This window comes from Pseudoalteromonas 'SMAR' (assembly GCF_048515945.1).
Classification (GTDB): Bacteria; Pseudomonadota; Gammaproteobacteria; order Enterobacterales; family Alteromonadaceae; genus Pseudoalteromonas.
Map to the genome: position 1 here is coordinate 57,672 of NZ_JBLWMW010000003.1, position 57,671 is coordinate 115,342.

At 45.4% G+C, this 57,671-nt stretch carries 46 protein-coding genes, 1 pseudogene and 1 riboswitch (1 of these 48 only partly in view); of the genes and pseudogenes, 20 read left to right on the forward strand and 27 right to left on the reverse strand.

Annotation, left to right across the window (positions count from 1 at the left end):
• Both ACNKW2_RS02370 and ACNKW2_RS02375 read left to right on the forward strand, forming a co-directional pair.
• On the forward strand, window positions 1-155 hold the end of the coding sequence (locus ACNKW2_RS02370; protein WP_419147120.1) for a 3-oxoacid CoA-transferase subunit B. Its footprint begins 511 nt before the window's first position; only the last 155 of its 666 coding nucleotides appear in the window; its start codon lies beyond the left edge, outside the window; it ends in the stop codon at window positions 153-155.
• Between the two features lie 615 nt (window positions 156-770).
• The gene (locus ACNKW2_RS02375; RefSeq protein ID WP_419147121.1) at window positions 771-2,351 is read left to right on the forward strand and encodes a BCCT family transporter; all 1,581 of its coding nucleotides are present in this window, start codon (window positions 771-773) and stop codon (window positions 2,349-2,351) included.
• Between the two features lie 133 nt (window positions 2,352-2,484).
• Here the strand turns inward: ACNKW2_RS02375 and ACNKW2_RS02380 are convergent, their stop codons facing one another.
• Both ACNKW2_RS02380 and ACNKW2_RS02385 read right to left on the reverse strand, forming a co-directional pair.
• Window positions 2,485-3,186, reverse strand: a complete 702-nt coding sequence (locus ACNKW2_RS02380; protein ID WP_419147122.1) for a 3'-5' exonuclease — start codon at window positions 3,184-3,186, stop codon at window positions 2,485-2,487.
• Between the two features lie 36 nt (window positions 3,187-3,222).
• Window positions 3,223-5,118 (reverse strand): DUF294 nucleotidyltransferase-like domain-containing protein, encoded by a 1,896-nt coding sequence (locus ACNKW2_RS02385; RefSeq protein WP_419147123.1) that lies wholly within the window; start codon window positions 5,116-5,118, stop codon window positions 3,223-3,225.
• A gap of 213 nt (window positions 5,119-5,331) precedes the next feature.
• Between ACNKW2_RS02385 and astB the strand changes: the two genes are divergently transcribed.
• Complete coding sequence (astB, locus tag ACNKW2_RS02390; RefSeq protein ID WP_419147124.1) at window positions 5,332-6,672, forward strand: N-succinylarginine dihydrolase; 1,341 nt, start codon at window positions 5,332-5,334, stop codon at window positions 6,670-6,672.
• 42 nt (window positions 6,673-6,714) lie between these two features.
• On the opposite strand, the gene ACNKW2_RS02395 is transcribed toward astB, so the two are convergent.
• A complete protein-coding gene (locus ACNKW2_RS02395) occupies window positions 6,715-7,701 on the reverse strand; it encodes a WD40 repeat domain-containing protein (protein ID WP_419147125.1) in 987 nt (328 codons plus the stop codon).
• Window positions 7,702-7,872: 171 nt separating this feature from the next.
• On the opposite strand from ACNKW2_RS02395, the gene ACNKW2_RS02400 reads away from it, so the two are divergent.
• On the forward strand, window positions 7,873-8,319 hold the full coding sequence (locus tag ACNKW2_RS02400) for a hypothetical protein (RefSeq protein WP_336569260.1): 447 nt from the start codon (window positions 7,873-7,875) through the stop codon (window positions 8,317-8,319).
• A gap of 45 nt (window positions 8,320-8,364) precedes the next feature.
• Here the strand turns inward: ACNKW2_RS02400 and ACNKW2_RS02405 are convergent, their stop codons facing one another.
• Entirely contained in the window at window positions 8,365-10,626 is a 2,262-nt protein-coding gene (locus ACNKW2_RS02405) for an acyl-CoA dehydrogenase (RefSeq protein WP_419147126.1), read from the reverse strand.
• A 245-nt stretch (window positions 10,627-10,871) separates the two neighbouring features.
• Here ACNKW2_RS02405 and ACNKW2_RS02410 point away from each other — a divergent pair, with 245 nt between their 5' ends.
• The 5 genes and pseudogenes from ACNKW2_RS02410 (at window position 10,872) to ACNKW2_RS02430 (ending at window position 16,092) form a co-directional block, all read left to right on the forward strand.
• On the forward strand, window positions 10,872-12,692 hold the full coding sequence (locus ACNKW2_RS02410; RefSeq protein ID WP_419147127.1) for a M2 family metallopeptidase: 1,821 nt from the start codon (window positions 10,872-10,874) through the stop codon (window positions 12,690-12,692).
• A gap of 157 nt (window positions 12,693-12,849) precedes the next feature.
• A complete protein-coding gene (locus ACNKW2_RS02415; RefSeq protein WP_419147128.1) occupies window positions 12,850-13,656 on the forward strand; it encodes an ABC transporter permease subunit in 807 nt (268 codons plus the stop codon).
• Window positions 13,650-14,543 carry an ABC transporter ATP-binding protein gene (locus ACNKW2_RS02420; protein WP_419147189.1) on the forward strand — a complete coding sequence of 298 codons (894 nt, stop codon included), beginning with the start codon at window positions 13,650-13,652 and terminating at the stop codon, window positions 14,541-14,543. The genes ACNKW2_RS02415 and ACNKW2_RS02420 overlap by 7 nt, the downstream gene beginning before the upstream one ends.
• 115 nt (window positions 14,544-14,658) lie before the next feature.
• Window positions 14,659-14,805, forward strand: a pseudogene (locus ACNKW2_RS02425) (hypothetical protein); the annotation flags it as partial.
• Between the two features lie 72 nt (window positions 14,806-14,877).
• The gene (locus ACNKW2_RS02430; protein WP_419147129.1) at window positions 14,878-16,092 is read left to right on the forward strand and encodes a methyl-accepting chemotaxis protein; all 1,215 of its coding nucleotides are present in this window, start codon (window positions 14,878-14,880) and stop codon (window positions 16,090-16,092) included.
• A gap of 190 nt (window positions 16,093-16,282) precedes the next feature.
• On the opposite strand, the gene ACNKW2_RS02435 is transcribed toward ACNKW2_RS02430, so the two are convergent.
• The 6 genes from ACNKW2_RS02435 to ACNKW2_RS02460 all read right to left on the reverse strand — a co-directional run bounded on the left by ACNKW2_RS02435 (window position 16,283) and on the right by ACNKW2_RS02460 (window position 24,239).
• Entirely contained in the window at window positions 16,283-18,967 is a 2,685-nt protein-coding gene (locus ACNKW2_RS02435) for a DUF349 domain-containing protein (RefSeq protein WP_419147130.1), read from the reverse strand.
• Window positions 18,957-19,238 carry a YeaC family protein gene (locus ACNKW2_RS02440; protein WP_419147131.1) on the reverse strand — a complete coding sequence of 94 codons (282 nt, stop codon included), beginning with the start codon at window positions 19,236-19,238 and terminating at the stop codon, window positions 18,957-18,959. Before ACNKW2_RS02440 ends, ACNKW2_RS02435 begins: the two co-directional genes overlap by 11 nt.
• A gap of 2 nt (window positions 19,239-19,240) precedes the next feature.
• Entirely contained in the window at window positions 19,241-19,567 is a 327-nt protein-coding gene (locus ACNKW2_RS02445) for a hypothetical protein (protein ID WP_336566535.1), read from the reverse strand.
• Window positions 19,568-19,661: 94 nt separating this feature from the next.
• Window positions 19,662-21,305, reverse strand: coding sequence for an alanine/glycine:cation symporter family protein (locus ACNKW2_RS02450; protein ID WP_442962062.1), 1,644 nt, complete (start codon window positions 21,303-21,305; stop codon window positions 19,662-19,664).
• 178 nt (window positions 21,306-21,483) lie between these two features.
• Window positions 21,484-22,611 (reverse strand): M14 family metallopeptidase, encoded by a 1,128-nt coding sequence (locus ACNKW2_RS02455; protein WP_336566539.1) that lies wholly within the window; start codon window positions 22,609-22,611, stop codon window positions 21,484-21,486.
• Window positions 22,612-22,793: 182 nt separating this feature from the next.
• Window positions 22,794-24,239, reverse strand: a complete 1,446-nt coding sequence (locus ACNKW2_RS02460) for a glyceraldehyde-3-phosphate dehydrogenase (protein ID WP_419147132.1) — start codon at window positions 24,237-24,239, stop codon at window positions 22,794-22,796.
• Window positions 24,240-24,426: 187 nt separating this feature from the next.
• Here ACNKW2_RS02460 and ACNKW2_RS02465 point away from each other — a divergent pair, with 187 nt between their 5' ends.
• Both ACNKW2_RS02465 and ACNKW2_RS02470 read left to right on the forward strand, forming a co-directional pair.
• A complete protein-coding gene (locus ACNKW2_RS02465; protein ID WP_419147133.1) occupies window positions 24,427-25,227 on the forward strand; it encodes a DUF2989 domain-containing protein in 801 nt (266 codons plus the stop codon).
• A gap of 139 nt (window positions 25,228-25,366) precedes the next feature.
• Window positions 25,367-26,143 (forward strand): substrate-binding periplasmic protein, encoded by a 777-nt coding sequence (locus ACNKW2_RS02470; protein ID WP_419147134.1) that lies wholly within the window; start codon window positions 25,367-25,369, stop codon window positions 26,141-26,143.
• 91 nt (window positions 26,144-26,234) lie between these two features.
• On the opposite strand, the gene ACNKW2_RS02475 is transcribed toward ACNKW2_RS02470, so the two are convergent.
• The 3 genes from ACNKW2_RS02475 to nhaD all read right to left on the reverse strand — a co-directional run bounded on the left by ACNKW2_RS02475 (window position 26,235) and on the right by nhaD (window position 30,815).
• Entirely contained in the window at window positions 26,235-27,557 is a 1,323-nt protein-coding gene (locus ACNKW2_RS02475; protein WP_419147135.1) for a sodium-dependent transporter, read from the reverse strand.
• A 297-nt stretch (window positions 27,558-27,854) separates the two neighbouring features.
• Window positions 27,855-29,201: a lysine-sensitive aspartokinase 3 gene (gene lysC / locus ACNKW2_RS02480; RefSeq protein WP_419147136.1), complete on the reverse strand. Its 1,347-nt coding sequence runs from the start codon at window positions 29,199-29,201 to the stop codon at window positions 27,855-27,857.
• Window positions 29,202-29,288: 87 nt separating this feature from the next.
• Window positions 29,289-29,459, reverse strand: a riboswitch (Lysine riboswitch).
• Window positions 29,460-29,567: 108 nt separating this feature from the next.
• Entirely contained in the window at window positions 29,568-30,815 is a 1,248-nt protein-coding gene (nhaD, locus tag ACNKW2_RS02485) for a sodium:proton antiporter NhaD (protein WP_419147137.1), read from the reverse strand.
• A gap of 156 nt (window positions 30,816-30,971) precedes the next feature.
• Here nhaD and ACNKW2_RS02490 point away from each other — a divergent pair, with 156 nt between their 5' ends.
• The 4 genes from ACNKW2_RS02490 (at window position 30,972) to ACNKW2_RS02505 (ending at window position 36,224) form a co-directional block, all read left to right on the forward strand.
• Window positions 30,972-32,216 carry a hypothetical protein gene (locus ACNKW2_RS02490; protein ID WP_419147138.1) on the forward strand — a complete coding sequence of 415 codons (1,245 nt, stop codon included), beginning with the start codon at window positions 30,972-30,974 and terminating at the stop codon, window positions 32,214-32,216.
• Between the two features lie 4 nt (window positions 32,217-32,220).
• Entirely contained in the window at window positions 32,221-32,769 is a 549-nt protein-coding gene (locus tag ACNKW2_RS02495; RefSeq protein ID WP_419147139.1) for a condensin complex protein MksE, read from the forward strand.
• Window positions 32,766-35,555, forward strand: coding sequence for an ATPase (locus tag ACNKW2_RS02500; RefSeq protein WP_419147140.1), 2,790 nt, complete (start codon window positions 32,766-32,768; stop codon window positions 35,553-35,555). Before ACNKW2_RS02495 ends, ACNKW2_RS02500 begins: the two co-directional genes overlap by 4 nt.
• Window positions 35,556-35,672: 117 nt before the next feature.
• A complete protein-coding gene (locus ACNKW2_RS02505; protein WP_419147141.1) occupies window positions 35,673-36,224 on the forward strand; it encodes a DUF4136 domain-containing protein in 552 nt (183 codons plus the stop codon).
• Between the two features lie 69 nt (window positions 36,225-36,293).
• On the opposite strand, the gene ACNKW2_RS02510 is transcribed toward ACNKW2_RS02505, so the two are convergent.
• Window positions 36,294-36,434 (reverse strand): hypothetical protein, encoded by a 141-nt coding sequence (locus ACNKW2_RS02510; RefSeq protein WP_419147142.1) that lies wholly within the window; start codon window positions 36,432-36,434, stop codon window positions 36,294-36,296.
• Window positions 36,435-36,758: 324 nt separating this feature from the next.
• On the opposite strand from ACNKW2_RS02510, the gene ACNKW2_RS02515 reads away from it, so the two are divergent.
• Both ACNKW2_RS02515 and ACNKW2_RS02520 read left to right on the forward strand, forming a co-directional pair.
• Window positions 36,759-37,172, forward strand: a complete 414-nt coding sequence (locus ACNKW2_RS02515) for a S24 family peptidase (protein ID WP_419147143.1) — start codon at window positions 36,759-36,761, stop codon at window positions 37,170-37,172.
• The gene (locus ACNKW2_RS02520) at window positions 37,160-38,416 is read left to right on the forward strand and encodes a Y-family DNA polymerase (protein WP_419147144.1); all 1,257 of its coding nucleotides are present in this window, start codon (window positions 37,160-37,162) and stop codon (window positions 38,414-38,416) included. The genes ACNKW2_RS02515 and ACNKW2_RS02520 overlap by 13 nt, the downstream gene beginning before the upstream one ends.
• A gap of 243 nt (window positions 38,417-38,659) precedes the next feature.
• Here the strand turns inward: ACNKW2_RS02520 and ACNKW2_RS02525 are convergent, their stop codons facing one another.
• Window positions 38,660-39,631: a transposase gene (locus tag ACNKW2_RS02525; RefSeq protein WP_419147145.1), complete on the reverse strand. Its 972-nt coding sequence runs from the start codon at window positions 39,629-39,631 to the stop codon at window positions 38,660-38,662.
• Between the two features lie 210 nt (window positions 39,632-39,841).
• Between ACNKW2_RS02525 and tnpA the strand changes: the two genes are divergently transcribed.
• From tnpA to tnpC, 3 genes are all read left to right on the forward strand, one after another.
• Window positions 39,842-40,144: an IS66 family insertion sequence element accessory protein TnpA gene (gene tnpA / locus ACNKW2_RS02530; RefSeq protein ID WP_419147146.1), complete on the forward strand. Its 303-nt coding sequence runs from the start codon at window positions 39,842-39,844 to the stop codon at window positions 40,142-40,144.
• Complete coding sequence (gene tnpB / locus ACNKW2_RS02535) at window positions 40,141-40,485, forward strand: IS66 family insertion sequence element accessory protein TnpB (RefSeq protein WP_419147147.1); 345 nt, start codon at window positions 40,141-40,143, stop codon at window positions 40,483-40,485. The genes tnpA and tnpB overlap by 4 nt, the downstream gene beginning before the upstream one ends.
• 79 nt (window positions 40,486-40,564) lie before the next feature.
• The gene (gene tnpC / locus ACNKW2_RS02540; protein WP_419147148.1) at window positions 40,565-42,052 is read left to right on the forward strand and encodes an IS66 family transposase; all 1,488 of its coding nucleotides are present in this window, start codon (window positions 40,565-40,567) and stop codon (window positions 42,050-42,052) included.
• Between the two features lie 175 nt (window positions 42,053-42,227).
• Here the strand turns inward: tnpC and ACNKW2_RS02545 are convergent, their stop codons facing one another.
• The 12 genes from ACNKW2_RS02545 to ACNKW2_RS02600 form a co-directional block, all read right to left on the reverse strand.
• A complete protein-coding gene (locus ACNKW2_RS02545) occupies window positions 42,228-43,484 on the reverse strand; it encodes a sensor histidine kinase (RefSeq protein WP_419147149.1) in 1,257 nt (418 codons plus the stop codon).
• Window positions 43,485-43,497: 13 nt separating this feature from the next.
• Complete coding sequence (locus tag ACNKW2_RS02550; protein WP_419147150.1) at window positions 43,498-44,880, reverse strand: sigma-54-dependent transcriptional regulator; 1,383 nt, start codon at window positions 44,878-44,880, stop codon at window positions 43,498-43,500.
• A 4-nt stretch (window positions 44,881-44,884) separates the two neighbouring features.
• A complete protein-coding gene (locus ACNKW2_RS02555; RefSeq protein WP_419147151.1) occupies window positions 44,885-47,281 on the reverse strand; it encodes an ABC transporter permease in 2,397 nt (798 codons plus the stop codon).
• Window position 47,282: 1 nt separating this feature from the next.
• The gene (locus ACNKW2_RS02560) at window positions 47,283-47,999 is read right to left on the reverse strand and encodes an ABC transporter ATP-binding protein (protein ID WP_419147190.1); all 717 of its coding nucleotides are present in this window, start codon (window positions 47,997-47,999) and stop codon (window positions 47,283-47,285) included.
• A 12-nt stretch (window positions 48,000-48,011) separates the two neighbouring features.
• Entirely contained in the window at window positions 48,012-49,262 is a 1,251-nt protein-coding gene (locus ACNKW2_RS02565) for an efflux RND transporter periplasmic adaptor subunit (protein ID WP_419147152.1), read from the reverse strand.
• A 473-nt stretch (window positions 49,263-49,735) separates the two neighbouring features.
• Window positions 49,736-50,914 carry a cystathionine beta-lyase gene (locus tag ACNKW2_RS02570; protein ID WP_419147153.1) on the reverse strand — a complete coding sequence of 393 codons (1,179 nt, stop codon included), beginning with the start codon at window positions 50,912-50,914 and terminating at the stop codon, window positions 49,736-49,738.
• A gap of 2 nt (window positions 50,915-50,916) precedes the next feature.
• Window positions 50,917-51,819 (reverse strand): NAD(+) diphosphatase, encoded by a 903-nt coding sequence (gene nudC / locus ACNKW2_RS02575; RefSeq protein ID WP_419147191.1) that lies wholly within the window; start codon window positions 51,817-51,819, stop codon window positions 50,917-50,919.
• Window positions 51,820-51,995: 176 nt separating this feature from the next.
• Window positions 51,996-52,793: a glucosamine-6-phosphate deaminase gene (gene nagB, locus ACNKW2_RS02580; protein WP_419147154.1), complete on the reverse strand. Its 798-nt coding sequence runs from the start codon at window positions 52,791-52,793 to the stop codon at window positions 51,996-51,998.
• Between the two features lie 278 nt (window positions 52,794-53,071).
• Window positions 53,072-54,205, reverse strand: a complete 1,134-nt coding sequence (gene nagX / locus ACNKW2_RS02585) for a transmembrane glucosamine N-acetyltransferase NagX (protein WP_419147155.1) — start codon at window positions 54,203-54,205, stop codon at window positions 53,072-53,074.
• 109 nt (window positions 54,206-54,314) lie between these two features.
• Window positions 54,315-55,439: an N-acetylglucosamine-6-phosphate deacetylase gene (gene nagA / locus ACNKW2_RS02590; protein WP_419147156.1), complete on the reverse strand. Its 1,125-nt coding sequence runs from the start codon at window positions 55,437-55,439 to the stop codon at window positions 54,315-54,317.
• Window positions 55,436-56,350, reverse strand: a complete 915-nt coding sequence (nagK, locus tag ACNKW2_RS02595; RefSeq protein WP_419147157.1) for an N-acetylglucosamine kinase — start codon at window positions 56,348-56,350, stop codon at window positions 55,436-55,438. The genes nagA and nagK overlap by 4 nt, the downstream gene beginning before the upstream one ends.
• Before the next feature lie 433 nt (window positions 56,351-56,783).
• On the reverse strand, window positions 56,784-57,626 hold the full coding sequence (locus ACNKW2_RS02600; RefSeq protein ID WP_336566566.1) for an isopenicillin N synthase family dioxygenase: 843 nt from the start codon (window positions 57,624-57,626) through the stop codon (window positions 56,784-56,786).
• Window positions 57,627-57,671 lie beyond the last annotated feature (45 nt).

Consider the following 57,671-nt stretch of genomic DNA (forward strand, 5'->3'; position numbering starts at 1 on the left):
TAGTCACTGACTTAGCCGTGTTAGAAGTAAAAGATGGCGCATTCCATTTGCTAGAGCGCGCCCCTGGTGTTAGTGTTGATGAAATAATCAGCAAAACCGCCGGCAAGCTCATTGTTGACGGAGACATTCCCGAGATGCAGCTAGACGCAGTATAAGCGTCAATGTACCGACCTCATTCCCAGTGCCAAAGGCGCTGAGTTACCCAAAACCCCTCGTTTGAGGGGTTTTTTTTTCATCTATAACTTTGCTTTTGTTTAACAATCAACCAAACTGGCAACCTAAAAATCATGATTTTTAAATAAAAAATTCAGTCTCCATTTACTTTTGTGTATGAAGCCCTAAACTATTAAAAGGCAGTGAGGTAGAGTTGTTGCAGATCGCATCGACTGAATATCAAGCTGTGCAACAAGCAGGTAATGAAGCAGTTTGGTTGGTTTATCTTAATTACAAGTATTCGAGGCATTAATACTGTCGCTGTAACTAACATAAACCCATCTTATTACTCATGCGTTTAAATCTCTGTGCTACAAAGGTAGTAGAAGTAAAATATGCACACCAGATTTACCCAGGCATATTTCACTTTCAGTAGCTGCAAACGGTGTGAGAGTCAGCGTGCAACCAATAAGCCCGCTTTTACTTGGCGGCAAGCCACCACACTGACGAAATAATAGCTGAACTACTCACTACTTGCTTACCGAGCTAACTTTATATAAAAGTTGAACGTGAAACTGCTTGGTGTCGTATCACGATGAAAAAAATAAGAGGATATCATGGGCAATAACCACGATAAGTACAGCATCGACAATACCGACTACACGGTTGGACAAGATAACGTCCAAAAGTGGGGCTTTGACGTACATAACCCGGTGTTTGGCGTCAGTGCCGGTCTGATCTTGGCGTTTCTAGTCGCCGTATTACTCGTTGACTCTGAAGTCGCAAAGTCCACCCTAGATGGCATCAAGTGGGATATCATTGGCTCATTTGACGCGCTATTTATGTGGTCTGGCAATTTATTTGTTATTTTCTGCTTAATTTTGGTGGTGTCACCATTTGGTAAAATTCGCCTCGGTGGCGCCAGTGCCAAACCCAGTTACTCGACTTTATCTTGGCTAGCGATGTTGTTTGCCGCTGGTATGGGTATTGGACTGATGTTTTGGGGCGTGGCTGAGCCTGTGGCTTACTACACTGGGTGGTATGAAACGCCCTTAAATGTCACTGCAAACACGCCTGAAGCTGCGAAAATGGCGATGGGTGCAACCATGTACCACTGGGGACTGCATCCTTGGGCTATTTATGCTGTGGTTGCTTTATCACTGGCTTTTTTCGCTTACAACAAGGGCCTTCCGCTGTCTATTCGCTCCATTTTCTACCCTATTCTTGGCGACAGAGCGTGGGGTTGGCCAGGTCATGTGATTGATATTCTGGCCGTGCTTGCCACCTTATTTGGCCTTGCCACTTCTTTGGGGCTAGGTGCGCAACAGGCGGGTGCCGGTATTGAACATGTGTTTGGTCTGGAAGCCGGTCTTGGCATGGAAATAGGCGTGATTATCGGTGTCACGGCACTGGCTATTATTTCCGTTGTGCGTGGCATTGACGGTGGTGTTAAATTGCTGAGTAACACCAACATGATTATTGCATTCGTGTTGTTAGTGTTTGTTGGTGCCGTTGGTCTTGCCGTTGCGTTAGGTAACATCCCAACCACCATTATGGCTTACGTGGAAAACATCATTCCACTGAGTAACCCGCATGGTCGTGAAGATGAAGCCTGGTTCCAAGGTTGGACTGTATTCTACTGGGCATGGTGGATTTCTTGGTCACCGTTCGTGGGCATGTTCATCGCACGTGTTTCTGAGGGTCGTACTATCCGTGAATTCATCACTGCCGTACTGCTGATCCCAACTGCGGTAACCGTGATTTGGATGTCTATCTACGGTGGTTTAGCCATTGACCAAGTTAAAAATGGTGTTGGAGCATTAGGTACCGATGGCTTAACTGAAGTACCACTGGCGATGTTCCAGATGTTTGAAGCTTTACCTCTTAGCAATGTCTTGTCAGTAATAGCCATTGTACTGGTGTTGGTGTTCTTCATCACTTCATCAGATTCAGGATCATTGGTAATTGATAGCATCACCGCAGGCGGTAAAATTGATGCCCCAGTACCACAACGTGTATTTTGGGCAAGCGTTGAGGGCGCCATTGCCGCTGCGCTACTTTGGATTGGTGGTAAAGAAGCCATCGAGGCACTGCAAGCTGGGGCTATTTCAACTGGTCTGCCCTTCACTTTTGTATTGCTGCTAATGTGTGTGAGCTTAATCTTAGGCTTACGTACTGAGCCGAAAACAGGGTATTAATCACTTCACATAAATACTAGCAGTCCGCTTAGCTTGCGGATTGCCACAACGCAAAAAGGCGAGAGTGCATATGCAGTCTCGCCTTTTTTGTTGCTACTACTAGCCTCAGTTATATTAGTGTTGTGTTGAGTAACTAACTCCAAATATCTTTTATCATGGTCTCGGGTAATAAATCATGCTGAGCTTGCGCTTGCAACAGCTCGGCCGTTGCTAAGGCATCAGACAGTGCATGGTGAGGCTGATAATAGGGCAGACCATATCGAATACGACAATCGGCAAGCCGCAGTGAGGGAATGGGCTTTCTCGTCAGCCTCTCAAGCCAGCTGCGATGGTTGTTAATGGCTTTTTGCTCTACCACCATGGTATCAATCACTGGAAACTCAATCCCCTCTCCTATTCTCGCCATTAACGCCGCGTGAAAGAACGATTTTTCAATAAACTGATAATGCACCACTATCACTTTGCCAGTTAAAGCGGTTAAAATTTCCTCTAACACTTGTTCTAGGTCAGGCGCTTGTGCAATTTGCGAATGAGTAATGCGATGTAATACCACCGACTCTTCGGCGAGTGGGCAGCTTGGCTTCACCAGCCAGTGTTTGGCTTCGGCGCAACGAATACGCCGTAAATCAAACGGCACAATACCGACGCTGACAATGTCATCTTTTTCCGGGTCGAGCCCTGTGGTTTCAAAGTCGAGCGCGACAAATTCGCTTTCGGCTAAGGTGCCAAATGGGTCAACCACACCTTGTTGATAAAACGCGCTTAGGCGCTTATCTTTTGATGTGTTTGCTAAACGTTTAAAACGGCTTTGCCATGACGCTATATTACCTTGCATGCACTGTTTACCTTTTTGCCATGATACTCATGGCAGTTATTTCATCTTTGACTTGTTTTGGTATCTGAATTTTAAAAAGCTTTGTGCTTTATCAAGCACGCCAAACGCCTCTTTTAAGTTACGTTGCTCGAACTCAGACAGGGTTTCTGGTGGCAAGCTGTTATCTGGCTTTTCCCCCTGCTCTAGTTGCCACGCTTGATGACGAATGCGCATAATAGCAATATACTCGAGCGCCGCTTGCAGGTCTTGTACTTTGCCTTTTGGTAATATCTTAGCTTCTTGAATATCTTCTAAGCGTTCAAAAGAGTTTTGCTTACGAGAGCCCACCGCCAGTGCATGAACACGCACCAAATCGCTCAGTGGCGCAGTGCCGCGTCTCTTAATATTCATCGAACGCTTATGTTGGCCATCTTGCTCTAACACAAAGCCATTAAAAAAGCCCAGAGGCGGTGTTCGGCGTAATGCATTGTGCGCCATGGCGGCTAAAAACCCGGGGGTTTTCTGTGCCTTTTTACTGATAAAGGCGGTTAAGTCTTGTGCCCATTTTATTTCTCCCCAGACGCCCTCCAGATCAAAGAAAATCGAGCTATTTAACAACGCCTCAGGGTTAGGATTATCCATCCAATCACTGAACTGCTGTTGCCACTGGCTATAGGTCATGCGCCACGTTGGGTTACTGGCCATAATGCCACCATCGCAGTATTTATAGCCACAGTTAGCGAGGCCATCGCAAACAAACTTAGCCAGTTGTTCAAAATACACACCGTGTTTATTGGGGTGATAACTGTCGTCTAAGATCAGCGCATTATCCTGATCGGTCACGATTAACTGCTCATCTCTGGCCATCGAGCCCAAGGCAATAAAGCAATATGGAATGGGTGGCGGTCCCAGTTTCGCCTCCGCCAGCTCCAGCAATTTATGTTTGAAGGTCTTGCCAATAATCGACATAGCAGAGCCAATCATGTGGGAGTTGGCGTCTTCATTTACCATGCGAGTAAAAATAGCACTCAAGTGCTTAGAATAGCTGGCTAAGTCTTCTACGCTTTGTTGCTCCATTAGGCCACGGACAAACAATAAGCTACTTTGTGACTCATAACGTAAGATATCTGACAGCGCCAACATACCAATGGGCTTGCGTTTATGTACGATAGGCAGGTGATGTACACTGTCTCTGAGCATAATCATCATCGCCTCAAAGACATACGCGTTGGAATCCACGATCATGATGTCGGTGGTCATGATATCGGCCACAGGGGTATCATAAGGAAGCCCCTCAGCGACCACTTTCGAGCGCAGATCTCGGTCGCTTATTAACCCCACAACCTGAGCGTCGTCTTCTTCTGGATCTTCCATAATGGGTTTATCGGGATCAAAAATTAATAACGAAGATACTTGCTCTTTTGCCATGATCTGTGCTGCTTGTTGCACTGTGCTATTACGGTCGGCATACACGACATCACGGAGGATCAGCTTTTTCACCTTTGCGGTGGTCATGTCGTTGCTATCAGCATGCTCCGACACGGTCATCTTCAATCGAGTATTATCATCCGCTTCAAAGTAATCGGCGAAAAACTCAAATTCACCACAGTATTCATCAAAAATGGCAACGGGAATACAGTATACCAAAGTGTCTTCTAAGGTTTTTGCTCCGAAGCGGACTCGGCGATTCATCAATAAACCACGATGGCCAAAAATGCCTCCTGCCGAAATACGGTGATATAACTCACCCGAGCGACGAAACAGCTCCACCGCACCAGAACGGATAACATGTAGGTTGGTAATGGTTTGACCGTATTCTAGAATCTGACTACCAGAGCGGTAATAGCTCACCTCAACGCTGCCAGCCAAGCGATTGAGTGCATCGATTGGTAATTCAGAAAACGGTGGGTAGGCGGCTAAGAAATTGGCTATTTCTTGATGTTCAACTTCCATGATTTAACTTTCTGGTTTTAAAGGGATACCCATATTGTGGGAGACAGAATACGATTTTGCAATGAAAAGCCTGTTGCACCATCGGCTGGCAGTGTGAAAGTGACTTAAGCCAACGGCAGTAAATTGCTTTGTACCACATCTAGGCCTTTAAAAACGCCAGCAATCCATACATACTGAAGACAATAAAAACGACATTAACAGGATAAATTACTCATGGCGTATGAAGTCAATTTTGACGGCCTAGTTGGTCCCACTCACAACTACGCGGGACTCTCTTATGGCAACGTAGCTTCGCTTTCTAATGCTGCTGCCAGCTCTAACCCTAAAGAAGCCGCATTACAAGGCCTTGCTAAAATGAAGGCAATGCATGATAGCGGCTTAAAGCAAGGTGTGTTTGCCCCGCATGCCAGACCCAGTCTCACCGCTTTGCGTCGGGTTGGCTTTAGTGGCAGTGATGCCGAAGTGTTAAATAAAGCCTACAAACACGATCCGGTCTTATTACGCGCCTGCTATTCGGCCTCAGCGATGTGGACAGCCAATGCTGCGACAGTGTCGCCATCTGCGGACTCTAGTGATGGCAAGGTGCACTTCACCAGTGCCAACTTAAACTGTAAATTCCACCGCTCCATTGAACCCAGCACCACGTCTAACCTGTTGCGGGCCATGTTTGCCGATAACCAGTATTTTAACCATCACCAGCACTTACCAGAACAACCGTTTTTTGGTGACGAAGGCGCGGCAAACCACACTCGCCTCGCGGACAGCCATGCTAGCCCCGGCTTACAGTTATTTGTTTATGGTGCCAGTGGTTTTAATCAAGCCATTAAAGGGCCCAGCAAATACCCGGCTCGGCAAACACTCGAAGCCAGCCAAGCAATCGCCAGACTGCACCAACTTAATGACGACAACGCCATTTTTATCCAACAAAACCCGGATGTGATTGACCAAGGGGTGTTTCATAATGACGTCATTGCGGTGGGTAATGAAAATGTCTTGTTTTGTCATGACCAAGCATTTATCAACCAAGTTGAAAGCCTGACCCAGATCCGTCAAGCATACCAAGGTCAGCAGCCGCTGCACATTGTCGAAGTGCCCAGCCACGCCGTTAGTGTAGAGGATGCTGTACGTAGTTATTTATTCAACTCGCAGTTAGTGACCTTACCCTCAAGTGAAATGATGTTGGTGGCACCTGAAGAATGCGCCAACAATGACAATGTTGCCGCTTATATTGAATACATGTTGGCGGCCGATAACCCCATCAAGCAAGTACGTTTTTTTGATTTACGTCAGAGTATGCAAAATGGCGGCGGCCCTGCTTGTCTGCGCTTACGGGTTGCCCTCACACAACAAGAGCTAACAGCGGTTAACCCAGAAGTGATGATGAGTGACAGCAAATATCAGCAACTTTGCCAATGGGTTAACAAGCATTACCGAGACAGTGTCACAGAGCAAGACCTCGCGGATCCTAGCTTGTTACAAGAGTCCTACACGGCGTTAGACGAGCTGACGCAATTGTTAAAGCTCGGCAGTGTCTACGAGTTTCAGCAAAATTAGTGTTGCTATGGGGCGGTGAGGCGTAGAGTCTTTCCGCCCAGCTTACTTTTGTGCCAGTTGATTAAGTGCCCACGTTTCTAATATCCCGTCACTGTTCAACGTCACTAAGGTATTGGCATCGGGCGAGTACATATCAACCACGGTGGCGCCTTTGCGCTTGGCTTGAATAGACCAAGTACCCAACTCTTCACCGTCGTTGTATCGCCAAATAGACAAATGCGACTTCGAAGAAGACGTCGCCAATAGATTAGAACCGGGAATAAATTTGGCTTGGCGGAACATTTTGAAACGCGCCATATAATGTAATTCACTCACTTGTTGCTGCTGCTCTAAGTCCATCACATGTTGGGCATTCAGACCATCGGAAATAAACAGCTGATGGCCATCGTCACTGATGGTTAAGCTGGTAATGCGATGATCGAATTGTCGTTCAAATAAGGCGTCAGGTGAGGCAAATTGCCACATTGCCACCTTGCCATCTTGGCCACCACTGATAAACCGCTCTGCTCCAGGAAGAAAAGCTAGGTGCTGAATGGGCCGCTGATGTGGCATAAAGCGGTTATTTAATTTAGTGAATAAATCGGCCATGTTTAAGGAGCCATCATCCATGCCCACCAGCAGGCGTTGGTTATCGTCTGACAGTGCTAACGCAGAAATTGAAGCCAGCGGGCTGACCCCAGCAAATGGAATATTGGTGATGAGTTTCTGTTTACTGATAGACCAAATTGATACTAGGTTTTCACCTGCGATCACCAACATGTTTTTATCATTTGAGAGTAGTAAAGCGGTTACTGGCGTTTTGACTTTGTCTTTTGGTACAGCAAAAACAGGGCGGTTTGCGTGATTATCAAATATCTTTACTTGAGAGTGACTATCGAGAATAACGCTCCACTGCCCGTCCTTAGAAAAGTGGCCCAGAACAATGCCGTCGGTGTCCAGTTGTTTAGTGACTCCTCGACTGATCTCAGGCTGATCAGCACATGCTGCCAATACACTTACTAGCAATAATAAACAAATCTGGCGCCACATAAAAACCTCAACCTTAAGCGCTGCCGCCACTCACCGACGATTATTATCGGTATCGAGTGATAAAAAGCGGCACGGGATAATTTAACTTATTGCCTTTACATATCGACGGATAGCAGACAAACTTAAGCTACTATGAATAACTTTTGATTGTTTATGAAGTATTTTAGCACGATGAAGCTAGGCCTTGTCAGAGTATTCGCACTAGTCTTCGCCTTTACTATGCTGACGGCATGCGGTTCAGATGAAAACGCCGCTGGAGCGAAAGATTCACCCGGTTACACCGCGACTTTGTATTTTGATGCACTTTACAACAAAAATAGCCTAGAGTTGGCCACACAACATTCCACCCCCCGACTGGCAAGAATTATGCGCTCTTACGGTACTGCCTCGCAATTTGCTCGCAACCTTGTCAACATGCAATACGATGAAGTGACCATCGAAGTGGATATGACCAACCAAAGTTTACGTGAACAGTACGGTAAGGAGGCAAAAATAAACCTTATCTTTACTGGCCAATTACACGGAGAGCAGGTGGATGATATGCGCAGTGTGCAAATGATCAAGAAAAAGGGCAAATGGTACGTCGATAAAATCCTTGCTGACCCCTTTGCACGTTAATCCTTCAAAAAAGGCAATGAACTAAATCATTGCCTTTTTTATTATTTACTTAGCATCAACAGCAACCGCATCAGCGACTAAGGTCTCGATACAAAACACGGTTTCTGCTGCTTTTTCATCGATTACGTTCGCTTGCTGCGCCGCTTTTAGCTTCTCATCTAAGGTTTTTCCCACTAACTGCTGAGTATTTTCCTTACACCATTTGCGGTATTTGCTCATCAGAGGACCATGGGCTCGTTCCAGAATGTAGGCATGTTCTACAGTATCCACTGCAGAATGTTTCACCACACTGCACAAATGCGCTATGCGCTCACGGGTAGTTTTGTGTTCATTGACGTTTTTACATACGGCTTTGGCAAGATCATCACTTGGGGCTGGCAACCAATTGCCCAAAGGAAAAGCTAAGCGCTTCAGCAAGAAGGCCATCGGAGCCCAGGTAAAGTTATCACAAAAGCGATAAATACCGCGGCTAGCCTCATCGAGGCAATGTGTTACAGCGTAGTTTACCAACGGCAAGTCACCTTGCTGGCGGCCGTCATCTTCGTATTTTTTCAAAATGCAGGAAGCCATGTATAAGTAACTCAACACATCCCCCAATTTGGCAGAGAGCATTTCTCTGCGCTTTAAACTGCCACCCAGCTTTAACATCGCCACATCGCTGTACACCGACAATGCCTGACTTAGCCAAGTGATTCTGCGGTAGTAACGGGACACTTCGCCACTGACTGGCGCACGCTCAAAGCGGGCACCCGTCAATCCGTTTAAGAATGCTTTCACACCATTCACCGCGGTATGCTGTAAGTGTTTGCATAACACCTCATCGAACTCTTTTAAGGCAATCAGCTGATCTTGTTGCTGCACAATGGCCATTTCTTTGAGTATAAATGGGTGACAACGTGTGGCACCTTGGCCGAATATCATCAAGCTTCGGGTTAAAATATTGGCCCCTTCCACAGTGATGGAAATCGGCATGCCCATGTAATTTCGTGCTAGGTAGTTTTTCTCCCCCATTTGGATCGCTTTACCACCTTGTATGTCCATGGCGTCATTTAATGCCACTCTTGCGTGTTCGGTGAGATGGTACTTTGCAATGGCGGTGACCACCGATGGACTTTGTTTCAAATCGATGGCAAGTGCAGTAGTTTGTCTTACCGCCTCAATCAAATAACTGTAGCCGTACACTCTGGCAAGAGCTTCTTGCACGCCCTCAAAAGCAGCGATCGGTATACCAAACTGTTTTCTAACCCCGGCGTATGCAGACGTCGTGCGGCTACTTAAGTGTGCAGTACCAGCACTAAGTGCTGGCAGCGAAATCCCCCGACCCGCACTTAAGCAAGACACCAGCATCCGCCAACCTTTACCAATTCCTGCTTCTTCGCCAATGACCCAATTAAGTGGGATAAATACATCTTGACCAGAGGTTGTGCCATTCATAAAGGCTTGCCCTAGTGGCTGGTGCCGAGGGCCGGTTTCAACGCCCTCGTGGTTGGTGGGGATGAGGGCACACGTGATCCCTCGCTCTTGCTTAGCGGATAACAGCTGATCGGGATCATACACCTTAAACGCCAATCCCAATACGTCCGCCACAGGCGCAAGCGTGATGTAACGTTTTTGCCAAGTCACAGCCAAACCGAGTTGCTTCTGCCCCTCAAACTCGCGCTCACAAACGATGGCATAATCTTGAATACTGCCTGCATCGGAACCGGCTTCCGGAGATGTTAAGGCAAAGCACGGAATGACATCGCCAGACGCAAGCTTGGGCAACCAATGCTGCTGTTGTTCATGGCTGCCATAATGCAGCAGTAACTCAGCCGGTCCCAAGCTGTTGGGTACCATGACCGTAACCGCCGTAGACAAACTGCGGCTGGCGATTTTAGCCACGATGGTAGAATTGGCTTGGGCACTAAACTCCTTGCCGCCAAAGGACTTGGGAATAATAAAGGCGAAAAAGCCCTGTTGTTTTAAGTATTGCCAAACTTCTTGAGGTAAATCATTGGCTGCAGCTATTTTTTCCTCATCGAGCATGGCCAGTAATTGCTCCAGCTCATTGTCGATAAACGCTTGTTCCTCATCGCTTAACTGCGGCTTGCCATTGCTTAGCCACTTGCGCCAGTTCGGCTTACCAGAAAATAAGGCGCCATCCCACCAAATGGTGCCAGCTTCCATGGCTTCGCGTTCGGTTTGAGATAACTCTGGCAGCGAGGATTTAAAATACCTAAACAGCGGCTTAGTGATCACTTTAACTCGCACCTCTTTAACGCAAAAGATCACCACGATGGCTAATATAATTAACAGAAACAACGTCATAAATACTCCTTTTGAACACAGCTTGCGGCCAAGTTTATTTTATCTACGATAAGTATGGTTAACTTCTATACGAACTCAACTTTTTCTTGTGCTAAGCCATAGCAGCTCCAGTCATGAAATTGTCGTTTTTCTAGCATCCTGCTATTATCGCTGTCATTCAGTCACCCTAAGCTGAAGCGAACAGAGCCCTGCGGCATTAAACCGTTGAGGCTTTTTTAGAGCAACATAACAACAAGTGAAAAGTCATGAAACCAAGATTTAAACTGAGCGTTGGTGCCATTATTGTCGCCAGTGCAGTCGCGCTTTCTGCATGTAAGTCGACACCAGAACAACACACTAAGCTCACAGAAGCGGATGCGGTAGCCTTTCTTGACAGCGCAGCTGAGCAGCTGGTTGATCTTAACTTTCGCTCAAGTCGTGCCGCTTGGATTTACGCCAACTTTATTACTCATGACACGGCGTCGTTAGCCGCGGATGTCAATGAAGAATACACCGCAGCTCTAGTGGAGCTGGCCAATCAAGCGGCACAGTTCGATGGCATGCAGTTAACGGCAGACACTCGTCGCAAATTGGATAAGTTAAAACTCAATTTAACCCTACCGGCTCCCAAAGACGCAGATAAAACTGCCGAGCTCGCTAAGTTAAGCGCCGAGCTTGATGGCATGTATGGCAAAGGCAAATATTGTAACGCTGACGGCACATGTTTAAGCCTAGGTGAAATGACAGCCAAGATGGCTAACAGTCGCAACTACGCTGAGCTTTTGGATATTTGGCAAGGTTGGCGTGAAGTGGCCAAGCCCATGCGACCTCTGTATGAAAAGCAGGTCGTACTAACTAATGAAGGCGCTAACGAGCTTGGCTATGCCGATACGGGGGCGATGTGGCGCAGCAAGTACGACATGCCAGCGGATGATTTTGCCAACGAACTAGACCGTATTTGGGGTCAAGTAAAACCACTTTATGACTCTCTACATTGTCACGTTCGTGCCAAGTTAGGTGAAAAATACGGTGAAGACAAAGTACCACAAGACCAGCCTATTCCAGCTCATTTATTAGGTAACATGTGGGCGCAGACCTGGGGCAACATCTACGATTTAGTGGCGCCAGAAAATGCCGACCCAGGTTATGATGTCACAGAGCTGTTGGCTGAGCACAATTATGATGAAGTTAAAATGGTAAAAGGCGCTGAAAAGTTCTTTACTTCCATGGGCTTTGCTCCTCTACCGGAAACCTTTTATCAGCGCTCATTGTTTACCAAACCAGAAGATCGCGATGTTCAATGTCACGCCTCTGCTTGGAACCTGGATGCTAAAGACGACTTAAGAATTAAAATGTGTATCCAACGTACTGGTGAAGAGTTTTCAGTGATCCACCACGAGCTTGGCCACAACTTTTACCAGCGCGCCTACAATCAACAGCCAGTATATTACCAAGAAAGTGCCAATGATGGTTTTCACGAAGCCATTGGTGACACCATCGCCCTTTCGGTGACGCCAGGTTATCTACAACAAATTGGTTTGCTTGATGAAGTACCCGATGAATCAAAGGACATTGGCTTACTGATGAAAATGGCACTCGATAAAGTGGCGTTTATTCCATTTGGCTTATTGGTCGACCAATGGCGCTGGCAGGTATTTTCTGGTGAAATAACACCAGCAGAATATAACCAAGCTTGGTGGGATCTGCGTGAAAAGTATCAAGGTGTAACAGCGCCTGTAGCGCGTAGTGAAAGTGATTTTGATCCAGGTGCGAAATACCATGTGCCAGGCAACGTACCTTACACTCGCTATTTCTTAGCACATATTCTGCAGTTCCAATTCCACAAGTCGCTGTGTGAAATTGCGGGCAGTGAGGAAGCTATTCACCGCTGTTCAGTGTACAACTCAAAAGAAGCCGGCGAGCGCTTAAATGCCATGCTTGAAATGGGCAGTAGCAGACCATGGCAAGAAGCATTACAAACGCTAACAGGTAGCAATAAGATGGATGCCACGGCAGTGCTTGACTACTTCGCGCCACTGCAAAAGTACTTAGATGAGCAAAACCAAGGCCGTAACTGCGGTTGGTAATCCCTTTCAGTGTTAACTATAAACGGGCGGCGAATGTGTCGCCCGTTTTTATTTTGTTACAGTTCAATAACTTCCTTTTAGCATAACAATCAGATAGGCTCACTAGGATAGCGTAGGCCAAAAACCTAGTACCCAATAAGCCACAAAGGAACCATAAATGAATTTTACTCGAACTGGGCTCATTGCTATTTTTGAGCTAAAGCGATTGTTTGCCACCAAACGTGGCTGGCTGGCGATCGCTGCGTTTGTGTTGGTGTGGTATGCCATTCTTAGATATGCCATTGCCAATGCGGTGTATATTGTTGGCGATCCGAACTTTAAAAATATGATCCAAACCTTTTCAGGCAGCATAGGAATGCAAAAAATCGCCATGTGGCCTGAAGTTGAATTGGCACTGTATTTAGTTTGGTCGATATTTTTATTTCCGCTTTTCGTGATTTTTTCAAGCGCAGATCAAACCGTTGAGGACAGAGTCCGCGGTACCTTGCGATTTCTCACTCTGCGCAGTACCCGACCTGAAATCGTTATCGGTCGCTTTTTTGGCCAAGTCTTAAACACCGCGATTTTAATCGCGATTTCAGCCATGGGCGCTTGGATTTTAATGGTTATGCGCGAGTCAGAGCTCGCCGTTAGCGGCCTATTGTTGCTGCTTCCCATTGTACTGGAGTTACTATTATTTACCGCTCCCTTTATCGCCTTAATGTCTTTGGTTAACCATTTTGCCAGCTCAAGTAAAATGAGTATGATCTATGCCGTATTGGTCTACTCCACTTTAATCACCCTAGTGATGTTGGTATTTGATTATGTTGCTTACGCAGAATATTTATTTTACCTGTTCCCTGGCTACCAGCTCAGTGACGTTTTATCGCAAAGCTCTACTGTCTCTCGCTTTGCAACCCCAATACTGCACTCACTGGTATTACTGACTTTAAGCACTCAATTACTCAAAAGGCGGGCATTATGAGCCTTATCACGGCGACAAACTTAACCAAATACTATGGCAATATGCGCGCACTAGATGAGGTGAGCTTTACCATTTCAGCAGGCTCGCCCGTTGCACTGGTGGGCCCCAATGGCGCAGGCAAAACAACCTTGTTCAGTACCTTATGTGGTTATTTAACAGCGGATTCCGGCACAGTAAAAATTCTTAACCAAGTGCCTGGTGATCCTAGCCTATTTGGCCGAATTGCCGCTTTACCACAAGACGCGCAATTGGACCCTCGCTTCACCGTGAGCGATCAATTGGACTTATACGGTCAATTACAAGGGCTCAAGCGCAAACAGGCACACAGTGAAACCTTGCGAGTACTGGAGTTGGTCAATTTAAGTGAATACGCTTCGGCACGACCCCATGAGCTTTCACATGGTATGCGCAAACGTATTTGCATTGCACAAACCTTACTTGGGCAACCGGAACTGGTATTATTAGACGAAGCCACCGCTGGCTTAGACCCGGTTAATGCCAGAGAAATCCGCAACCTCGTCAGATCGCTGCAGTCCCAAGCAACGTTTATCCTCAGCTCTCATGATTTAGTTGAGCTCGATGATTTATGCGATAAGGTGTTGCACCTCAATAAAGGAAAGCTCACTGCAGTAGACCGAGTCACAGAGACGCAAGTTGCCACCCTGACCTTGAAGTTAAAACAGCCGGCAACACAACACCACATTGACGCCATTGCGCCTCTGACAGGTGTACAGTCTGTTACCCTTAATGCCAGTGGGGCTATTCTGGTGGATTATCACACTAGCAAGCCTGTCGATATTGACTTACTGCAGCTATGTAAGGCGCAGCAATGGCACTATAAGTCTTTAGTCAATGGCAAAACCCTTGAAGACGAGCTCTTTGGCTAATCCCGTGTCCGTGCGAGTTTAGGCTCGCATCCCCCTCATTTGCTCTGTGGGCAAGCGAAAATCCTGTATTAACATCATAATAAGTTAATTATTTTACAAAAAACGGTGAAAACGTATTCGTGAAAAGCTCGATGCCGCAGAACCTTTTTATGATGAGATTCTAAACTACGATCAAAATGGCAATAGTTATTGGATATCGCTAGCCATTAACCCCGTATTTGGTGAAGATGGTCAGGTTGAGCGCTATGTTTCCATCCAAGCCAACATTACAGAAACCAAAGTTGAAGCGCTGGAGTTTACCTATAAATTAAATGCCATTAGTCGTGCTATCGCGGTGGCAGAGTTTTCTGTGGATGGAGAATTAGAGCACGCCAACGATAATTATCTCAATATCTTTAATTGTAATGAGGTTTCTGAGCTACTGGGTAAACAACTCGATACCCTACTTCACCCTGACTTTATTGCCAGTGCTGAGTACAGCAAGTCACAAGCTAAGCTCAAGGCCGGTGAATTCGTTAGTGGTGATTTTAAACACCAAACCTTAGCTGGAGAAACGCGCTGGCTCTCAGGTTCATTCAATCCCATCTTCAACACCATAGGCGAAATGACCAAAGTAGTGCTTTACGCCGATGACTCAACGCCGAGAAAAGAAGGCACCGCCAAAATTGCCTCGGCATTACAGCAGTTACAGCAAGGTAATTTAACTCAGCGCATAGACGGCGATTTTGACGACGAACTCAATACCGTCAAAGACACCCTGAACGCATCATTAGAAAAACTGCAATCTACATTAGTGTCAGTACTCGACTTAGCCGATGGGGTTAGCACCGGTGCTGGAGAAATTGCCACCGGCAATGCTGACTTAAGCTCACGGGTTGAGTCTCAAGCCTCGTCATTAGAGGAAACCGCCTCAACCATGGAGGAGCTCACTGCTTCGGCAAATAACAACGCCCAGAATGCCATTAACGTCAGTGGTCACGCCCAAGAAACCACCGATGCGGCCAAGCGCGGCATCGCGGTAGTGAATGAAGCCATAACGGCAATGGGAGAGATCAGCACCGCCAGCAAGCGCATTGTTGACATTGTCAGCATGATAGACGAAATCGCCTTTCAAACCAATCTGCTGGCATTGAATGCCGCGGTTGAGGCGGCACGTGCGGGTGAGCAAGGCAAAGGCTTTGCGGTGGTAGCTGGCGAGGTTAGAAACCTAGCGCAACGGGCCTCAGCTGCGGCGAAAGAGATTGGCACCTTAATTCGTGACTCCAGCAATAAGGTGGAAGAAGGCACCGTATTGGTCAACCGCTCTGGTGAGTCTCTGGATGAGATCACCAAGTCAGTGCTGGAGGTAATGAACATGATTAAGGAGATTTCAGAAGCCAGTCAAAATCAGCTTCACGGCATTCAGCAAGCGAACTCTGCTGTGGCTAATATGGATGAGATCACCCAGCGCAACGCCGCTTTGGTTGAGCAAGTCAGCGCCGCCAGCACGGAAATGACCGAAAAAGCCAATAGGATGCATAGCGATTTAAGCTTCTTTACCACAAAATAGTCTGCTGGCGGACAAGCTGAGGACTTGTTCGCATACTTTTTTTAATAGGAGTTTTGTCTAGTTTAAGCGCATATTACGTTGCTGTAAATTCACTTATTGCGTGCTCCTACCACCGTTATTATCTTGGTAATAAAAAAGCCCATCATAAACATGATGGGCTTTTTACAACTCGAGTGTCACTACTTGTGATCTAGGCGTTCAGTACTGCTAATAGCCTTGATTTGTGAGCCGATAGACAGGCTTCGTCTGCCACGGCTAGGTAGCTCACTAGGTAGGTTTCTAAATTGGCTTCCTCACCTTGCAGCTTGGCATCGAGCATCGCCACTTGCTGTGCCATTCGCTGTGACTGCTGCTCCGCAGGGCTCTCTTGATTGGTCAAAATTTCCAAGCGCAATAACAGCTGCTGCGCGTCTAAGTTGGTTTCGTTCTTACCTTGCCAAGAGCTAGGTATGGCCTGAGTATTCTCAACCGCTTGCACCAACTCGTTAAACTTTGCGCGGCGCTGAGAAGAAAACAAGTCATCGAGCTTGGCAGCGACTTGAGCCAGTAACCGGCTTTTCTCTTGCTTTAAGCCAGAGACCACGGCAAAGGCATTGAGTGCATCACGTACTGCAAGCAATTCATTTTGCGTCACCGCCTCAATCAGCTGGGTATCAAATTCAGCCAACTGTTGACGCTGAGTCTGCTCTTGTGCCTGCTCTTGCTGCTTTTGCTCTGCATATTGCGCACTGCGCTTTTCAAATACGGCGTCATTATGAGCACGAAACGCTTTCCATAAACTATGCTCTTGTTTTGCACCTGCAAAACCAATCTGTTGCCATTGTTTTTGCAACGTCTTTAATTGTTCGCAGGCCGCAGCTAAGTCATCGCTTGCTAGTAATTGCTCAGCCTCTGCGACCAATTGTGCTTTTTGCTCTGCGTTCGCTTGATGAAAGCCTTTTAGCTTTTCATATACCGCTTGATGCTGCTCACGATACGCGTTGTTTAATTGTTGATAGCTTTTGGCATCAACATTCCCGGCTGATTTCCAGGCTTTGGCTATACGATTAAACTGGCTTTCAATTTCACGCCACTCAACCGACTGGTTTGCAACCGTCGCGGCAAGTTGGGTCATTTCGGCAACAATATCTTGGCGTTTTTGCTTTGCTTGTTCACGTTGCTGCTCTTGCTCAGCAAAGTGCGCGCGACACGGGGCAAATAACTGTTCAATCTTGTCATCAAACTGTGCGGCTTGCACCTTCTCTTGCTCCGTTTCAACATGGCCAAGTTCGTTCCAACGCTTACGTAAGCGCTTCACTTCTTCTGCGCGCTGTACTGGGTCAACATTCTCTTCACCGAGTTTTTGCTCAACCTCTTGCAGCAGTTCATCACGTTTTGGCGTGGCGGCGTATTTTTGCCAGTCTTTTAATTCTTCAAGCGCTTTGCTAAGGCTTTCGTGTTGCTTTTCTAACTGCTTTTTATATTCTGGCGTCAGGCGCTCATATTGCTCCATAAAGCCATTAAACACACCAAATGCCACATTAAAGCGACCTTGGTCGATTAACCTTTGTACATCACGCGCTTTTTTCTTGCCTTGCTTCAGCGCTTTTTCTTGCGCTTCACGCAGCGGCTCCACTGCAGCTAAAAAAGTGTGGCTAACAGACTGAAGCTTTGCCTTGGCCTCTTTGCTTAACACCGCAGGCAACTCAGCCAACGCGTGTTTGGCGACAATGTAGGCTTCTTTTTGCTCTTGCATTTGGTGGTCAAACTGCGACAGCTCACTTGGTGGTGTCACTGACTCTAGCTTTGCTATGGCTTGATTGAAGTTGTCACTGGCTGTGATGAACTGTGGCAAATCATTAAGCTCTGCAAACAATGTCTGCGATTTACGCTGCAAATTGCTGAGCATCTCTGGTGTCAGATACTGGGGCGCTTGCATGCGCTGTTGTAGCGCCTCTAGCCGCTCAGTAAGCGCTTGATATGGCGTTATGTCGAGAGACTTGCAAGCAACTTCCAAAGTTTTTTCAATGGCTTCGAATTCAGCGTTTAACTCGGCCGACTCTAATGCTTGATTTTGCTTTAATTGTTGCGCCGCCTGTTGCGCTGAATATTGCTTTTCTAATTCAGCAATATGGCGGTTCAGCTTTTCTGAGACCTGTTGGAACTTAGTGTCTAGGGCGCCGACAGCCTCATCGTCTAACCACTTCAGTTCAATTCCCTGCCATTGCTCGAATAAAGCATTGGCTTGCTGCTGGACTTTTTCATAGTCATGCTTGTCACGCAATGCATTGAGCTTAGCCAACACCACGCGTGTTTCTTCTGCTACCTGCACAGGCATTTCTTTCGCCAGTCGCTGCTGCTCTAAGGTATTATTCAGTGCCGTTAATGCTTCACCTTGAGCACTTTTTAACAACGCTTTTTCTAAGCGGTGCTGAGCAACAAGCTCTAACATAGCCAACTGCAATGACTCCGAGCCCTCTTTAAAGACTTTCTCAATCAGGGTGCTGTTGGCAAGACGTTTAAGCAGTTTGACTTTATTACTGTGATCGGACTCTTGCAACGCCACTTTTTCAAGAGTTTTAGTGGCAGCGTAGCGTTCGATGTATTCGTCACGAATGCTGCTTTGTAAACTGTTGTCTTGATTGATAACTGCACTGGAAATTTTCTGTTCGGCCAGCTCTTTAAGCTCACCGTCTTGTTTGTATGCTTTCCACCATAGCCCTAGGTCATTCACTTTGGTCAGAACCTGCTTACGGATCTGAGCCGATTCGTCTTCTAGTGCTAAGGTTTGCAATACGCTGGCGTCTTTTTCTAGATCCAGCTTTTCAATGGCAGCCGCGCGCACGTCTACTTTTGGGTGTTTCCATTTCGGAGTAAATAGGTGTTTAAAGATCATGTTCGCTGAACCTAGCTATCTCGTTGTCGGCTTTGAATTCTTGTTGTAATTCGCGTTTAGATTTTTGCACCATTTCGCCTTTGTCGTTAATGGTGAATTGCTCGTTAGACCGTGCCACCTTGGCTTGATAAAGCATAATTAGCTGCACAGTTTGCTCTTTTTGTGCTGCACTCAGCGGCGTGCCATCAGGCCATTTGCCGGTTGATGCACCATATTGCAAGCGCTCATAAAGCTCCGGCGTAATATTCTGAACTAGACTATCTACATTCATTGCTACTTTTTCTTCTTCAAAATCACAAGAACCACTCGATTAATAAGGTACCAAATTGCCCCCACGCCAATGGCGGTTTTACTGGCAATCATGGCAATTGAGTTGGGTTCGGGTTGCTGCCAATAAATATATAAGAAGCCACCCAAAAATAAGATCAGCGCGATAAACGAGTAGTTGATAAAGGTTTGTTGACGCTTTACCCGTTTTCTGGCCGCGACACGCTGTTGGTCTTCGGCGGAAAAATCTGTCAAATCAATGTGGCAATGAGGACAGGATGTGTGCTTGGAGGAAATAGATTTACTGCAGCTGGGGCATTGCGCTATCGCCATAATTTACTACTCCATAAAAAAATAAGGCACCTGTAAGGCGCCTTATTCTACTATCTTTGTATTCTCTTGTCCTTAAATGACAAGAGAATTTTAATTAATTTTTAGATTCACGGTTGTGCTCTTTATCGAAGTCAACCCAATACTCTTTTACCGACGACTTCATCTCTTTACGCAGCAATAGAATACCGAATAAGTTCGGCAGGGTCATCACCACAATGGCCACCGCCGCCAGTTTCCAAACCAGAGTAGTATCGGCGAATGAGGCCCAAAAGAAACCCGCCACATAGAATACCCGGTATGGCATCACTGAACGGCTGCCTAATAGATAAATCATGGCACGGTCGCCATAGTATGACCAAGCGATTGCGGTAGAAAAGGCGAACAGTAACAAGCCGATTGAAACTATGTACTTGCCGTTTTCACCTAAGAAACCGCGAGTGAATGCTTTGGTGGTCAGTTCAGCAGAGTGAACCAGTGAATAACCAACTAAGCTAATGCTATCGTCGGTAGGTAAACCATTTTTCACTTCAACCGGTCCGGTGTATTTGTGCTTGTCCGTGATACCAAAACGTACCTGCTCACCTATCGAGCGTGAATGGATCACAGTGAAATCTTCTGTTACTGCTTTACCTTGCACAACGTTTATCACGCCATTGAACTTTTCTACGCCATGGTCTTTTTGGCCATTTAAGTAACCATACAGAGCCTGTCTATCGGCCTCATTATCCTCTTGGTATTTGCCATCTAAAATCACCATCGAAGAACGCTCAAAGCTGGTTTCGAACTTTTCTGTCCATACCCCTGAAGACAGGATCACCAAACCAGTTAAGGTACAAATAATGATGGTATCAATAAACGGCTCAAGAATAGACACCATGCCTTCTGATACTGGCTCATCGGCCTTTGCTGAGGCGTGAGCAATGGGTGCCGAACCTTGACCGGCTTCGTTAGAGAACAAACCTCGGTTAACCCCACGGTTAAATGCGTAAGCAAAAGAAGCACCTAGGAACCCGCCTGCGGCAGCCGAGCCGGTAAAGGCGTTGGTGAATACGGAAACAAAAGCAGGACCAATGTTTTCAATATTATAAAAAATAACCGCAAAGGCACCAAGAATGTATACCGCGGCCATAATCGGCACAACTCGAGAAGTGATGGCGGCAATACGCTTAATGCCTCCTAAAATAACCAAGGCTAATAAAATAGACAGTACGGCACCGGTTGCCATTGGGGCAAAGCCAAAGGTCGCTTCCATACCTTGAGCAATGTTATTGATTTGCGGCAAGCTGCCAGTGCCAAAAGAGCTGATCACGGTCGCAATGGCAAACAGGATCGCCAGCCATTTCATGTTGAGGCGACGGTCCATGTAATACATAGGGCCACCCGCCATAGTGCCATCGTCTGTTTTAACTCGGTATTTGTGCGACAGGGTCACCTCGACGAATTTGGTGGTCATACCAAAAAACGCGGTCATCCACATCCAAAATAAAGCCGCTGGACCACCAATTGAGATTGCCAAAGCAACGCCACCGATGTTACCGGTGCCCACGGTGCCCGACAAAGCCGTAGCGAGTGCTTGAAAGTGCGTGGTATCACCCGCTAATTCTTTTTTGTCATACTTACCGGTAACCACCTTGCAAGCATGTTTGAAATAGCGCACCTGAGGAAACTTGAGATAGATGGTAAAAAACAGCCCCACCCCGAGTAAAATGTATGGGAACCAGGGTGAGCCACCCAGCATCCCATCTAACGCATCTAAAATACTACCTAACGTATCCACGTGTTTGTCCCCTTTATTGTTGTTATAACACCCTGTTGTGGTGTTCCTGAGCCCTTGTTTTCACTGTGCCAATTGGCTTTGTAGGCTTTTTGTTTTTTTTAAAAATAAACGGGCAAGTGTGACTTGCCCGCTTTAGAATTTATCTTAAATCATCCACTACGTTCAATACCGCAGCCAAAGTATCTTGGCCAAATTGGTAAGAACGTCTGTCTGACCAACCAAAATACGGATCCGGTAAGTTGGCGTTGTCTTTAAACGGCATTTCAACGGTGTACGCTAAGGCTTTAAATGCCTCGCCAACCGCGCAAGACGCTACGGTTAAATTCGCTTCGCCAGGGGCGTCTTTATCGTAGCCAAACTCATCTTGGAATTCTGGTGTGATGGTCAACAATGCCGCTTTAAAGTTTTCCTCGAGGCGCTGCAATCGGGCATCGTAACTTGGGATCCCTTCGCCACCTGCGACAAAGTTGTACGGCAAGGCTTCATCGCCATGAATGTCTAAATACATGTCCAGTCCGGTCTCATGCATTTTGTTCAGCACATGATACACCTCTGGAGACTGCTCTAGGGAAGGTGTTGCCCACTCACGGTTTAAATTAACGCCTTTTGCATTGGTACGAAGGTGACCACGAGCACTGCCATCTGGGTTCATGTTCGGCACCACGTAAAACACCGCTTTTTGTAATAGGGCTGCAGCATGAGGGTCTTCGTCGTCAAGCAGCTTATGCAATAATCCCTCAACAAACCATTCGGCCATGGTTTCGCCAGGATGCTGGCGCGCAGTGATCCAAATTTTCTTTTTCTCAGCCGCTGGCTCACCAATGGTTAGCAAACTAATATCTCGGCCATCTAAGGTTTCGCCTAGTGTTTCGACCACACAGGCTTCATGAGCTTGTGACCAATAAATCAGGTCGAGATGGCGCTCGTAGCTGTACGGGGCAAAGTAAGCAAAATAGGTATGGGCACATTCTGGCTCAAAATCGATGGTCAAAATACCATTGTCATATTTTGTCGGCACTCGGAACCAAGTTTGACGGTCGTAAGACGCAACCGCTTGGTAGTCTTCCCAGCCTTCTGGGTAAGCTGAGTTTTGCAACTCATTAATGGCAATTTTATGCTCCACAAAAGGCGTTGACTCAAGTCTAAAGTGGAACCATTGGAAAAAATCTGACTCATTGTCTTGATTGATTTCTAGTTGAATATCCGTTGGCGAATCAGCCTTGATCACCTTGATATTGCCACTGTCGAAATTACTCGTAATGCGCATAGGTTTCCCTAAGAAAGTTAAAATTGTAGTGTAAACACAGTGTGTTAACGAGGTATTTAGCCCACACCCAAGCTGGGTAACAGGGCGTTATTGTTAGCTAATTGTAAGCAAGACTATCACAACCAGCGTATTTCAAAAACTAAAAAAGCCAGCAGAGGCTGGCTTTTCAGAGATAAAGACGATTAGCGTGGTAAGCTTGGGAACTTCACTTCTGCCATGTCTTGCATTACGCGAACCACTTGGCAGCTGTAACCGAATTCATTATCGTACCAAACATATAATACAACACGGTCACCATCTACGATGGTCGCTTGCGAATCAACCACGCCAGCGTAACGGCTACCAACTAAGTCAGTCGATACGATTTCCGTTGAGGCGGTGTAATCAATTTGGTCACGCAGCTCAGAGTATAACGAAGACTCACGTAGGTACTCGTTTAGCTCTTCTGCTGTGGTTTCTTTAGCTAGGTTCAGGTTAAGGATCGCCATAGACACATTCGGTGTAGGCACTCGAATTGCATTACCGGTTAGCTTTCCTGCCAGCTCTGGAAGCGCTTTGGCAACGGCTTTGGCAGCACCAGTTGAGGTAATAACCATGTTCAACGCAGCACTACGACCACGACGCTCCGCTTTGTGGTAGTTATCGATTAGGTTTTGGTCGTTCGTGTAAGAATGTACTGTTTCTACGTGACCATTGTTAATACCAAACTTATCATTTAATGCCTTAAGCACTGGGGTAATGGCATTAGTTGTACAGCTGGCCGCTGACACAATCTTATCTTCAGATTGGATATCGCTGTTGTTAACACCGTAAACGATGTTTTTAATGTCACCTTTTGCCGGCGCAGTAAGTAGTACTTTTGAAGCGCCAATAGATTGTAGGTGTTTACCAAGGCCATCTTCGTCTTTCCAAACACCAGTGTTATCTACGACTAGGGCGTTTTCGATGCCATACTTAGTGTAATCCACTTCTTCAGGGGAATTTGCGTAGATAACCTGAATGTAATTACCATTGGCTTTGATAGCGCCTTTTTCATGGTCTACGGTAATAGAACCATTAAATGGGCCATGGATAGAGTCGCGTCGTAATAAACTGGCGCGCTTTTCAAGGTCACCATCACGACCGCCACGAACAACAATGGCACGAAGGCGTAAATCAGCGTGAGAGCCGCCACGTTCAATCAGTAGACGCGCTAATAAACGACCAATACGGCCAAAGCCATACAATACCACGTCACGCGGTTCTGGACGGGCACCTTGATTTAATAATTCGGCTAATTCTGCACTTAAGAACTCTTCGATTGAGCGTCCTTCACCTGCATTTTTATAAATGTAGGCATAAGCCAGCTTACCAAGGTCAACACGGCCTGGTGCCAACTGCATTTTGCTGATCACTTCTAAGAATGGAAAGCTTTCACGCAGACGAAGTTTACGCTCTTCAAAACGTGCAACCGTTTTGTGTGCTTTGATAACATCAATGGTACTGGTGTTAACCAGAGGACGACCATATACAGAGATTTCCACGCCTTGGTTACGGTACAAACGACCGATGAGAGGTTGCATGCTTTCTGCATAATCTTGGCGCTCTTGCCAACTGTTTTGATATTCTTGCTCGTGAGATAAGGTCATTTTTTCTGCCTAATAAACAATTTTCTTTGAACGGATAGCCCAATCGGGCATGGCTATTCTAATTTAAACTGCAGTGATTCTCCACTGTTACCGGACAAATCATTGCGCTACACTAATAAAGTATTAGCTCTACCCTACTCAACTGGGCTTTGCAGCCTATAATTATAAAAATCATCGAGGTCATACTATGGCGTTTAAAAAGTCGCTGATCCTTGCAGCGCTACTGCTGGCAGGTTGCGACGACACCTTAACCCTAAATCAGGTGTGTACAGAAACACCTGGGTTTTGTGAGGACTTAAACAAAGATAGCCACTGTAAGGATGAACGCGCTGAACTCATTTATGCGCGCTATCACGAATATAAGTCCCCCACTGAGGACAATAAATACACTCTGCTAAAGCATTTAGAAGACTACAACCAATGTGTCTCGCTGGCGGCCAAAATTGAGCACATCAAGCTCAAAGAAAAAACCACATCCCGTGTAGAAGGCCACCTTACCGCACTAAAGGAAATGACACGGGTCTATCAAGAAACCAAGAACAGTAACCATCCGGGATTACTGTATTATCATTGGTCGCGCAATAACGATAAGGCGGCAATGAATAAGCTGCTGAATATGCAAGACGATCCCAGGGTGCAAAACGATCCTGAGATCCAGCTGTTTTTGGCCGAGTTTTATGCCAAGGTCGATGACGACAAAACCATCGACATCCTGTATCGCGTACTAGAGCTCAACAAAGCAGGCGAAAACCCAGACCCAGAGGTGTACGCTTCACTGGTGAGTATCTTTTTTAAGCATGAAAAATATAAACACGCTTATACCTTTGCCCGTGTGGCACAGCTCTCGGGTTTTAAAGAGGTGGATATTATTCCCGTCACTCAAGAGCTGCTGGCTTTGAACAAAGAGCTCGAGCCATTAGATGCTTTGGCGCAACAGACTTATGACGCGATCCAAGCCGGTGAGTTTGTTTCTCCAAGAGAGTTTTAACTAAATTAACTATTGGGCTGCAACGCTCTAGCAGCCCTCTTCTTTAAACCCCGCCAACTTTATCGCTGGTCGCGTTACACTTGAATGGCCAGAAACAATCAGCCATAGTGATTATATGATGAACGATTAATACCGTGTAATGGCTAATTTTTTCCTGATAACCCTCCTTCTTATCTACACTCCGTTTGCTCTGAGTGCCGAGTTTATTATTGGCATTAATGAACGCGAAGTATTTCGCTACAAAGACGAAAGCGGGCGCTGGGTTGGCAAAGACATTGAGTTAATTAATGCGGTTTTTCGTCGTACCCCACACAGCTATAAATTGCTGGCCATGCCATGGGCACGAGTACTTAAATCACTAGAGCTTGGTCAAATAGATATGACGGTGGCTGCGGCGGCCTTACCAGAACGAAAGCAGTATGCCTGGTTCTCCACGGAGCCATTTCGCTACAGTTATTATACCTTATTCATTCGCAAAGACCGTGAAGAAGTATTCAAACATGTGCAGAGCCTCGCTGACATCAAACATAGCCCTGCTTTGATCGGCGCTCTGCGCTCGGCCGTTTACACCGACAGCTACTACACATTGTTGCAAGACCAAGGCTTTGCTAAACACCTAGTTTTCATTGATGATGACCAAAGCCTACCTGCTTTAACCATGAAAGGTCGTGTTGACGGCTACATTGAGTCGGAAACCGAAGGCATGCACTATTTACACGCTAACCCCGAGTACCGTGACAAAATTGAGCCATTGCTTCGTGTCACCAGCCAAGCCGAAAGCAGCAGCTTTATCATGTTTAGTAAGCAGTCTTTTCCCAGTACAGAATTGGCGACATTTTCAGCCGCCTTAAAAGCCGTTCATGACAGCGGCGAATATCAGCATATAGCAGAAAGGTATCAACCACTTAACAACTGATCTGCCGAGTTATTAGTCTGATCTAAAGTTTGCTTAGCAGACCCATCTAACCCTTTTAGTAACAGCGCTAAGTTGCCAGTTTCCTGTGGCGTTAGGCTAAGGCCACATTAACAAACACCGCCGTCATCAATACAGGACACACAAAGCGAACATACTGAGCAAACCAATAATGGGCGCCGCGAGATTCCAAATGTAGTTGATTACCGCGTTTCCAAATCCAGCCAATGGTCAAAAAGTAGAATAGCCCCATTAACGGCAGCTGATAACGCGTAAATAAGTTAATCACCAATTCAAACAACCAGTCGAAATTAACAATGATGGTGCTAGAGGCAATGAACACCACTAGCGTGACCAGCCAGGTTGCTTGCTTACGCTTCATGCCGTGATTTTCAACTAAGAAAGACACTGGGATTTCAGTACATGAAATGGTCGAGGTGACCGAGGCTATCGACATCAGCACAAAAAACGTCAGGCTAACAAATAAGCCAATGTAGCCCATGTTGGTAAATAGCTCTGGCAAAATAGCAAAGATTAACCGGCCTTCACCAATCAGCTTGCCATCTTGAAATACTTGCACGCCATTTTGTTGCGCTACAAAAATGGCTGGAATGATCAGCAAGCCCGCTAAAAAGGCCACCGAGGTATCTAACATAGCAACGCTAAAGGTCAGCTTCGGTAGGTTTTCGTTAGGCTTCAAATAGGAGCCGTAAATCATCATACAGCCCACCCCAAGTGACAACGAGAAAAACGCTTGCCCCATGGCCGCGATGATTAAATCGGGATCGCTGACTTTGCTAAAGTCAGGAATTAAATAGGTTCGAAAGCCCTCTGCGGCGCCATCTAGGGTGGCCATGTAGCCAATTAAGCCCAACAGCAGTAGCAGTAACACCGGCATTAAACGTCGTGACCACGTTTCAATACCCGATTTTACCCCTTGCAAAATAATACTTGCGGTCAGTATTAACATCAACGGGGTAAAAATAAAATTACGCAATGTGGAGTCGCCACTTAAAAAGGCACTGGCGCGCTCAAAGCCTAGTAGTTGCGCTAACGGATCTAGCGAGTGCGACAACATCCAGCCAGCCACGATGGAATAGAAACTCAGCATCACTACAGCACCTGCCAAACCAATGTAACCGGCACTGGCACCCACTTTGGGGGCGCGTTCACGCCATGCTGTTTTTAAGGCTTTCACCGGGTTTGCTTGAGCCTGATGTCCGAGATAAAGTTCGGTGTATAACGCTGGGAGCGCCAACAAAAAGATCACCGCAAAATACACCAACAAAAACGCCCCACCACCGTGGTTGGCGGCCTGTGTCGGAAAGCCCCAAATATTACCCAGTCCAACAGCCGCACCTGCAGCTGCCAATACAAAGCCAAGCCGGCTTTGAAATCCATCGCGCGTTTGAGCCATGTTCGTCTTCAATCATTATTTTTGTAGAGGCCAGATTATACGTACTTGTGGTAAAAATGCGAGTACGGCAGCGCGGTGCAAAATACCAATCCGCATTAATACTTGCTCAATTTGAGGGAGCAAACTCGACGCTAACTGCGTTAAAAATTTCTCATTTAGAGCAACTAAATAGCAAAATTTTGTCTTGTTATCGACGGAATTTTCTTGCCTCAAGTAGACCACTTAATTAAGCGAATTGGTATAAAGGCCCGGCAACAACGAATTGAGTACGTCTTTATTGCTGCACCTTGGTCTTTTTTAAGCCACCTCTAACAAACGCGCATGAATAGACTGCACCACTTGATCCGATTCTTGCTGCTCCACTAAGAAACAGAGATTATGTTTACTGGCACCATGGCAAATTAAGCGGATATTGAAATCCGATAACACATCCATCAAATTCAGTTCGCATTGTTTTAATTGGATTTCAGAGCCAATCATCGCCACTAAAGTCAGGTTATTTTCAACACTGACGTGACAGAATTGGCTCAACTCATCGAGGCAGGCTTGCTCGAGCTCTGGACGCGATGCATTGGGAGCGTTGTCTAGCGTTAACGCTACACTGATCTCGGAGGTAGTGACTAAATCAACGGAAATGTTGTAGTTACTTAAAATGGTAAATATCCGCGCCAAAAAGCCGCTTGCCAACAGCATTTCGGGGCTTTTTAAGGTTAGCAAGATCTGATTCTTTCGCTGCGTTACTGCGCGAATACCAGCTTGAGCCGTTTTTTCTTTTTCAATCCAAGTGCCACCAGACAGAGGGTCGCGGCTCGAACCCACAAATACTGCAATGCCTTTACGGCTGGCAGGCAATATAGTGGCGGGGTGAAGTACTTTAGCACCAAAGGTCGCCATTTCTGCCGCTTCATCAAAGCTCAAACGTGCAATGGGTTTGGCGTTAACACATAACCTTGGATCGGTACTGAAGATCCCCACCACATCCGTCCAGATATGCACACTGGATGCATCAATTGCTTCTGCCAACAAGGCTGCACTGTAATCTGAACCACCTCGGCCTAAGGTGGTAGTTTGGCCATAAGGATCACTGCCAATAAATCCCTGAGTCACTTGCACCTGCTGTGGTAGTCGCGTCACAAGGTGAGCTTGCGCAGCACTGCGAGTGGCTGCGATGTCTGGCTCTGCTTTACCAAATTGAGTATCGGTTTTCAGTACTTGACGAACATCAAACCGCCCTGCGTCTACTTGGTTGTCTCGTAACACTTGGGTGAACAAATAAGATGAAAAACGCTCACCAAAACTCAGCATTTCATCGCATTGCTGCTTGCTAAGTGCTGGTAAACTGGCTAGCGCTTCAAACTCAGTAAAGGTTTGCTGGTACCCTGTGGCCAAATCGACATCTAAATTGAGTTCATCGATAATCGCTTGCTGAATGGCCGCCACGGCTGCCACCGTTGCCTCACGCTCAACTTGGTTTTGCTTTTGTTGCGTTAAGCTTACTAAATGGTTGGTGACACCGGCACAAGCGCTCACCACCACCACTCTAACATTTGGGTTGTCACGAACAATGTGGGCACACCGTGACATGGCCTCAAAGTCAGCAACACTGGTTCCACCAAACTTAGCAACAACGTACTGCGAATTCATTTTATCTCCTCTCGACCACAACTTAGGTCTAAATTCATAAGGAGAACTTGGCATGGGATTTCTTAAACGTGGGTAGTTGAAATGTCCTTTGCCAGAAGCTCTCCACCACTATGGTGACAGTTCCGAGGATTCAGCCCCGTAAACCGAAAAAGCCCTATGACGAACAGTGCTTCTCCTCGGCGATAGCTTCCCTCATTGATGCTCAACGGTCTCGTCACCTCACATCAACTACCTAAGTATCGCGCCTCTTCTGTTTATTTTGCCTTTTACTTTATGAATAAAAGCAAAACAGCCCACATTTGATGTGGGCTGTAAGGAAATTATCTTTTAGCCGTCTAGGTGTCAAGCTTTTTGTGTAAAACTCACCTACAACATTTGTCCGGCGAAATAGGCTCCAGCATAGCCAACCGTATAAGCGAACAATAAGTAGACACCCATTCTTAAGTAACTGGTAAAGGTTAAGGCTTTCACCTTACTCATGGCAATGATCCCAGCAGCCGAGCCAATAATTAACATGGAGCCACCAACCCCGGTGGCATAGGTAAAGGTTAACCATTGGCCTGGTGTCATGGCGATATCGGCTTTGAGTAAGGCCGCAGTTAAGGGCACATTATCGACTGCTGCACTCATTAAGCCCACCAGATAGTTGGCATATTCCGGTGCCAAATATTGATAAAGCTCGGTAAAGCGCGCCAGCACCCCAACCTCTTTTAATGCCCCAACTAATAACAGGACACCCACAAAAAACAATAGGGTGTCGTATTCAATTTCGCGAATGTAATCAATAATTTTTTTGTTGACGTCCTTTTTGCGCATTAGAAACTGCGCCGTCAAAAACATTAACGACAAACCAAACAAGAAGGTGAGCATGGGTGGTACTTGATATTGCACGCTCAAAAACAGCGTCGCAAATATGGTGGAGATAAAGATCAGCGCAATGGTAATGTCTGTTTTTTCAATCCGTCGCGTGGCAACTTTTTCGAAGGTGATCTGTTCGCGCATACCAATCGACAGCATAAACGCTAACGTCAACACACTGAGCATCGCTGGCAGTATAAGTAGCAGCAAATCAGGAATGCTGACCTTATTGGCTAAGAAAATCATTAAGGTTGTCACATCTCCTGTGATCAAGGACACCCCCCCAGAATTCACACTAAACACGATAAGTGTGGCGTACTTAATCAACTTTTTTGGATCTAACTTCAACGACATCACCACCGCCAAAGAAATCAGTGTTGCGGTAATATTGTCCGATATCGATGAAAAAACGAACGCAAAGGCCCCCACTAAAAACATTAACTTGCGTTCGCTGATGTGGGTTGGCATGATCCGGTGGACAATATTTTGGATAAAGCCTTTGGAATTTAAGTACGCCACAAAGGTCATTGCAGCCATTAAGAACAACCACAAAGTGGCAATCTCTAGAATATTATGGTCCAGCTCATTTTGTATCATTTCAGGAGTTTGACCATGCATAGGAGAGATAAAGACAATAATCCAACATAAAGTACCAAAAAATAAGGTCGTTTTAGCCTTGTTTACATGAATAATGTCTTCGATGACGATAAGTATAAAAGCGATAGCGATCAGGGTTAGAATAATGGACGTGACCATAATGCGTAAACAGCCTGTAATATTTTGTAACAGAGGTAGGGTTCGTTTTCGCGGCGTATTCTAGCACTGTCCCAATATGCTTGCTATCTAATATAAACATTTTGTGACAATTTGATGACGATGTAGTGTTGCTGCACTACAGCCCAATGGAAAGCTATGATCCCAGCAAAAAAACTATTAAATACTATTCACGATCATTGGAGTGTACTTGAACTGCTTTTTAAGCGGTTTAAGCTGGCCGATTTCAGCTTAAAAGATGTACAAAACATCATAAAATTAAAAAACCCAAGCTGGCAAAGTGAACGGATCTATAAAGAGACCAACCGGCTACTGCAACAAGAGATTATTATTCCTCTGGCGAAATCTTCACAACTTGAAATTAACCGGGCCGTTGCCGACTTTGCCAGTTTTTTGTTACAAGAAGAGAGTCTCGGTCTCGCTGAGGAAATTACGGTACTGGTAAAAGACCTAGAACGGTTGGGCAACCGCATTGTGCAAGCTGGCGATGAAGCCGATTATACTGAGCTTAAGCGCTTTAGCCGCATTATGGATGAGCGAGTGCGAAAAATTGTTAAGCTCTTCGAACACAATGAAAGCGCCATCATGAACCTTGTTGAGCAGGCGAAATCGGATACCTCAAGCCTGTCTTTGGGAATGCGTTATAAGTCGGTGCTTGAAGCATTTGATGAGTACATTGAACCCATGTTGGAAATGGTGGACATCCATGGTCCTTTTCAATGTTGCTTTGACCAGATTGAGTACCAGATCAGTGAGCAAATCGAGCACATTGAACAATTGGGCCGTGGTGCCGCTGATAAACGCATGCTGGAACAGCTGAGAACCCGAATTTTAGACATGCACCTTATCGGCCGTGAAAGCCTCAGTCGCAGTGCCGATCTGCTGATGCCTCTGCGCGAAGAGCTAAGGCGTAATACCCTGATCACTCGCCAAGCTTCAAAAGTACTCGGTCAGATCCGCAAAAAAGGCGTCGACCGTTTATTAACCCCAGTGCAACCAGAATTTGTCTCAGACACCCAACGTTTTAATTTAGGTCAAAGGCGCCATATGGTGGCTTATATGGCGAGCTTAGTGGCGTTTGAACACGAAGAGTATCAACTGCCAGACCAAGATGATGTCCCGGCCTATCAAAGTCCTAATATTCCTGATTATCAGGCAGTTAAAGCTCGCTTCCAAGCCTCTGGCAAAAAGCGCCAGGCATTATTGCCGTTTTTATCTGACAGTTACCCAGATTTAGATGCCGATGAAATGTTGTTTTTATATCAAAAGCTCATTAATGAAAACGAGTTATCGTTAACTCAAGCAGAAGACAAACAACAAGTGAGTATCGCCTCACACACTTTCTCGCTGTATCCATTTAGCGCCAAAGCAAAACAAGATTAACAATATGACGACCATTAATTTAGATAGACTCAATGAGCTGCAAGCCATTAATAAAAAACTGGTGAGCGGGTATCACATTAGTGAACAAGACACCACCTTGTGGCAGGAGCTGGACCAAGAAATCGACAGTTACCAAGCGTTATTCACGGCGCTTGGTCATGACCTACAGCATGACGCCAGAGGCTTTTACTACCTTGCCAGTGACGAAAGCACCCCTAACATGGGTAAAATTTCACGAGCCATTGCGTTAACCATTTATATTTTGATTGAGCACTACGCAAACCAAGGTAAAGACCCGCTACGAGTGTTGTTTGACGAAGTATGTGATTTGGAGTTAATGCAAACCATAGTGCAACTTAACAAGCACTTATTTGATCAATTAGAAATTTTCTCCGGTTCAGATCTGCGTAAAGACGTGTTTTTGCGCATGGTGCGCTTAGGGCTTGCCCGTGAAGTTGAGCAAGGGTTTATGTTGTTAGCGCCAATCTATCGCTACATTGACGCGTTAATGGAAGTAAATGAAGAACAATACGATATTGAGGATGAGCTATGAGCGATAAGTTGTACGGCTTAAGTAAACTGGCATTGTTAAATACAGCGGGCTACGCCAAGTGTGTCATCCCTTTAGATAAAAGTGCCTCCATTTGCGCCCCCAATAATACCGGTAAAAGTTCGGTGATCAACGCCCTGCAATTTCCGCTGATCAATGACTTAAGGTTAACCGAGTGGGATGGTCACGACCTTGAAGAAACGCGTAAGTTTTATTTTTCTTCGGATCAGTCTTATATCTTGTTGGAAGCCAACCTGCCCCACGGAGACGTGGTGATTGGTGTCGCGGGGCTCGGTAAAATAGCCGGCTACGCACACCAATTTTTTTGCTATCAAGGCAAACTTGATTTGGCTGACTTTACCCAAGGCAAAAGCATTATTAAATACACCAAGCTGTTTAATCACCTTGAGCAAAAGCAGCGTAAACCTGTGGAGCTAAAAGCGCAGGAGCTTAATGCCTTGCTCACTGGCGGGGCTACGCCATTTGATGGTGATATTAACCTGAAGATGATCCCACTTAACAACGTGCAAGATGCTCCGGTTTATAAAGAAATTTTCCGTCGTATTTTGAATTTACATAAGCTTGGTGCGCAAGATGTTAAACGCTTTATGCTAAAAGTATTTGAGCGCCACATGTCTAATTCTAAGGTCGACTTTTATGAAGTGTGGCGTCGCGCCTTTGATAAGGTCAACCGTGCCCGCCGCGAGCTGACCACCTTAGAATCGATGCAAGAGCCTATTTCTACCTTAGAAACCATGTTGGAAAGCGAAGCCGTATTAAAAGGTAAGCTTGCTGCGTATGCGCCGAAAATCGATTTAGCCTTAGTGGAATACGATAACTACCAAACTGAGCAACTCTCTGAGCTGGAGACGCAACTGGAGGACATTGAGTCTGAAAAGCAAGAGTTTGAGGCCAAACAACAGCTGTATGTGCAACAATCTCGCGACATTGAGCGCAAGCAAACGCAGATTGAACAATGGTTTAGTGATTTTAACGCTCTAAAAAGTGAGTTTGAGCTGACCAATCAAGCGACACTGAAAGCTAACCTCACTTTGTTGAAGAAAGAGTATGAGCAGCTTTCCTTTTCCATTAACAGTGCTCAAGGTCAAAGCTTACACACGCTCGATTTTCGTATTAATGAAACGCAAAAGCAGATTAAAAGCTTAAAACTGCAGTTGAAAAACCTGGAGTTCAACCTCTTTACCCGCATGCGCGAAGATTTATCGTTAAAAGAAGTTGAAGAGATCTCTCGCATACTGAACCCAGATCTTCTTTCTTTTTCTACCACAGCTCAAGGTGAGGTCACCATCACCGATGATGAGGCGTTTGCAGAGTTTTTAACTGCGTTATCGAAGTCGGTTCAAGGGGGTGAGCTAATCCTGCCGGGCGCCACCATAAAACTGAAAAAGCTCAGTATGGTGCAAATGCAAAGCGGTGAAAATAAAGTACAACTGCAAGCGCAATTAGAGTCGTTGCAGCAGTCTTTGAGCGACTTAAAACAACAGCGTGAAGTGGCGGCTAACGTAGCCGAGAAACAGCAAGAGCGTGATGCGCTGTACGATGAATTGATGGCAACCGAAGCCGCGATGAAACGCTTTGAACAGTTTCGAACCATGCAGCAATCGGCAGAAGCGCAAACCGCGCTACAACAGCAGCTACAGATTGAACGTGAACAAGTTGATGAATACTTGCATGATATTCAACGCAATGCCGGTTCGATTTCTGACCGCCGTTCGATTATCAAAAGTAAACAAGATCTACTCACGCGCCAAGCTGATCGCCTGAAGCAAGTTAAATCAGAGCGTATTGATCACACCTTAGACTTATACACTGGCAAGCAGGCCGCGTATGAAATTGAGATTAAACTCGATTTTGACAACCTATCTGAGGTCATTCACCAGTTCAATAAAGACTGTAATGAACTAAGAAACTTAGACGTGAATGTCCGTAATACCTACTTGCATATTTACAATGCCGGGATCACCAAGTTTGATAATGAGCCGGACGAAACTACTAAATACCAGAAGCTGATCGGCGCGTATCATAATATAGATAATGAGCGCGAAGCTGTGGATAAACAAGCTCGAGTGGCCTTAACGGAAGTTGCTGCGACCATTAAAGGGCTAAGACAAGATCTCGACCGCTTGCGCCGTGAGATGAACAGCTTTAATAAAGGCATTAGTCAGCACCGAATTTCTAACCTACAAGCATTTAAAATTAATGTCATTCCGCGCAAAATGTTGGTTGATAGCATCGACACCATCATTAGTACTTCAGACCTGTATGAGCAAGGTGAAAGTTTCGATTTACTAAGCGAGCAACCGTCATCAGAAAAAGAAGTCAACGCTGCCAAAGATCATATCATTAAGCTGGCTGCCGATAAGGCCGGCCTGACATTGACCGATCTGTTTGACATTCGCTTTGAGGTGGTTAATCGCGCTGGTGAGACTGAACATTTTGATAAAATCGACTCCGCAGGCTCTAATGGCACGCGCATAACGATAAAACTGTTGTGTGGCATGTTGTTTATTCGCTACTTATTATCTGATCAAGAGCAGGCCATGTATCGTATTCCTATTTACATTGATGAAGCCGCGGATATTGACCCACAAAACCAAAAAGCAATTATTGAAACCGCGTTGAGCTTTGGCTTTGTGCCGATATTTGCTTCGGTAAAACCACAAATTAGCTGTGATTACCTGGTTCCCATCCGAAGTGTGGCTAAAGGTAGCCAAAACTGGGTGGATGAAAAAGATTGGATAGAAGTACAACACCCAGCGGAACATTAATGCTAAGTTAATGTCTTAGCTACATAATAAAGAGTAATGTTAGCCACTGAGGCGTAATGCTTGTATTAATACGTGTTTAGCAAACGTGGCGCACATTCCGCGAAGGAGAAATAAATTATGTTGAAACATCTTGCAGTTGCAATAGTGGTATTATTATTGGCCGCTTGTGCTAAAACCCCAGATTGGGACTATGACAAGTCGGTAGAATTTGCTAATTACAAAACCTACGCTTGGTCCCCCGATGCGGATTTAAAAAACAATGGCCGCGAATACCAAGTCAATGACTTAATGGAAAAACGTATTCGTAACGCCATCAAAAGCCAAATGTCGCAACAAGGCTTTACCCTAACCGACGCCGCTTCGGCTGATTTGCTGGTGAATTATCACGCTTCTGTGGACACTAAAATCGAATCTGATTCACTGCATACTAGCTATGGCGCACGTTGGAACTACTGGGGGATCGGCTGGCAAACCCAAACAACCACTCGTGAGTACGAAGTGGGTACCTTAGTGGTTGATATGGTCGATAAGGCTTCAAATCAACTGGTTTGGCGTGGCGCTAAAGAAGGCCGGTTACGTAAAAATCAAACGCCGGATGAAAGAACCGCATCAATCAACAACACCATTGCCGAGATGTTGGCCAACTTCCCGCCTAAGGCAAACTATTAATTTTTATAAAGGTGAGCTCAGCTCACCTTTATATTTTCGTTAGCCTTCACTGCCGTGGGGCATACTATTTTACTCACTGCCACTGGTGTTATGTTTATTTAAATGCGAAGCGCCCCAAAAGAACACCCCTGCACCCACCCCCATTAAACAAAAAAACGCGCCAAGACCAAGGGGCGATCCCCAAGAAAATAGATAAATTAACGCTTCCATAGCTGCTTCCTATTGTTATTGTTCCTTAATAGTAATACAGAACTGGACAGTACCGAACAACTATTTTCAGGTGTTTCCATCTTGCAACATCACTCCTTGATCTAAAATATTGCGAAAGACACCCACCTCAATAACAACTATTTTCAGGTGTCTCCATCTTGCAACATCACTCCCTAATCTAAAGTATTGCGAAAGACACCCACCGCAATAACAACTATTTTCAGGTGTTTCCATCTTGCAACATCACTCCTTGATCTAAAATATTGCGAAAGACACCCACCGCAATTATACTGTATATATAAACAGTATAATTGCGGTGTAAAGATGAAATGTATTCCTATCAAGGCACAAGCCGGGATCACTGGCTTTGAGTCCCCTGCAGCTGAGTATAAGGAGCTTGGGCTGTCGTTGGATCAGCTGCTCGTCAGACACCCAAACACCACTTTTATCGGTTTGGCTGCTGGTGATTCGATGCAAGGCTTAGGGATCTTTGACGGTGATATTCTTATTGTTGATCGCGCCGTTGAACCGAAGCATTTGGATGTGATTGTGGCTAACTACAACAGTGAGTTTGTGTGTAAAGTCATTGATTTAAAAAAGCGGCAATTGCTTTCTGCCGGACGCTCTTTTGCGCCCGTTAATATTTCTGAGGCTGATGCTTTTCAACTTGAAGGAGTAGTAATAAGCGCAGTGAGGTTATTTCGACGCAATGACGAGTTAGCTAAATGTATGCCCTAGTTGATGCCACTGCTTTTTATGCCTCTGCAGAGAAAGTCTTTGATTTGAGCATTCGTAAAAAGCCTGTGGTGGTGCTTTCTAACAACGACGGCTGCATAGTCGCCGCTTCCCCAGAGGCCAGAAAGCTTGGACTGCCTAAGTTTCAGCCTTATTTTAAACTCAAACCCATCTTGCAACAGCATGGCGTGGTGATCCGCTCTTCTAACTATGAGCTATACGCGGATCTATCTGAAAAAATGATGAACATCATTGGGCAGTTCAGTGACAAACAATATGTTTACTCCATTGATGAAGCTTTTTTAAAGCTTGATGGTTACAATAAGCTAATTCCAAACTGGCATGACTATGGTCATTTAATCCGCCGCACAGTATGGCGTGGCACTAAGCTTCCTGTGGGAGTTGGGTTTGGTCCGACTCCAACACTCGCGAAAGCCGCAAACCATGCTGCTAAGAAATTTGTTGGAGCCACTGGTGTGGCTGTCATTGATAATGAGCAAGCCCGTCGTACCATTTTAAAGCAAATGGCTGTCTCTGATGTTTGGGGGGTTGGAAAGCGGCTGGCGAAAAAGCTTAATCTGATGGGAGTGAATAGCGCACTTGATTTAGCGAATCAAAACCCAAAACATATGCGTAAACAGTTCAGTGTTGTGTTAGAGCGTACCATTACAGAACTAAATGGCTATAAATGCCTAAGCTGGGATGACGTTACACAAAGAAAAAAGGAAATATACAGCACCCGAAGCTTTGGCCAGCGGATCACCGACCCCTGCTCTTTAAAAGCTGCACTCATTACTCACTGCACGATTGTGACTAAAAAGCTTAGACGGCAAGGATCATTAGCTAAGCAAATTATTGTTTTTGCACATTCATCTCCCTTTGAAGATGGCTTTTTTAAAAAGTCATTTATTACTTCTTTGCCCGTTGCCTCCAACGACTGCAGGGCTTTTGCCGCTACCGTAAAAGAGATATTTGGCCAGCTCTACCAACCTGGAGTGCGTTATTACAAAGCCGGTGTCGGCGCCTTTGAGCTAGAAGATGACCACCTACAACAAGCAGATATGTTTAATACATCACAAGACAACCCAAGGTTAATGGCAGTGATCGATAACATAAATAGCCGCTATGGCGATTCCGCTTTGGCCCTGGGTAGCCAAATACAAAGTAACCGCTGGGCAATGAAACGGGAGTACCTATCCCCCCACTACACTACTCGATGGTCTGATATTCCTACCATAAAATGTTGAAAGACAGATGAGTAGCTCTATTAGCTAAAGAGCTATGATGTAAGAACTAATGACACCCACCTTTTCTTAAAAACAAAAAACCAAAGGCTCAAGGATGTAATTTCGCACTATTTAAAAGTTACATTCAACAGAGAATTGCTTTTGCAAAGAGGATACTGGCTTTTTTAAACCTTATATCAATATAACGCACAGCAAATATTGTCAGCACAAAATTAGTCTGTAAGTTCAATCTACTCAAGTATATTACGCTAACAAACGCTCAGAGTTGACTAGGTTCGGTCTCCGCCTTTTATGTAACCTTTCACAATAGTTTGTAATTGCTTGTGGCCGGCCTGCAGCGCCATGAAATACATGAGAAAACTGAGTAGTCAACTTAAACCAATTCTCAGGCTCAATCTTTAACCTTGCAAGAATGGGGTGCACTTCGTCGATGTACCCTGCTTTATCGCTACGAATGCTTTTTCCTGTTAATTCAACTAATTCAAGATAATAAGTGAGCTCAAAAGGAATGCCTTTGGTCATATGCTTTCTAGGGTTCCCAGCAAAACGCAGTAAACTTTTTGGCTGCTTACCATGCTTTGCGTGCTCTATGCGCTTTTTGAGGCTGGTATAGTCAGAGGTTTCGGGTGTTGAAGCCATTTTCGCGCGGATAGGATTCAAATCTACATACACCATACAGGCGGCAAGCGCGGCTTCATCGAGTAGTGCTTGCGATTTGAACCGCCCTTCCCAAAAACGGCCTTTGCAGCCATCCTCCCTATTTGCTCTTCGAGCAATGTCTTCATTGAGTACACGCATAAACCAACTGATACTCGCCAACCTTTCTCTATATTGACTGATTTGCACAGCAAGCATGAGGTTCTCTGACTCATTGAGGGTCTCACCATTGATAAACTTATTCGTGAGCCAGTTTCCCTTATATAGCTTATGCCAACGAATAACAACAGCCCTATCTAATAAGCGTTTTGCTTTTTTATCATCAACATACAAAACAACATGAGTGTGATTACTCATCACTGCATAAGTGCAAACATCAATGCAAAAAGCACTGGCAAGCAGTAATAGCTTTTGTTCCACCCAGTGACGGCGATGTTCATAAGATTTTCCTGTTACTACGTCTTTGCCGCATAAATAGGCTTGCCTTACGCAGCGCGAAATACAGTGGTAGTACTTGGTGTCGACTAAACTGATCTGTCTTTTTCTGGCTGTTGCCATGGTGATGTCTCCTCAATCCTTGAGTACATAACTAACAGTAGACAAGTTTTCGAAAAGGAACAAATTTGAGGTGGGTGTCTTTAATTATCCCATTAAAGGTGGGTGTCTCTAATTATTTCTAATTATTTGTAAGCGTCACCTAAACCCCACCTAGCTACTGAAGACGCTCAGCTTATAAAGTACAGCTCTGATCTCAATTCGGAGCTGAATATGCCTAAACACAAAACCGCACAGCAATGGCTGAGACTTATCGAACAACAGGAACTCAGTGGTTTGTCTGTCAGTGATTTCTGCTCACAGCACAATCTCAGTACCAAGTCTTTTTATAATCGCCGAAGTAAACTTCGCACTAAAAAACCACCTGAGTCATCTTTTATTGCCGCTAAACCTGCTGCATCTGAGTTCGTTTCTCTGCCTGAATTGTTGCAGCTCAAACATGGTCAGAGTACGGTGTTGTTGCCATCAAACACAGACGTCCTGTGGTTGGCTGCACTGCTCAGGGCGCTGTCATGATCTGTTGGCAAAGTGAAGCTGTTTACTTACACCGCCAGCCGGTAGACTTTCGTAAATCCATCAATGGCCTCGCGGCGATTGTTGAGCAAGAAATGGCTGCACACGCGATGAGCGGCCAGGTGTTTGCATTTTGTAATAAAAACAAGGACAAGCTGAAGGTGTTGTATTGGGATAAAACCGGCTTTGCCTTGTGGTACAAGCGCCTTGAAAAAGACAAGTTTAAATGGCCCGACAAAGAAGACGATGACGTCGTTACGCTCAGCGCCGAACAATGGCAGTGGTTATTGTCTGGCTTATCGGTCATTGCCCATAAGCCGCTCAGCTATAGTTATAACGTATGATCATAACAGGAACTTTTAGATCACGATTTAATCTAAGTCATTAATTTAAAAAAGTTACTTATCTGATAAAGTAATACACATGCAAAACGAACTTGATGTATTACGTCAGCAGCTCGCGAAGCAAGAAGAGATCATTGCTCAGCTTCAGGCGCGTAATAACTACCTCGAAGAACAATTCAGACTGGCCCAGCAAAAACGCTTCGGTGCCAGCAGTGAGTCGCATCCTGCACAAGCTGACTTGTTCAATGAAGCTGAAACGCTGGTTGAAGAAGCACCTGAGCAAAACGTGGAAACCATCGAATATCAGCGCAAAAAGCCGACAAGTCAGCCACTGCCAAAAGATCTGCCCCGCGAACGTGTTGTGCATGACATCGACAACAAACAGTGTGACTGCTGTGGCGGTGAGCTGCACAAAATGGGCGAGGATGTGAGCGAAAAGCTGGAGTTTATTCCGGCCCAGGTTAAAGTCATCGAGCATGTCAGACCCAAATACAGCTGCCGGCACTGTGAAAAAACACAAACTCAGGTTGAGATAAAACAAGCTTCAGTCCCACCGAGCCCAGTTCCGAAAGGCATAGCAACGGCCAGTTTGCTGAGCCAGATCATCACCAGTAAATATCAGTATGGTTTACCGCTGTATCGACAGGAAAGCCTGTTCAAACAATATGGTATCGCGCTGAGCAGGCAGACTATGGCGGACTGGATGATCCGCTGTGCCAGTTTATTTAAACCACTCTACGACAGGCTGCATGAAGTGTTGCTACAGCAGCCGGTACTGCATGGCGATGAAACCACGGTTAAGGTGGTGAAAGAAGACAAACAGACCAGTTACATGTGGCTGTATTGCAGCGGCACGGACTCGCCTGAGGCTGAGGCAAGCATCCCTAATATCGCCCTGTTCGACTATCAGAATAGTCGTGCGGGTCGGTGTCCTGTGGCATTTTTACAGGGCTACGACGGCTATCTGCAAGTTGACGGTTATGCGGGCTATGAGCAAACGCAGGCGACACTGATTGGCTGCTGGGCGCACGCAAGACGCAAGTTCAAAGAAGCCGCAGATGCACAAGCCAAGGGAAAAACAGGTAAAGCGAACTGGGCGCTCAACCATATTCAAAAGTTATATCGGCTTGAAACTGTGAACAAAACAGCAAGCGCTGAGGGACGGCAGGCAGCACGGGCACAACAAAGCGGACCGCTGCTGGCCCAGTTTAAAACCTGGTTAGATAAATCAGCACAAACGGTGGTACCAAAATCGAAGCTGGGCGAGGCCGTCCATTATACGCTAAGGCAGTGGCCGAAACTCATTCGCTACCTCGATGACGGACACCTGAAGATAGACAACAACCGGGCAGAACGCGCTATCAAACCGTTCGTTATAGGGCGAAAGAACTGGCTGTTTAGCTTCACCACAAGTGGTTCTGAGAGTAGCGCAATCCTCTATAGCGTGATCGAAACAGCCAGAGCAAACGGCCACACCCCATTCGACTATGTGATGTATTGCTTAAACGAATTAGCTCAGCCACAGTGCGATATCGACAGCTTACTGCCCTGGCATGTTAGCCTCTAGGTGAAGTTCGCCGTACGTTTACAATTATTTTTTAAAGGTGGGTGTCTCTAATTATTTTTATTAAAGGTGGGTGTCTCTAATTATTTTTAATAAGGAGAGTAAATATCAACATTACAGTAAGTTTGATCTATGAGGTTGAGTGGAAGGAGCTAATTATGTGAGGCGCTTTAACAAGCTAACACTCTCCCCACTCTAAACAAAAGCTAACATTAGCACCGCCACGAGGAATATTGCACAGTTTTAGCTGCCCACCGTGGTTTTCAATAATTATTCGTGAAAGCATTAGACCTATGCCGTTGCCATCGGCTTTTGTAGTGTAAAAAGCTTCTGCAGCTTCATTTAAATTAGAAAAGCCGGGACCGGTGTCAGTGACACTAAATCTCAGCTTATTATCGTCAAATGTGATAGTGAGCGTTATCTCTGGCGGGGGCGTACATGCTTCTTGAGAATTATTAATAAGATGACAAAGCACTTGCTTGATTTGACTGGCATCAAAAAAGCCAAATTGCTCAGCTGTGCATTCCACCTTTAATTGTGGGTAGATACTTTGTAGCTGGATACAAAGCTCACTGAGCACGACAATCTGCTTATTCGCTGGCGGCAGTTTGGCAAGCGAAGCATAATTACCCATAAAAGATTTAAGGTAGTTGGTGCGCTCGTTGATGAGCGAAAGCCCACGGTTAAATTTCTCTAAATCTAAGTCGCCACTTAAGCGCTTAGTAAGGCTGCGAGCTACTGTACCAATTGGCGCTAATGCATTGTTGATCTCATGGCTTAGAATGCGAACAAAACGCTGTAAAGCGTCTTTTTCTTGTTGATATAAAATGCTGTCGAGCTGTTTTAACACCAAAAGAGTATGGGGTTTATTGGCAATGTAGCAACTGTCGTGCTGAAACAGAAAAGCATGCTCAGTTTCATTAACCATCAACCAAACTTTTCCTTGTTTTTGTTGGGCTTGAAGTGATTGAAACCAGCTCATGGCATTGTCTTTATAACTATTTAAAAAGGCTCGCTCAGCGTAGCTATTGGCAAATGCAACGCTGTGGCTGTCGAATACAATCAGCGCACAATCAATCTTTTCGATAATCTGCTTTAACAGATCACTTTGCTCTGCCAGAGCTCGTTGGTCAGCTTGCATGGCTTGTGCAAGGGCATTTAAATGGCCAACAGTTGAATGTAATTGCGAGTCTTTGCCATGCACCGCTCTTACAGCATAATCGCCTTGTCGAAGCGAAATCAACAAGGTATCAATCAAATTAATGGTATTTTGTCTGGTCGAACCATATTGGTACGCGAGCAATGCCAAACACAGCACAAATACCAAATCCACCAACATAATCAATGTGATTGGATAACCGTGTACAATGAGTAAGGCGTTAACGATAGCAAGTAGTAACGTATTTAACAGCCAATGGCCATAGCGATAAAACAAGTTTACTTATCTCCTACTCGTACTTGTTCATTTTTCGATACCAAGCGCTGCGCGATAGGCCCAAGCTCTTCGCCGCTTTGGATACGTTACCATCATGAAACTCTAGTCTTTTAAAAAGTGCTTGTTCAACAATTTCATCCAGCGTTAAATCATGGTGCTCTGGCGCAATCAAATTATCTGTTTGCAGCGAAGGCTGCACTGTGCGCTGTGTCGGGGTGAGCGCCAAATCGCTGGCAAATACCTGAGCGCCGATGCATGTAAACACCACACGTTCCATCATATGCTTGAGCTCTCTAATATTACCTGGAAACTCGTAGCCATTCAGCGCTTTAACAGCGCAAGGCATTAGGGTTGGTGAGGGTTTATTATTATCTTTGCTAAAGCGCATTAAAAAGCGCTCTGCTAATGGCAAAATATCCTCAGGACACTCCCTTAATGGCGGTATTTCAACTTCTGCGGTATTTAATCGGTAATATAAATCTTGGCGAAATTGGTTATTAGCAATTGCTTTATTGAGTTGGCAGTTGGTTGCGGAAATAATCCTAGCAGTATTGTTCAAAACTTTATGACTACCAACCGCACTATACTCTCGCTCTTCTAATACCTGAAGCAATTTTGCTTGAGATTGCAAAGATAAATTAGCAATTTCATCTAAAAATAGCGAGCCATTGCTGGCCAGTGTGAAGGCACCAACGCGATCTTCTTTGGCATCGGTAAATGCGCCTTTTTTATGGCCGAATAGCTCAGAATTAAATAGCTCGTCACTCACCGCCCCCATGTTAATTGCGACAAAGCTCCCACCAGCGCGGTTCGAGTGCTCGTGTACATATTGCGCATAATAACTCTTTCCCGTGCCATTTTCGCCAGTCAGCAAGATGTTCATGTTACTTTGTGCCAACTGGGTTAGCTGAGTCAACACACGCTGTTTTTTTTCACTATGAGTTTCACAGTGAACCGTTTGCTGAGGCTTTTTAAGGCGCTCATTTTCAGCTGATAGCCGAACTAAATGTTCTCTGTCGACTCGCTTTTCTAATTGTACTTTAATGCTATGAGCAAGGCGCTGATCATCCCATGGCTTTTCAATAAAGTCGGCTGCGCCTTGCTTTAACGCCGTAACAGCAAGCTCTAACGTTGCCCAGCCAGTCATGACCACAATGGGTAAAAGTGGGTCAACCTGGATAAGCTTAGCGATAGCTGCGAGTCCTTCCTTACCACTGGTAGTGTCTTGGGTAAAGTTCATATCCAATAACACTAAGTCCACGTCCTGAGTACTGACATACTCAATTGCCGCCTCAGGCGTCACCACACCATGACAAGCGTAACCCTCATCCTCAAGTAAAAATTTTAGACTCGCTTGAATGTCCAACGAATCGTCAACTATTAGTACCTTCTTCAAATTATTATTCCATTCTTAAGCTCACTGCTGGTTGAGCTTTTATACTGCGTTTCACCGGGATATAAAGTGCAAAGCATACCGCAATAAATACCAGCAGCAAAGTGACGCTACCTGCGCCAAACATCACACTAAAAGGCACAATGCCGCGAAAAAAGTCCACAGCGAGATAGCATAAGATATAAAAAGTGAACGCAGAAATTGCCAACCCAGTTATTGTGTGGGTTAGATTTTTCTTTATAAATAACAATACGATCTGGTTATCTTTACAGCCAAGCGCACGGCGAATGCCTATCTCATAGCTCGATTTATTGATGTTACTAAGCCCCATGGCATAAATACCAATTAACGAGAGCGTCAACGCAAATCCACCGACAATCAAAAAGACATATATGATACTGGTAAAGGCACCAATCATAGAGCGATGATTGTCATAGTGATCAAAAATATAGCTAGCCTCTAGCGGACTCGACAGCCGACTCAACACGCGATAAAACGCTTCATGGCTTTGGCTTGGCGGCAGCTTAGAAATAAATTTAACCGCCATAGTATTATTTGTTACGGCATATTGACGGAAACTAAAATAGATTTCGTGACGACGCTCTCTGGCAACAACGCTCATTTCATCCACTGCAATACCCACTATTTTAGCACTAGGCCATTTTGCATCACGTAAAAGCAGTGATCGCCCTAATATGTCGGCACTGCCAAACAAAGCTTTTGCCAGAGAATCACTAATAATCACAACAGGCGCCGCTTCCAAATTATCTTGCTCGGTAAAGTTTCTGCCACTGTGCAATTCACGCTTAAAGAGATGTGAAACAGCTTCAACATTTATGATTTTATCGGTATAAACTTCACCTTCGCTTGTTAGCACATCAAGCTCCATATCGCGTTGATACACGCGCCCTTCAGTAAAGGCCGGATCTAGTGTCATGCCCAAGACCAGCGCATTAGCCATTTCAACCGCTTTATCACTGGAAAACTCACTTTCAGTTTGAAGCTGCAGCTCAGTTGAATACACCCCTTTAAGGGTTTCTCCATCAATATTTCCCGCCATAGAGTACATCACATAGCCAATGGTGCTCGACGCCATCAACATAAAGCTCACTAAGGTCACTTGCAAAGACAATAAACGTTTTGACATCAAGCCAGCATGTTTTCCGGTCGCACCTCGTGTGCCGTCTCGCAGTACATCATTGATGTTAAAATTAGCTGTTTTCACCGCAGGTAACAGCACGGCAACAGCAAAGACCAGGCTTATCAACAGTAATGACACCAATATGGTGATGCCATTAAGCTGCCAATACCACCAATATGGCATTTTGCCGCCAAACATCATATTCATGAAAAAGTTCACCGCGCGTAAGCCTAGGTCCGTTAGCAGTAATGCCACGACCCAACTACTAAAGCAGTAAACCAAGCCCTCACAAGCGTGTTGCTGAATAACCCTTATTTTTGTTGCCCCTATCGCGGCCCGAATAGCCGACTCCTTTTGTCTCTCAATGATTTTGGCAAAGAGTAAGTTGCCAATGTTGATTGAGGAAATAAGCAAAATGAGCACGATACCAATCATAAACAAAGTAAATATAAAGACTGCTTCACCGTCGGTATTGTATTCCATCAACGTCATTGACTCTACTCGGGCCGATTTATCAACCTCAAGTTCTGACTGACTCGCTACTCGCTTAGCAAAATCGGTAAAAAATAAACTCAAACGTTGCTCTAACTTTGCCTCTACCGCCTCACTTGGACTCTTATAAATAAGGTTAATGGCATCAGTTGGCTCCGTGTTATTGCCTTTCAGTGGTAGCCAGAGTTTAGAAAATATCGGGAAATTATTGCGCTTGGGCATCACACCAATTATCTCGTAAGGCTTTTGATTAATCACCATAGTACGGCCAATAACGTCTTTACTACCTTGGAATAGGTGCAGCCATAAATAATCAGAAATCACCACCACATCTTGGGCTGCCCCTACAAAATCTTCCGCTGTATAAAACCTCCCAAGCGCCGGTTTACTATTCAGAAAGTTAAAAAAACGCGCATCAACATAGGAGCCACGATAATGATTGCCCTGCTCAGCGTCACTTACCCAAACACTAGCCGGAGCAATATAAAGCCACTCTTCAAGTTGTTTAATTTCTTCAAGCTGTTGTAACTCCGGTAACATGCGATATTGAAATTGATTTTGCTTGCTGATGGGATTGTGTACCTTAAAGATTCTGATTTGTGGGCTGTCATTACTCATTTGGCTGTGTGAGAACGCCACCGTATAAATATAGTTAAAGCCAACTAAGGATATGGTTAAACTACCAACCATAATAAACATCATTAATAACGTAAAGCGCATTGATTTTGCGATATTCCTTAGGGCATAACGAAAGTCTAAAAGTAATCCCATACTAAGCTCCAACGACTTTGCTTGTACGTTCAAGCTTCTTTTTATCCCTTAAAATCGTGCCATCAAGCATAGAGATAACACGGCTGGCGTAGGTCGTAGATTCAATATCATGAGTTACCATGCATATCGTTTTACCCGCGGCATGTAGTTCGCTCAGCAGTCCTAGCACTTGCTGTGCGTTATTTGAATCCAAGTTACCAGTCGGCTCATCGGCCAGGATAAGATCTGGGGAATTGATCAGCGCCCTTGCAACTGCTGCACGTTGTTGCTGACCTCCTGAAAGCTGAGATGGAAAGTGGTTGATGCGGTTTTCTAACCCCACCATCGCTAGTGCCTCTTTGGCTTTTCGAGTCATCTCCTTTTGAGACATACCACCGATATAAGTTAACGGTAACATAACGTTTTCAAGTACACTTAAATCGCTAATAAGATTAAAAGCTTGAAAAATAAAGCCAATATGATTTGCTCGAATATGAGCACGTTGGTCTGAGCTTAAATTGAAAGCGGGGTTACCACTGATATAATACTCGCCATTATTTGGCTCATCAATCAGGCCCAGAATGGACAATAACGTAGACTTTCCACACCCCGAAGGTCCTGTGATAGCGACAAATTCACCGGGCTTGACCTCAAGATTAATGCCGTCTAGAGCTTGAGTTGCGATTTCCTCTGTCTGAAACCGTTTTTCGATATTATTAAGTTGAATTACTGAGTTCATCATAATGTCCTATTAGCGCACTAATACTTGGCTATCTTGCGTATATTTTTCCATATCGGAAATAATGATAGTTTGATTTTTATTAAGACCTTCAAGCACTTCGATGTAGTTTACCGAACGCTGACCAAATTTGACTGTTTTTTTCGTGGCAAGATGTTCATCAACAACAAACACGCTAGCTTGGTTATTTGCGACCGCGTTGGCCGGCATCGCGACAAATAAAGCATCGGGCTTATGGCTTGTTGTAATAACGCCTTCGACATTGAGTTTGTCTCTGGCTTCTACTGGCAAAGTCCCTTCTATACTCAACTCAACTTCAACTTGGCCGTTGGTTACTTTTGGCGAAACACGTTTGACGATAGCATTAAAACGCGAACTGTAAGTATCGATAATAGCCGACTGTCCTACTTGTACATGTGGCGCATCTAATTCGGCAATATTTATCTTAGCAACCAGCATTCGAGGGTCTGCCACTTCTGCAACAGAGCTGGTATTGGACAACTGCATCCCCACTGCAATCAGCACATCCTGAATTTGTCCAGTGATAGGTGAGCGTACATTTAGGGCTGCAATATTTTCTTCTAGTAGCTTGATTTCGGAGTGCAAACTTACTTGTTCAGCCTGCTGTGCTTTGACGTTGGCATGCAGTATTGCTTGCTGAGTATCAACCCTGACTTGCAGCAGTTCAACTTGCTTTTGACTCCGCTGCATTGCAAACTCACTGCGCTGATGATCCAGCTGAGAAATGGTACTATTGCCCTTTTCGATTAACGTTTTTTGTGCCTGCCACTGCATTTTATCGGCTTTAAATGCCAATAAAGCGTCATAATATGCAGTTTTAGCCTCTTGCACTTTAGCTTTTAGCTCTGCAAGTTCAGCCTCATGTTGAGCTGATATTTTACTAAGCTGGCTTTGCTTTTGGATAAGCGCTTCGCGCAATGAAGGGTTTTCTAAACGAGCAAGTAACATCCCCTGAGTTACCATTTCCCCAGGTTTGACTAGCACCTCAACCACTTTGCCGCCACTACCACTGGTAACCAAGTGGCGCTTCTCTAATGCTAACCTACCAAGTCCTTTGACACTGAGCTCAAACTCTCCCTGTTGAACGTTAGCAACAATTAATTCCTCTTGATAAACCACATTCGATGCGCTTTGGGTATACGCTTTGGCAAAAAAAACCAAGCCAAGCACAACGAATACAACCACAAGCAATATCACTTTGTGAATTGGCATACGCTTAGTTTTTGCTAATTTTATATCCATACTCTGTACTCCACGTTAAGAATAAGAGATGAGTATCAAATTTCAGGCCAAATTATTTATATCTAAAAATCAAATAATTATGGAAATTTTAGACATTTCATACTCGGCAGCTGTGTCGATATCGACACACTGTATCCGGCATATGTCTCTAAAGTGGAACAGTGGTGTGATTCAGTAATAGCGCTTTGTGTGCTTGCTAACTAAGTCATGTAAATTCAAATGATTTCATTCCCAGCTGCGAAGCGCTCTAATTGAAAGCACAAAAAATCAATAGAGCAGCTTTCTCCACTTTGGGTTCACGAGTGACAATGTTTTTCTAATATGCACTGGTTAAGCCCCTAGGTTGCAGACATAGAGATCTAGGCTAGTTTTAGAGTAGTGCCACGGATGTAGAAAATAATGGCAAGCACGAAACCAAGTTTGCAGTGCGATCCCCAGGTAAATGGGTTCGCACTTTGTCTTAGTCAAACAGGTTAGTAGTCTGTCAGGTTTTGGCTGTAGATTTGCAACGCGTTATCGAGGTCGGCAATTAAATCTTCAACGTCTTCAAGGCCAATATGGAGTCTGATCACCGGGCCCTGCTCCCAGCCTGTGGTAGTACGTAAATGAGCCATGGTTTTATTGGCCGTCACTAGGCTTTCATATCCACCCCACGAAAAACCCATTTTAAAGTGTTCTAAGGCATCGAGAAAACGGTTAATGGCTTTTTGCGAACCTTGTTTCATCACGATTGAAAACAGCCCATTACTGCCATCAAAGTCGCGTTTAAAGAACTCGTGGCCAGGGCAAGTGGCAAAGGCCGGATGACGGACATGATCGACCAGTGGGTGTCCTGCAAGCCACGTTGCTACCTCGAGTGCTGATTGTTCATGTTGCTTTAACCTTGCAGGCATGGTGCGTAAACCGCGCAGCGCTAAGTAAGCATCATCGGCTGAGGTACACTGCCCAAGCAAATACGAATGCTCTCTCAGGGCTGGCCAGTAACGTTCGCTCGCCACAGCAACACCCATCATAACATCGGAGTGACCGACAATGTATTTTGTTGCGGCCTGAATGCTAATGTCGACCCCATGATCCAATGGCCGGTAATGCCAACCATTGCCATAGGTGTTGTCCAACATAGTGATAATATTATGTTCTTTCGCAACCTTAACCAAGCTAGGCACGTCTTGAATTTCCATGGTAATAGAGCCTGGAGATTCTAAAAACAGCACCTTAGTATTGGGCTTTATCAGCTCAGCAATGCCGGCACCAATCATAGGATCATAGTAGGTGGTTTCAATGCCATAGCCTTTCAGTAATTTGTCGCATAAGTCACGCGTGGGTTCATAAGCCGTATCCACCATTAATAAATGATCTCCAGCCTGTAAAAAAGACAGCAACGACTGTGCAATGGCGGCAGCACCAGAAGGATACAAAGCGCAGCCTGCGCCATTTTCTAGCTCAATAATGGCATCTTGCAGAGCAAAGTGAGTGTGCGTGCCACGACGACCATAAAATAAGGTACGGTGGCCACGTCCTTTTACTGCTTCGTGCAATTCCGCCACACTGTCAAATACAACCGTTGAAGCGCGTTGAACCACAGGGTTAACGACCCCGTTAGTGTATTCAGATTTTCTTCCAGCAGAAACTATTTTTGTATGTTTTTTCATCGTCACTTTTGACCTTGTGCGCGCCAATACTCAACTAGGTACCTTGAAATGGAATCTTCACGAGTGAGCTTGTAACCTGGCGCTGTGTCACCCCACTGTGAAAAGGTATTTAATTCGGCTCGAGAGAACCATTTTGCTTGCTCTAATTCATCTTGTTCTACAAAAATGTCTGTGGTTTTGGCTTTGGCAATAAACCCTAACATTAATGATGATGGAAACGGCCAAGGTTGCGACGCTATGTACTGAGGGTCGTAGGCCTCAACACCCGCTTCCTCCATCACTTCGCGGATCACCGCTTGCTCTAAGGTTTCACCAGGGTCCACAAACCCCGCCAAGGTTGAAAATACGCCCTCGGGCCAACTGGCTTGGCGACCAAGCAGGCAGCGCTCCACGCCATCAGAAAAAGTATGAGTCACTAACATAATTACCGCCGGATCGGTGCGGGGAAAAGTCATATGACGGCATTTCGGGTTAGTACAACCACGGGCATGTCCAGCTTCAACTGGCCGGTTGGGCTGACCACAACGGCCACAAAAGCAATGTGTTTTATGCCAATAACACAAGCCCCTAGCCAATACCCCAATTGAACCTTGGGTCATGGGTAGGTTGCGGCCTACTTGGCGCATATCGATAAAACGGGTGTTGGGGTTATCAAATTGCAATTGCTGCGATTGCGATGTGATATCTAAGGCAAAATAACTGTGTTCATCATCTTTGCCAAGAAAGATGGCATTAGCGAGATCAAGGCCAGTGACTTCGTCACGATTTAGAAAGCATAACTCATTGCGGTGGGTGTCCACTAAATTCGCGTCGTTATCAATTAATAACCAGCGGCTTTGCGGGCCCATTTGTGACAATAACCAATTTTTGTCTTTTCGTTCATTAGATGCTCTGTCGAGCATCATTTGAGAGTAATATAGCAAGTGACTGTCCCTACATTATAAATGCTGAGCTGCCCAGTAAACATAGCTTATAACACCACAGCTATAGGCGCTCAGCGGTAATACAGCTAAAAGCTACCATAGCCCAGTGTGACTGGCAAAAAAAAAGCCCCATTGGGGCTTTTGGAACTACAGTGTACTCACACTACAGAGGCAAGTTGTTGCATTAACTTTTGGTTTTCACTTTCGATGTGCTTATAAAATGCGACATCTTTTAACTTTTGCGCAGCGGCTTCATCCACCACAATCACCGCATCTCGGTGCATTTGTAGCGCAGAAGCGGGGCAAGCTGCTGTTAAAGGCCCTTCCACCATAGCAGCCACGGCATCCGCTTTGTTTGCTCCGGTGGCCAGCAGTACCACTTTTCTGGCATCTAAAATCGTGCCAATTCCCATGGTAATAGAAAGGTGAGGTTGATATTCATCGGCGCTAAAAAAACGTGCATTATCATCGATGGTGGCTTTAGTAAGGGTTTTTACCCGAGTGCGAGATGTTAAGCCAGAAGACGGTTCATTAAAGCCAATATGACCATTACGGCCAATCCCGAGTAGCTGTACGTCAATACCACCCGCTTGGCTGATACGTGCTTCATACTCATCGCAAGCGCTGATGGGGTTTTGAGCATTACCCGGCGGTACGTGTGTGTTTTCGGGCTTGATATCAATATGATCAAATAACTGCTGTTGCATAAAGTAGCGATAGCTTTGTGGGTGGGTGTCCTCAAGACCTAAATATTCATCTAGATTAAAACTCGTGACTTTAGAAAAGCTTAGCTCCCCTGCCTGATTTCGGGCAATGAGTTGTTGATATAACGCCACTGGCGTTGAGCCTGTCGCGAGCCCCAGCACAGAATCCGCTTTTTGCTGTATCTGTTTCGTGAAAATATCGGCTCCATAGCCAGCCACCGCGGTAGCATCTTTGAGGATAACGACTTGCATATACACACCCAGATTTGAAGAAAAAGAAAATGGGATCTGAACCCTACCCCGCGTGCAATCAGAATAAGGCCAGATCAAACCTAATTGGGATACACAGCATTAGGTTATTACCATTATGACAACGCTGTCATTATTATCAGAAATAACCGCTTTGTAAAGTAAAAGTGAAAAAAACACGCGGGTTTTTTATGCTAAATTTGCATAACAATATAAAAAAGCCCCTAGTCAGGGGCCAAATAGCAATGAAATACGCTGTCAGCTACTGACTACTGCGGTCATCAGACAGTGACAAAAACTTTGCGTCGATACATCCAATGTAACACCAACAATTGAACTAATAACAAAGCCAACACAGCCATTAAAGGTTGCCATGGCGCTGCTACCGCGGTGATAACGCCACCAAATACACTCTGGCTAATATAGCTCCAGTCAACCAAACTAGAGGCTAGATAAATAATAATAGAGTTAGCGCCGATAATCACAAATGGGTAGGCCCAACGCTGAACATTTAAGACGTCGATAATGGCATAAAAAAGCGCTAATAAAATGGCGCTCCACCCCACTGTGACTAACACAAAAGAGCTGGTCCACAACTCTTTATTAACTGGAAACTGCAGATCCCACAGCCAACCTAAAGCCAGCGCAATAACCCCTGAACCTAACAATATCATTACCGCACGCCATTGCCCCTGCAGGTGAGCATTGGCAATCACGCGACCAGCAAACACTCCCGCAATGGCGTTGACCACCGCAGGAAGCGTCGACAACACCCCTTCAGGATCAACCGGGCGATGTTGGTAGCTAATGCCTGGTAATAAATAATCATCAAAAACAGCATTCCAACTGCCAAGCCCAGGTGCGCTCAGATCTCCTGCAACACCACCGGGCACGGGTATAAAACACAGCAGTAACCAGTAACATATCAAGATCCCCACAGCAACGTAAGCAAGTGTTTTTAAACTGCTGTGCCACACCAACAAGGCACAAAAAAACCAAGCAAAAGCAATTCGCCCTAAGACACTGGCATAACGTACGCCATCACTATCAAGCGGGACACCCACTCCCCAGCCATGATTATACAACACACCAAAAACACAGAGTAAAAGCAGTCGCTTTAGGGCCTTGGTATAGATAGGTTTGCGCTGTATTAAAGGGAGGTGATCAATGCGTTTTGGCGAGAGCCCCATGGCTACGCCAGAAAGAAAGATAAACAGTGGGAATATTAAGTCATAAAAGGTAAAGCCATGCCATGTACTGTGCACGGTATGTGCCTCAAATGCTTTCCAGCCCTGCCAACCTGTTAATACAAACAGCGCAGCAAAAATAGATTGCCCGCCTAAAATCCAGAACATATCCATGCCACGTAGCGCATCTAAAGACGCTAAACGTTTCGGTTTATTCGTTGTTGTCATCTCTACTACCTATGCCCCTTATAAGAGGATGGCCATTAACCAAATAAACCCTGCGATACTACTGCAGGGTCTCATCAGGGAATTCAAACTATTGTAATTAGTGTGGCTGTCATCCCACTTGCTCACCAGCAATAACGGTTAGCTCAGCTTCTAAGTCTTGGTTTAACACCACAAAGTCGGCGTCTGCACCACTGCGTAAATGCCCTTTTGTCTCTAACCCCAAATATTGCGCGGGATAAAGCGATGCCATGCGTAAGCTTTCAGCTAAACTTAACTGCAAAGTGTTGACACTGTTTTTCACCGCACTGGCCATATCCAACACACTGCCAGCTAGCTCCCCGGTGGTGGAGTTAAGACGATCGCCAGTGCGAATAACTTTGCGACCATCAAAAAAGTCAAATTCAGTGGCATCGGTACCCACTGGTGGCATGGCGTCTGTTACCAACATGACTTTGCCACGCTGTTTGCTGCGAATGGCTAGTCGGGCCGACTGCGGGTGAACATGATGACCGTCCACAATCAAGCCACACCAACTGTGGTCATGCCAAAGCGCAGCGCCAACCACGCCCGGTTCACGAGAAGTAAAAGGTGACATCGCATTAAACAAATGAGTAAAGCCATCAACCCCAACTTGTAAGGCCCGCTCAGCGGTTTCATAGTCAGCATTAGAGTGTCCAATAGACACCTTCACGCCGAGGTCAATTAAGCGCTTAATATCATCTAACGGCACCGTCTCTGGTGCCAAAGTCACCATTTTGATCCCTAAGTCTTGGCGGGCATAAATCGCAAACTCTTGCTCTGAAATAGGACGGAGGTATTGCTCACTGTGAGTACCCTTTTTAGGACCAGATAAATGGGGGCCTTCAAAGTGTATCCCCAACACGCCTGGTTGCTTTGCTGCAATCGCTTGCGCCGTAGCATCAGCAGCGCGCTCCATCACTTCTACGCGGTCTGTAATAAGAGTAGGCATCAAACCAGTAGAGCCAAATTTGGCATGTGCTTGCACAATTTGCGCTAAGCAAGAAACCGACTGCTCGGCATTAAAAAAGCCGCCACCGCCGCCATTAACTTGGACATCAATAAATCCCGGTACCACCATACCGGTTAATACCTTGGCATTATCCACAGCATGATTAAGGTGCTCAATTTTACCGTTATGCACAGTGAAATACACTTCGCTATGCCAGTTGTCACCATCAAATAATTGTGGCGCAAAATAGTGTTGTGAACTCATTCGTTGACCTTTTTAAATTCTTGACCAGCACTTTGAATGGCATAATAAATCGCCCCCATTTCCGGTGGCTGCTTCGGGGCTTGCACTTGCTTTGCGATAGTTGGGTCAAGCCAGGCTTGTAATGGTTCTGCCAGTCCGCCAATCATGGATAATCGTGGCGGATTAAGTGCCAATAGACGCTGGGCTAAACGACTGATGTAATCGGCGCCGGTTTTAACAATAGTAAGTGCAACCGCATCGTTTAACTTTGCTTGTTTAAACACGTAGCGAGCCAGCTTAGCGTAACCACTGGATGGCTGTCCTGCCATTTGCTCAGCAATTCCCATTGCATCTTTGACGCCAAAATGGCCAAGCAATACTTGAGTTAACGCTGTACTTTCACCCAAACCATCGAGATCGAGCAATACAGCTTTTACTGCTTCTAGCCCCATCCATGCACCACTGCCCATGTCGCCCTGAGCAAAACCATGGCCGCCGTAGTTAACGGTTTGACCATTGACCAATGCAAAGCCACAAGAACCGGTGCCGGTAATAATAACAGCACCGTCACTGCCCTCATGGGCACCAATGCAGGCAGTATGAAGATCTGTGGTTAAGAACATATGCTTAAAAGGATGTTGCCATTGCAAGATTTTTTCATACAGAGCTGGCAAGTTAACACCAGCTAAGCCCAGTCCGGCGTTTAGTTCATGCACCTGCTCGACTTTAAGCCCTGCATTTTGTAGCGCCATTTGGGTTGACACCATGATAGATTCTAGGGTGCGTTCAAGACCATGTAACGGGTTTGCAGCCCCTCCTAACCCAGTACCCAAAACGCCATGTTGCTGTGAGTAAATGGTTGCACGGCATTTTGTCCCTCCACCATCGATACCGATGTAGAGTTGGTCTTGGTCAACCTGTTTCGCCATCATGTAAGACCCCTAGTAATTTGCTGGTTGCCACCGCGTTATTGTTATCATTCGCCACGGTACTTGTTGTTGAGTTAATGTTACCCACAAAATGACAGCGTTGTCATTAAATTTCTCAAGATTTTTTTTCAACTTGATAATGTCGTGCATTTCAATAGCACGGAATTTATCTTGGTTTGGTATCGACCTTATCGACAGCCATATAAAGAAAGGACAATGATTTCAGACAATTGCGCCGTATTACAAAATCTATTTTGATTGTGAAAACGCGAACCATATGCCAAATACGATTCCTCCCTAACCGCTATAATATTACACAGAAACAGAAATCTGTCAGTGAAAAGTTGCTTGGGGAGTAAGGATCAAGTGGAATCTAGAAGGCGAAATAGCAAGCAGCGCCGAATTGAAGCACTGCTTGTTGTCAGATTAATGAGGTTTATTTAACCCCTAATTCTCGCAAACGTTCTTGTAGGTAGCTGTCTGCGGTATAACGCTCAGACAATACGACATCTGGACGTGGATGCAAAAACAGTGGCAAAGAGATACGCGACTTATCGGACGCTTTACCAGTTGGGTTGATCACTCGGTGGATGGTAGATGGGAAATAGCCACCAGACGCCTCTTGTAACATGTCACCAATATTAATAATTAAAGAGCCAAAGTCACAAGGTACGTCTAACCAGCTACCATCTTGTCTTTGCACCTGCAGTCCAGGCTCATTGGCTGCTGGTAGCACAGTGAGTAGGTTAATGTCGCCATGGGCCGCAGCGCGAATGGCGCCTGGCTCTTCATCGCCAGTCATTGGTGGATAGTGCAATACACGCAATAGTGTTTGCTCAGAGTCTTTGATCATGTCTTTCAGATCAATAGAAAACTTAGCACGAACCTCTGCAGGCGCTTCAGCTTGTACCCAGCTTAATAACTCTTGGGCAAACTCACTAGCCAGACGGTAGTATTCACGGATCTCAGCTTCTAGCTGCGCAGGCACTTGGCCTTTAGGATAAACGTGAAAGTATTCTTTAATGTCTTTTACAGAAAAGCCTTTCGCCACCTCAGACACGTCTGGTGGAAAATAACCGTCTTGTGTGTCTTTGTTATACAAGAAGTTGTGCTTTTCTTCAGAATTGAAGAACGCTTGCCAATTGTTGTAAATGGATTCCACTAGCTGTTGTGGAATTGGATGGTTTTTTAATACACCGAATCCAGTGTTTCTTAAAGATTCTACAAACTCTTTCGCAGCATTTGGCGATTGATAGTCTACGGTAGGTAACTGTTGCATGATGGTTCCACCAAAATTATTAGTAATTCATGGTCAATTGTAGGC

What these genes read in the sequence shown, in the direction of transcription:
- ACNKW2_RS02375 (WP_419147121.1), top strand. Translation starts at nt 771, where the DNA reads ATGGGCAATAACCACGATAAGTACAGCATCGACAATACCGACTACACG.
- ACNKW2_RS02380 (WP_419147122.1), bottom strand. Translation starts at nt 3,186, where the DNA reads ATGCAAGGTAATATAGCGTCATGGCAAAGCCGTTTTAAACGTTTAGCA.
- ACNKW2_RS02385 (WP_419147123.1), bottom strand. Translation starts at nt 5,118, where the DNA reads ATGGAAGTTGAACATCAAGAAATAGCCAATTTCTTAGCCGCCTACCCA.
- astB (WP_419147124.1), top strand. Translation starts at nt 5,332, where the DNA reads ATGGCGTATGAAGTCAATTTTGACGGCCTAGTTGGTCCCACTCACAAC.
- ACNKW2_RS02395 (WP_419147125.1), bottom strand. Translation starts at nt 7,701, where the DNA reads ATGTGGCGCCAGATTTGTTTATTATTGCTAGTAAGTGTATTGGCAGCA.
- ACNKW2_RS02400 (WP_336569260.1), top strand. Translation starts at nt 7,873, where the DNA reads ATGAAGCTAGGCCTTGTCAGAGTATTCGCACTAGTCTTCGCCTTTACT.
- ACNKW2_RS02405 (WP_419147126.1), bottom strand. Translation starts at nt 10,626, where the DNA reads ATGACGTTGTTTCTGTTAATTATATTAGCCATCGTGGTGATCTTTTGC.
- ACNKW2_RS02410 (WP_419147127.1), top strand. Translation starts at nt 10,872, where the DNA reads ATGAAACCAAGATTTAAACTGAGCGTTGGTGCCATTATTGTCGCCAGT.
- ACNKW2_RS02415 (WP_419147128.1), top strand. Translation starts at nt 12,850, where the DNA reads ATGAATTTTACTCGAACTGGGCTCATTGCTATTTTTGAGCTAAAGCGA.
- ACNKW2_RS02435 (WP_419147130.1), bottom strand. Translation starts at nt 18,967, where the DNA reads ATGATCTTTAAACACCTATTTACTCCGAAATGGAAACACCCAAAAGTA.
- ACNKW2_RS02440 (WP_419147131.1), bottom strand. Translation starts at nt 19,238, where the DNA reads ATGAATGTAGATAGTCTAGTTCAGAATATTACGCCGGAGCTTTATGAG.
- ACNKW2_RS02445 (WP_336566535.1), bottom strand. Translation starts at nt 19,567, where the DNA reads ATGGCGATAGCGCAATGCCCCAGCTGCAGTAAATCTATTTCCTCCAAG.
- ACNKW2_RS02450 (WP_442962062.1), bottom strand. Translation starts at nt 21,305, where the DNA reads ATGCTGGGTGGCTCACCCTGGTTCCCATACATTTTACTCGGGGTGGGG.
- ACNKW2_RS02455 (WP_336566539.1), bottom strand. Translation starts at nt 22,611, where the DNA reads ATGCGCATTACGAGTAATTTCGACAGTGGCAATATCAAGGTGATCAAG.
- ACNKW2_RS02460 (WP_419147132.1), bottom strand. Translation starts at nt 24,239, where the DNA reads ATGACCTTATCTCACGAGCAAGAATATCAAAACAGTTGGCAAGAGCGC.
- ACNKW2_RS02465 (WP_419147133.1), top strand. Translation starts at nt 24,427, where the DNA reads ATGGCGTTTAAAAAGTCGCTGATCCTTGCAGCGCTACTGCTGGCAGGT.
- ACNKW2_RS02470 (WP_419147134.1), top strand. Translation starts at nt 25,367, where the DNA reads ATGGCTAATTTTTTCCTGATAACCCTCCTTCTTATCTACACTCCGTTT.
- ACNKW2_RS02475 (WP_419147135.1), bottom strand. Translation starts at nt 27,557, where the DNA reads ATGGCTCAAACGCGCGATGGATTTCAAAGCCGGCTTGGCTTTGTATTG.
- lysC (WP_419147136.1), bottom strand. Translation starts at nt 29,201, where the DNA reads ATGAATTCGCAGTACGTTGTTGCTAAGTTTGGTGGAACCAGTGTTGCT.
- nhaD (WP_419147137.1), bottom strand. Translation starts at nt 30,815, where the DNA reads ATGGTCACGTCCATTATTCTAACCCTGATCGCTATCGCTTTTATACTT.
- ACNKW2_RS02490 (WP_419147138.1), top strand. Translation starts at nt 30,972, where the DNA reads ATGATCCCAGCAAAAAAACTATTAAATACTATTCACGATCATTGGAGT.
- ACNKW2_RS02495 (WP_419147139.1), top strand. Translation starts at nt 32,221, where the DNA reads ATGACGACCATTAATTTAGATAGACTCAATGAGCTGCAAGCCATTAAT.
- ACNKW2_RS02500 (WP_419147140.1), top strand. Translation starts at nt 32,766, where the DNA reads ATGAGCGATAAGTTGTACGGCTTAAGTAAACTGGCATTGTTAAATACA.
- ACNKW2_RS02505 (WP_419147141.1), top strand. Translation starts at nt 35,673, where the DNA reads ATGTTGAAACATCTTGCAGTTGCAATAGTGGTATTATTATTGGCCGCT.
- ACNKW2_RS02510 (WP_419147142.1), bottom strand. Translation starts at nt 36,434, where the DNA reads ATGGAAGCGTTAATTTATCTATTTTCTTGGGGATCGCCCCTTGGTCTT.
- ACNKW2_RS02515 (WP_419147143.1), top strand. Translation starts at nt 36,759, where the DNA reads ATGAAATGTATTCCTATCAAGGCACAAGCCGGGATCACTGGCTTTGAG.
- ACNKW2_RS02520 (WP_419147144.1), top strand. Translation starts at nt 37,160, where the DNA reads ATGTATGCCCTAGTTGATGCCACTGCTTTTTATGCCTCTGCAGAGAAA.
- ACNKW2_RS02525 (WP_419147145.1), bottom strand. Translation starts at nt 39,631, where the DNA reads ATGGCAACAGCCAGAAAAAGACAGATCAGTTTAGTCGACACCAAGTAC.
- tnpA (WP_419147146.1), top strand. Translation starts at nt 39,842, where the DNA reads ATGCCTAAACACAAAACCGCACAGCAATGGCTGAGACTTATCGAACAA.
- tnpB (WP_419147147.1), top strand. Translation starts at nt 40,141, where the DNA reads ATGATCTGTTGGCAAAGTGAAGCTGTTTACTTACACCGCCAGCCGGTA.
- tnpC (WP_419147148.1), top strand. Translation starts at nt 40,565, where the DNA reads ATGCAAAACGAACTTGATGTATTACGTCAGCAGCTCGCGAAGCAAGAA.
- ACNKW2_RS02555 (WP_419147151.1), bottom strand. Translation starts at nt 47,281, where the DNA reads ATGGGATTACTTTTAGACTTTCGTTATGCCCTAAGGAATATCGCAAAA.
- ACNKW2_RS02560 (WP_419147190.1), bottom strand. Translation starts at nt 47,999, where the DNA reads ATGAACTCAGTAATTCAACTTAATAATATCGAAAAACGGTTTCAGACA.
- ACNKW2_RS02565 (WP_419147152.1), bottom strand. Translation starts at nt 49,262, where the DNA reads ATGGATATAAAATTAGCAAAAACTAAGCGTATGCCAATTCACAAAGTG.
- ACNKW2_RS02570 (WP_419147153.1), bottom strand. Translation starts at nt 50,914, where the DNA reads ATGAAAAAACATACAAAAATAGTTTCTGCTGGAAGAAAATCTGAATAC.
- nudC (WP_419147191.1), bottom strand. Translation starts at nt 51,819, where the DNA reads ATGATGCTCGACAGAGCATCTAATGAACGAAAAGACAAAAATTGGTTA.
- nagB (WP_419147154.1), bottom strand. Translation starts at nt 52,793, where the DNA reads ATGCAAGTCGTTATCCTCAAAGATGCTACCGCGGTGGCTGGCTATGGA.
- nagX (WP_419147155.1), bottom strand. Translation starts at nt 54,205, where the DNA reads ATGACAACAACGAATAAACCGAAACGTTTAGCGTCTTTAGATGCGCTA.
- nagA (WP_419147156.1), bottom strand. Translation starts at nt 55,439, where the DNA reads ATGAGTTCACAACACTATTTTGCGCCACAATTATTTGATGGTGACAAC.
- nagK (WP_419147157.1), bottom strand. Translation starts at nt 56,350, where the DNA reads ATGATGGCGAAACAGGTTGACCAAGACCAACTCTACATCGGTATCGAT.
- ACNKW2_RS02600 (WP_336566566.1), bottom strand. Translation starts at nt 57,626, where the DNA reads ATGCAACAGTTACCTACCGTAGACTATCAATCGCCAAATGCTGCGAAA.